Genomic DNA, 57,671 nt, shown 5'->3' on the forward strand with positions numbered 1-57,671 from the left:
GAGCACGCGATCCGCAGCCTGGATCGTCTACAGGTGATCCCCTTGACCTGTGGGGACTACTCCTTCGAGCTTGCGGCGCGCCCCGATCCAGAGCAGAAGGAGATCCTGGATGCCTTGAAGCTATCGCCTCCCATCTCCATAGATGCAATCGGGGTTGCTAAGAAGGCGGGCTGAGTAAACGATCATGTCTCCGGCTCTTGCTGGAGTTTTACTGAACTCAGTTTAAAATCAGCTCGGAAGTTCCGTTTCAAGCGCATGGCGGCGGTGGTGGACGCGGCCGTGGCGCAGCTGCGGACGAAGGCGCAGGGCAGGGAGGAGCTCATCGGGCAGGAGCTCGCGCAGCTGGAACAGGTGCGCATGCGCATGGCCGGCATGGCCGCCGAGAGGGGAGCGGCGATCTGGCTCCTCATCTGCATCTTCACCGGCATAGGCTCATTCATCCTCTATTACCTCCTCATGCAGGATTACGTGGAGCACGACGCGGTGGAGGCCCAGTTCTTCACCCTCATGAGCTCCGCCCTGGCCAAGCTGGGGCTGGCGGCGCAGGCGAGCCAGGCGGTTCCCAGCGTCCCCCAGCGCGAGTTCGTGACCTTTTTGCTGCTCTCCATCGTCACCTGCGGCATCTACGGCTTTTACTGGATGTACGTGATGATCAAGGATTTCAACGACCACTTCATGGCCCAGGTAGCCTGGGAGGATTTCCTCTACACCGCGCTGCGCTAGGCGCTCACAGCCTGAACCACAGTGCCAGCCAGCCCACCGCCGCCAGGACGGCCAGGGCGGCGAGGTCGTTGGGGCCCGGACGGGAGGCGCGGTAGCGGGTGCGCCCCGCACCTCCGCGGTAGCCGCGCGCGGCCAGGGCGGTTCCCAGCTCCTCGGCGTCCCGGAAGCAGCCCGAGAAGAGCGGGATCAGGAGGGGGAGGAGGGAACGCGCCCTGCGCAGCGGGTTGCCGCTGGAGAAATCGGCTCCGCGCGCCTCCTGAGCGCGCGCGATCTCCCCCGCTTTGCCCAGCAGGACGGGCAGAAAGCGCAGCGCCGTGGTGAGGACCATGGCCGTCTCGTGCACGGGAAAGTGCAGCGGGCGTAGGGGAGCCATGAGGCCCTCCAGGCCGGAGAGGAGCTGCAGGGGATCGGTGGTCATGGTGAGGGCGCCGATGGTCACCGCCGCTACGGCCAGCCGCAGAGAGTACAGGATGCCGTTCTGGATGCCGGTGTTGGTGATGCTCACCGGCCCCCATTCCCAGAGCACCCGTCCGGGTGAGAACAGCAGCTGGGCGAGGGCGGTCACCGCGAGGAGGATGAAGACGGAGCGCAGTGAGGCCAGCAGCTGCAGGGGAGGGAGTTTGGCCAGGTACACCACGAGGAGGGTGAAGGCCACCAGCACCAGGAGGCCGGACAGGCGGCCGCAGGCGAAGGAGAGGAAGACGAGGGCGCCCGCCCCGGCGATCTTCACCCGCGCGTCCAGGCGGTGGACGGGGGAGGGGATGGGGTAGTATCTCCCGAGCCCGATGCGGTTCAGGTCCCTCACGGCGGCTCGCCCTCCATGGCTCGCTTGATGAATTCCGCCGCTTCCCCGGGGGAGGCGGCGCGCTCCGGCACCCCCAGGCCTTTCCCGCGCAGGAGGGCGAGGAGCTGCGGCACCGGGGGAGGCGCCAGCCCCGCGCGGCGGAGCGCCGCGCTGTCGGCGGCCACGGACTCCACGTCCCCGGAGCAGACGATGCGCCCCTCCGCCATCACCTCCACACGGTCGGCGAGCTCTTCCGCCTCCTCCCAGTCATGGGTTGCCACCAGGACGCCTGCGCCCCGCTCCGACAGCTCTCTGATGAGCCGGCGCAGGCGGAGGCGCCCCAGGGGGTCCAGCCCCGCCGTGGGCTCGTCCAGGAGGAGGTAGCGGGGTCCCATGGCCAGCACCCCCGCCAGGGCGGCAAGGCGCATCTCGCCGTCGCTGAGGGCGAAGGGGGAGCGACTGGAATATTCTTCCGGGTCAAGGCCGGCGGCCTTCATGGCCTCGCGGGCCCGCGCCGCGAGCCGGGGACCGCGCAGCCCCCGGTTGCGGGGCCCGAAGGCCACGTCCTTCTCCACCGTTTCCGCGAAGAGCTGTCTGCGGGGAGACTGGAAGAGGATCCCCACCGCCTCCCGCAGCCGCCGCAGGCCTGACGGGCTGTGGTCGACGCGGGAGCCGTCCAATAGCACCCGTCCCCGCGCGGGGGAGTAGATGCCGGCAACGAGGCAGAGGAGGGTGGTCTTGCCTGACCCCGATGCCCCCATGAGGCATACCCTCTCCCCCTCGCGCAGCGTGAGGTCTATGCCCTCCAGCGCCTCCCGGGCCATGGGGGTCCCGGGAAGGTAGGTGAACCCCACTCCCTCAAGCCTTATGCCCACAGGGATTCCAGCACCTCCTCCGCGCACAGGGGCCGGGCGGGCACCCTGAGCCCCCGTGCCGCCAGTTCGCGCGACAGCTCCAGAAGGGACGGCTCCCTCATGCCCGCCTCCTCCGCGGGGCCGCCCCGGGCGAAGAACTCCTCCGGGGTGCCCTCGAAGACCTTGCGTCCGGAGGAGAGCAGGACCACCCTCTCGGCGGCCAGCAGGTCCTCCGCGTGGTGGGTGGCGTGTACCACCGCCATCTTCCTCTCCTCGCGCCACCTCCGCAGCAGGAGCAGCACCTCGAGTCGCGTGCGGGGGTCGAGCATGGAGGTGGCTTCGTCGGACACCAGCACGCGCGGCCTCAGGGCGAGTGCGCCCGCGAGGACGAGGCGTTTTTTCTCCCCTTCCGAGAGGAGGTGGGGCTCGCGGCTGCGCAGTCCCGCCAGGCCTAGGGCCCGCAGGGATTCCTCCACCCGCTCCGCGATCTCCGGACGGGAAAGGGCGAGGTTCTCCGGTCCGAAGGCCACGTCGTCCTCCACCGTGGGGCCGACGATCTGGTTATCGGGGTTCTGCATGACCAGGGCCACCCGGCTGCGGATGGCCGCCAGATCGTCTCCCGACGAGGTATCCAGGCCGCATGCCCTCACCCTACCCGCGGTGGGGAGGAGGAGCGCGTTCATCATGCGGCAGAGGGTGGACTTGCCCGAGCCGTTGGGGCCCACCACGGCGACGAACTCTCCCTCGCCCACGGTGAGGGAGACGTCGCGCAGGGCAGGGGAATCCTCCCGGCCGGGATAGGCGAAGCTCACGCCCTCGATCTCTATGACCGCCGCGTCCGCTGTGTGCCGGTCCAGCTCAACCCACCCCCATGGGCAGCGTCCTGCCCAGCGCAGTGGAGAGACGGCGGGCGGCGATGCCGATGAAGAACCCCGTGGGAAGGGCGATGAGGAGCAAATAGGGGAGGTAATAGCGCAGGCCGGGGAAGCCAACCAGCAGTATGGCCACCCCCAGCTGGGCGGCGTTGTGGGTGACAGCGCCGGCTATGCTCACTCCGGTGAGGCTCAACACCCCCGGTGGAAGGCGATAGAGCGCCATCATCGCCAGGGTGGCGGCGGTCCCCGCGGCGGTGCTGATGGCCAGGCCCACGAAGCTGCCGCGCAGCAGCCCGCCCAGCAGGCATCGCAGGAGGTTCACCCCCAGGGCCTCCAGAGGCCCGAGAAAGACCAGGGCGGACACCGTGGCCAGGTTGGCCAGTCCCAGTTTGGCGCCGGGCAGGGGCAGGATGGGGGGGATGGTGCCCTCGATTATCTGCAGCACCAGGCCCAGGGCCACCAGCATCCCCATCTCCCCCACCAGATAAGCCCGGCGGTCGGAGGGGGGGCGTAAGGGCCTCTCAGCGGTTGACCACATCCGGCCCTTCCTCTCCCGTCTTGATCTCTATGACCACCCGGTTGGGAAGGCAGACGATGCTCTCCCCGGGTCGGGAGATCCAGCCGGCATGCACGCACAGCTTGTCCGGGCAGGCGGAATCGAGCATGCGCACCCTGCCTCCCGCGACCTGGAGGTAAGAGCGGCCCCGGTACCCCTCCACCGCCAGCTCCACCCGGTCCTCCTGCAGGGACAGGACCATGACCTCGCGGCCGTTGACGCTCACCGCCGCGCGCGGCGACGATCCGGCCCCCGCCCTGGCGAGGCCCTGGGCGATGAGCAAGGCGCTCAGGGCGGCCACCGTGAGCACCAGCACCACGTCTCCGGGCGCCCACCAGCGCCCGCCCCCGGGTCGTCTTCCCCCTCGCGGGGGGCGGTTCCGGCGGGAATGTCCCATGTCCGGGGCTGACCCCATGAAGTCGTACCTCCCGTGCGGGTCCTGTTCCTCCCTATATTAAATGAAAGCGGCGGGTCTCGGGAAAGGGAGGGGACCCGGCGCCGACACACCCGTATAGGCAAGGGGTTCCAGGCGGTACGCATCTCCGGCCATCACCGGTCCCCAAAGCGAATCCTGCGGCAAGCGCACCGGGCCGAAAAGATGCGGGTTTCCAGCCGGGACGCACTGCGCATATAATCACTGCTATGGACGTGAAGGAAGCCAACCTGGTCTTTCACGACGAGACCAGCCGCGAATACGACAAGAAGTGGGCCATCCGCTTCGACTCCGACATGGCCGACTTCGTGCTCTCCAAGTTCGAGCTGGGGCTGGGCGGGCCCTTTCCCCGCGGCGTGCGCGTGCTGGAGATCGGCTGCGGGACCGGCTACGCCATGCTCAACCTGGGGCTGGCGGGGGTGCTCGACGAGGCCTGGGGGTGCGACATCTCCCGGGGGATGCTGGATGTGTGCCGCGATAACGCCGAGAAGTTGGGCATCCGGGTACACCTGGAGCAGGCGGACGCCGAGAGGCTGCCCTACGACGACGAGTCCTTCGACCTGGTCATCGGCCACGCTGTCCTGCACCACCTCCCCGACCTGGACGCCTCGCTGCGCGAGATCCGGCGCGTGCTGCGACCGGGGGGGAGATGCGTGGTGGCCGGGGAGCCCTCGGTGAAGGGGCATCAACTCGCCAGGGTGGCCAAGGCCATGGCCTCGGCCTCCGTCAAGGCCTACGCGCGCCTGGGCGGGAGGCTGGGGAAGCGCCCCATTACCCTGAGGGACTACTGCGCCTCCGACGACCCCCAGGACCACGAGCTGCAGGAGCTGGAGTTTATGGTGGACATCCACAACTTCAGGCCCCGCGAGCTGTGCGAGATGGCGCGGAGGGCCGGTTTCACCTCCGTGCGCTGCGAGTCCGAGGAGCTCTTCTCCAGCTTCATCGGCTGGATGATCCGTACCGTGGAGGGCAGCGTGAGCGAGGAGAACATCAGCGACCGCTGGCGCTGGGGCGCGTACAACACCTACCGGAGGGCGCGCGCCCTGGACCAGAGGCTCTACCGCTGGCTGCCCCGGGACTGGTTCTACAACCTCATCCTTTACATGGAAAAATAATCCATGATGGAAAGCAGGGTCGAAGCGCTGCGGGAGGTGGAAAAAGGGGCGCAGCTCCCCGCGGGCCCCGGGGAGAGGCCGCGGGGATGGAGATGGCTGGTGCGCACCCTGCGCTTCATACGCGAAAAGCGCATGTACGGTCCCCGCTACTGGCTCTTCCTCTACCGCTTTCTGCGTTTCAAGCTCCTGCATCCGCGGGTGAAGACGGAGGGCTTCATCTTCCTGCCGCGCCGTTACCAGGTGGTGGTGAAGAAGGGCGCCAGCATGCGCATCGGGCGCTGGGTGTGGATCGGCACCAACAACGCCCTGCGCTGCCACGAGGGGGAGCTGTATATCGGCGACAACACCATCTTCGGCACCGACAACACCGTGAACTGCTATGCCGGTGTGTACATCGGCCCCGAGTGCCTGTTCGCCGACTCCGTGTACATAGTGGACTTCGACCACAACTACTGGGATCCCGTGATCTCCATCCGTTCCCAGGGCATAACCAAGCGCCCCATCCGCCTCGAGGGGGACATCTGGGTGGGGGAGAAGGTCTCCATCCTGCGTGGGGTCACCGTGGGCCGTGGCTCGGTGATCGGGGCCATGAGCCTGGTGAACCGCGACGTACCGCCCTACGCGGTGGTGGGAGGGGTTCCCGCCCGCGTGCTGGGCTGGAGGCCGCGCCCGGTGCCGGACGACGCGGAGCGGGAAGGCGGGGGTGAGGGAGAGCCGCCGCACGGCGACCGCGCGACCTGAGGAGGTCGCGAGGCCGTGGCGGAGGGGAAGAAGGGACGGGGACGGCAGGTCCCCCATGGCGGGGGGCGCAGAAAAGACCCCCTCTCCTCGGGTCGCCGCCCGCGCTTTCACGCCCCGCCGGCGCCGGTGGCCGGAGCGCATAAGGGAGCATGACGAGAAAGGGCAGGCAGCATGGGTGAGAAGGAAGAGGCGACCGGGTTCCCCCTTCCGGAGATAAGGCGCGACGCCCTGAGTGGGGCGTGGTCCGTGCTGGCCACGGGCAGGTCTCGACGCCCCGGGGCCGCGCCGAGCGCCTCGCCGCAGCAGGCCTGTCCGTTCTGCCCCGGCAACGAGGCCTTGACCCCTCCCGAGGTGTGGTCCGCGGGCAGGGAGGAGGGCCCTCCCGATTCCCCGGGATGGCGGATCAGGGTGGTGCCGAACCTCTACCCCGCCCTGGTGCCCGAGGCCGGGAAAAGGGGGTGGCGGAGAGGCGGCAGGGTGGGGATGCCCGCGCGCGGGGACCACGAGGTGATCATCCATTCTCCGCACCACGGGCTCTCCCTGGGGGAGATGGACGCGCGCGAGGCGACGGGGCTGCTGGGAGCCTGGCAGGCGCGCTTCCGCCACTTCGCCGACATGCCTCACGTGAGGTACGTGCAGATCATCGTCAACCACAAGCGGGAGGCGGGAGCGTCCCTCGAACACCCCCACACCCAGGTCTTCGCCCTGCCCCTGGTGCCGCGCGGCGTCCGCGACGAGCTGCGCGAGTCCCGGCGCCGGGGGGAGGGGTGTCCCCTCTGCAAGGAAGCGGAGGAGGCGGCCGCCGACGGCAGGGTGGCGGCCGAGGGGGAGGGGTGGGTCGCCTTCATGCCCTACGCGTCGCGCTCTCCCTTCGAGATGCGCTTTGCGCCCCTCATCCACGGCCCGGATTTCGCCTCCGCCGGAGAGGGCGCCCTGCAGGGTCTGGCGGAGGTGCTCACGCGCTCCCTGGGAGCACTCTCCCGGCTGCTGGCGAACCCCGCATACAACCTGTGGCTGCACACCGCTCCCTGCGATGGAAGGGATTACCATTACTATCACTGGCACCTGGAGATGGTCCCCCGCGTGATCGTAAGCGCCGGCTTCGAGCTGGCCACGGGCATGTACCTCAACGTCATGGATCCCCTGGAGGCGGCCCGCCAACTGCGTTTAATGCAGGAAGAGGAAGGGCGCAACCCCTGATTCGGCGCTCCTGGAGATGGTCCCCGCGTGATCGTAAGCGCCGGCTTCGAGCCGGCCACGGGCATGTACCTCAACGTCATGGATCCCCTGGAGGCGGCCCGCCAACTGCGTTTAATGCAGGAAGAGGAAGGGCGCAACCCCTGATTCGGCGCTCCTGGAGATGGTCCCCGCGTGATCGTAAGCGCCGGCTTCGAGCCGGCCACGGGCATGTACCTCAACGTCATGGATCCCCTGGAGGCGGCCCGCCAACTGCGTTTAATGCAGGAAGAGGAAGGGCGCAACCCCTGATTCGGCGCTCCTGGAGATGGTCCCCGCGTGATCGTAAGCGCCGGCTTCGAGCCGGCCACGGGCATGTACCCCAAAGTCATGGATCCCCTGGAGGAGGCTCGCGGGCTGCGTCGTCTCCGGGACCGGGAAGGGCCGGACGCCCGAGCCCTCTTGCCGCTGCCCCGCGGCTCAGCAGGCCTGTGATAGCCGGTGGAATTGGTGAAAGGCGCGCAGGGCGAAGCAGGCGGCGGTGGGGGTGAGATAGGCGGGTATCCCCGCCGCGTGGAGCCTGGCGGCCTGGGGGGCCGTGAAGGCGCTGGGAAAGAGGACGGATACCAGGGGCCGGTTCAGGGCGGGCCTGGCCTCGAGCATCTCCCCGGTGATGGCCGCGATGAGGCCGATGTCTCCGTTGCGGGAGGCGGGGGCGGAGCCTACGGTGATGATGATGTCCACGCCGGGGTCGCGGTCCAGTATCTCCAGGGTTCTGCGGTAGTTGCCGGGCACCACCGCTCCGAACCCGAGGTCCACGGGGTTCGCGAAGGAGGTCCCCTCGGAGGGGAGGAAGGAGGCCAGCTCGGAGCGGGTCTCCTCGCCCAGGGAGGCCATCTCCAGCCCGTACCACTCCACGGCGTCCGCGCAGTTCACCGCCAGTCCGCCGGGAGCGCTGACGATGGCCACCCGGTTACCCGTGCATGCCGGCAGGTGGTAGAGGGCGGCCGCGCAGTCCAGCATCTGCGCCAGGTCGCGGACCAGGATCATGCCCGCCTGCCGCGCCGCGCCCGCGAAGATCTCCGCGTCCCCGCCCAGGGCGGCGGTGTGGCTGGAGGCCGCCCTCCCCCCGGAGGCGGTTAGCCCGGACTTGAGGACGATGAGGGGTTTCCGCCCCCGCATCTCGCGCGCGGCGCGCAGGAAGCGGCGTGCGTCGCGTATCTCCTCGAGGTAGGCGAGGACGAGAAAGATGTGCGGGTCCTCGCCCAGGTATTCCAGGTAGTCGGCGCAGTTGAGGTCGAGCTCGTTCCCGCTGGAGACGATCTTGTCGAACATCAGGCCGCGCTCCAGGCCGGTCACGAAGGCGATGCTGGACAAGGATCCGCTCTGGGATATCATGCCCGCCCTGCCCTCGGCGGGGAACATGCCGGCGAAAAGGGCTATCCTGCCGCGCGCGGAATATACCCCCATGCAGTTGGGCCCCACCAGGCGCAGCGCGCTGCCCTCCAAGGCGCGGCGGATCTCCGCCTCCAGGGCCCTGCCCTCCTCCCTGCCCGTCTCCGAGAAGCCCGCGGTGTTGACGATGCAGCCTCCCACCCCCAGGGCGGCGCACTCGCGCACCAGCGGGGGGACGGCGGCCGGGGGCACCGCCAGGATGACCAGGTCGGGGACCTCGGGCAGGCTCGAGAGGTCGGGATAGCAGCGCCGCCCCAGGATCTCCGCGTGGCGGGGATTGACGGGATATAGCCCGCCCCGGAAACCCATGTCCGTGTAGGCGCGCAGGAAGAGGGTGCCCGGGTTGTCCGTGCGTTCGGAGACCCCGACGATGGCGGCCGACGAGGGATAAAAGATGCGGTCGAGGCTTCTTTTCAGGGCGTCGTCCATGTTCTAGCTGCCCGGGGCGCTCTCCGGGATGGGAGGGCATACGTGCAGGGCGCGCGGGCGGTACTCGTACTCCTTCACGGAGCGCTGGTACACCTCCATGGTGTGGCGGGCGATGCGCCCCCAGTTGTACTTCTCGCCGATGAACCTCTGGGCGTCGGCCGTCAGGCGCCGCGCCAGCTCCTCGTCCGAGAGGACGCGGATCATGGCCTTCGCCAGGGATTCGGGGTTCCCGGGCGTGAAGTGCAGCCCGGTCTCCTCGTGCACCACGATCTCCTTGAGGCCGCCGGTGTCGGCCACGATCACCGGGCTTCCCGCCACCATGGCCTCCAGCACCACCATCCCGAAGGGCTCGTAGATGCTGGGGACCACGGTGATGTCGGCGCACTTGTAGAACTTCACCAGCTTCTCGGAGTCCACGAAGCCCAGGAGCCTTATCTTCTCCCCCAGGCCCAGCTCCTCGATCATCACCTGGAGGGCGCGCGCGTGCGGACCCGTCCCGGCCACCAGGAAACGCAGGTCGGGGAACTCCCTGAGCACCATGGGCATGGCCTCGATCACCGTCTGCACGCCCTTTTCGTAGACCAGCCTGCCCACGAAGAAGATCATGCGCGAATCCGGCTCCACGAACTGCCGGCGGATGCGCGCGGTGTCGGTGTCGCAGCGGAACAGCTCGTACTCGATGCCGTTGGGGATCACCGTCACCTTGTCCTCCGGCAGCTCGAAGATGCGCGTGACCTCATCCTTCATGTAGTTGCTGCAGGTGATGGTGCGCACGCTTTCGAAGGTCAACCACCATTCCACCTGGTGGATGATCTTGGACATGCCGGGGGGGATGTGTCCCTGGTGGCGTCCGTACTCGGTGGCGTGGATGGTGGCCACCAGGGGGATGCGGTAGGCGTGCTTAAGGGCGATGGCGGCGTGGGCGACCAGCCAGTCGTGGGCGTGGAGGACGTGGACCTTTCCCATCCTCTCGTTGATGATGGGCACCGCACGCTCGAGAAGGGCCACGTTGAACTGCAGGGTCCACGGCACCCACTCGTCCTGCGGGATCTCCGGGGGGTAGAGGGGCACGCGGTGGATGTGCACATCGTCGGTGTGCTCGTAATCGGGGGCCCCCGGAGCGTCCTTGGTGACCACGTGTACGTTCAACCCCAGGCGCGCGAGGTTCACCGCCAGTTGGTGGACGTGTGTTCCCAACCCCCCGATGATCCTGGGAGGGTATTCCCAGGAGAGAAGCAGTACGTTCAAGCCTTTCCCCGTTCTCGCGCTGGCGGGTTTACCGGCTCATCCCTCGGCTTTTCCGGCCAAACCCCTCTGGACTATCGGATACATCGCTCACAAGCAGAGATATTCTAATAAAAAGCCCCGCCACATGGCAACTCATGGGAGCCAGGCGTCGGTCGCGGGGCTTTTTTCCTAATATATGCCATATATAGGTTGATGATGGATTGGAATGAATATCCAGGGCTTGCTCCTGTACCAACAGCGGTCACAGGTCGGACATGGCGACACACGATGGTGGTGTTCCGAATCCCCGCTCTTCACCGGGACAGGGCCTGTATTGGAAGATGTCGGCCGGAGATCCGGGATCCTGGACCCGGTCCCTTTCACAGCCAGGGGTCGAGGGTGAGCCAGGGGAAGGGATTGTCGGTGTCCTCCATCAGGGACAGCTCTTCCTCGTCGACGCGGCCGGTGCAGGCCATCTCCACAAGGCGGTTGAAACGCTCGCGGTGTGAGGATACGCGGTCGCGGGCATAGGAGGCGGCCTGGTCACGCGTGACCATGAAGGGCCAGTCGCTGGCCTGCAGGATAAGGAGCTCGCGTGCCGCCTGCAGGAGCGCCCTCCTGCGCAGCGGCTCCTCCCGCGCTCTCTCGGGGATATAAGTCAGGGCGTCGGCGAACTCCATCCCCGAGAGATGGGCGGACTCCAGCACCTCGCTGGTCTCGCGGTTGACCCAGGTGGAGAAGGTGCCGTCCACGTTCCAGGCCGTCATCCCGATGCGCAGGGGGCGGGGGCGGAGGCCGCGCGCCTCACGGGCGACATGGCCGGGAAGCGCGGCGTCTTCTCCCAGCAGCGAGAGGACGTGGCGCAGCCACAGCGTCCCCTCCAGCCACCAGTGCCCCATGAGCTCGGTGTCGTAGGCGGCGAGGATGAGGGCCGGTCCCTGCCCGCCGCCGCGCCGGGAGGCGATATACTCGCCGCGCCAGCGCATGCTCGCCGCGAAGAGCCCCGCGTCCTCGGTCGCCTGGCGGACGGCCTGTTCGGGACGATAGACGTCCTTCTCGTCCAGGGGGGTGTCCCTGGAGGTGATGCGCCAGTACTGGAACCCGTGCCCTTCGTAATCCCGCTTGGCGTACTCGCGGTAGTGGGCGCCCGCGGGGTACCCCCGCTCCGTCCACACCAGCTCGTGGGCCACGGGATCTCGCACCAGGGCGACGAGGGGGGTGTCCCCCAGACCGCGCGGCTCCCAGGTGGGAAGGACTCCCTCCTCTTCCGGCACCGCGGTGTGGTCCAGCACCACGTAGGAAAGGGGGGGCGAGAAGCCGGAGAGCACGCCGTCCAGCCCGGGGGAGTAGGCGCACTCGGGGAGCCAGAAGCCCTCGGGATCCCTTCCCAGGACACGCCGGTAGGACTCCAGGCCCACCGCTATCTGCGCCCTGACCTGGGAGGGAGAGCCCAGAGCAGGCAGGAGGGCGTGGGTGGCGGCGCTGGCCAGCACCTCCAACCTGCCCGCGTCCACTCCCGCCCTCAGGACCTCCGCCATCCTCCCCCTGAACCTCTTCACGAAGGCGCCCAGGAGGCGTGAGTAGTGCTCCGCGAAGCGCCGCGCCAGCTCCTCGCGGTTGCCGTCGCCCATCCCGCGCATGCGCTCCATCTCGCTCTCGGCCTGGCGCACCTTGTTCTCCAGGTAGGCGACCAGGCGCTCCTGCAGGTAGGGGTCGTCGAGCTGTTCCCAGAGGATGGGAGTGAGGGTGAGCGCGAGCTTTCCGGGCAGCTTGCCCTCCGCCAGGTCTTCCACCGCCTTCCATATGGGAAGGTAGCTCTCCGCCCACGCCTCGAGTATCCACTCCTCGCCCACCGGCCAGTCGCCGTTGCGGCGCACGTAGGGCATGTGGGTGTGGAGGAGCAGGGACACCGGGACGTCCATCTCACCCCTCCCCGTCGGCCGCGCAGCGAAGCGGCCCGCTTCCCAGGGCGATGAAATCCAGGGCCTCCTCCAGGGGCGCCGAAAGGATGCGGAAGTCGCCGCTCTTTATGGAGGGGATGAAGAACGGGCGGTAGAAGAGGCGTTCCAGTCTGGGTGGTATCCGCAGGCAGAACTGGGAGAAATTGCGCCTCGTCAGGAGGTCGTGCATCCGCAGCTTGCGGGCGTGAAAGACCCCCAGCATCCTCACCTCGGGGAAGAATCTGCGCATGAAGGCCAGGAACTCCGGCCCGTCGTACTCCACGATGTGAAAGGGGTTCACGGGCTTATCGGAACCCGGCGAGATGATGAGACGGTTGGGGGTGCTGACGGCGCAGATGCCCCCGGGCGCGAGCACCCTCCTCGCCTCGCGCATGAAGCGCTCCGGCTCGTGGAGGTGCTCGATGACCTGCAGCGAACACACCAGGTCGAAGGCGCCGTCCTCGAAGGGGAGGGAGTAGATGTCCCCGTAGTGGAAACGGAGGTTGTGCCGGCGGTAGGTTCCGCGGGCGTGGTACACGGCCTCGGGCGCCAGGTCCACCCCCACCGCCTCCCGGGCGCGGGACGCCAGCAGGTCGGCGCCGTAGCCCTCGCCGCTCCCCAGGTCGAGGACGCGCTTTCCCTCCGCCAGGGGAAGGAGGAAACGGTAGGCCACGAGGTGGCGCTGGAACCAGTAGTTCTCCTCCTTCACGCCGGGGAGGGTCCTCTCCCCCGTGAGGATGAGAGGAGGGTAATGGTCGGCGGGCAGGTCGGAGGTGTCCACGCCAAAGTCCATCGTCACTCGCCTTTTCTGCCGCTTCCGGCGGCGCAGGCTACCGCCCCTCCGCGGCCGCCGGCCGGGAGCCGGGCCGCCTGCCGCCGCCGGGTCCTACCTATTTCACCAGGTCCAGGACGCGCTTGAACTCCTCGCCGTCCGCGCGGCAGGTCACCTCGTAGATGAACGCCTCCGAGGTGGTCACCTGGGCCCCGGCCTGGCGCAGGCGCTCCAGCGCCACCTCGTGGTCCTCGCGCCTGCGCGTCCCCGTTCCGTCCGCCACCACGTGCACCCGGTAACCGCGGTGCAGGGCGTCCAGGACCGTCTGGCTGACGCATATATGGGTCTCGATGCCCGTGACCACCAGGCGCTTCCTGCCCGTGGCCATGAGCGCCTCCTCGAACTCCGGCACCCCGAAACAGCTGAACACGCGCTTGATCACCGGGTTGTATTCCGCGAGCGCCTCCTTGATCTCCTCCACGGTGAATCCAAGTCCCTGCGGGTAGTGCTCGGTGAGCACCACCGGCAGCTCGAAGATGCCGGCGAACCTGAGCAGGCGGGCGATGGTCGCCACCACCTCCTCGCGGTTGTGGATCATTCTCACCAGCTTCTCCTGGGGGTCTATGACCACCAGCACGCTGTCGTCGGCCCCGGCCAGCGCTGGGTGTCTGTGCATCTCCCCTCCTTTCACGCCGCGGCTCAGCCCTCGTTGCCCGCGGGTCCTTCCAGGTATTCTTCCACCAGTCGCGACACGTGGAGGGCGGAGTTGAAAGCAGTGTCCCCGCCCGTCCCCTCCGCTCTGACGGTGTCCCCGCAGAGGAAGAAGTTGTCGATGGAGGGAAGGATGAAGTCCGGCCTGTCCTCCCTGGTCTGCCCGGGACGGGGCAGGAACCCGTCCACCATGGAGAGGCGCATGGGGCGCTCCCATTCCACCGCCTCCCACAGGCCCGGGAACATCCTTCCCAGCAGGTCCCTCAGGCGCTCCTCCTCCTGCCTGGCCTTATCCTGGTTCTTCACCCAGGGGAGGGGCAGGGGGTAATACCAGGAGAGGAGCTGCTTTCCCTCGGGGGCCATGGAGGGGTCGATGTTGGAGGTGAACTGCCCCATGGTCACGGGATCCGAGGTCACCAGGAGGCCGCTCTTGTCGCTCACCCTCTCCTTGAGCCCTATGTCCAGGGATATCCCCGCGGTGGGCACCAGCTCCCGCGCGCTTTTCACGAACTTTATCGGCAGGTCCTTGCCCCCGAAGAGGTCGGGCACCTCCTGCACGGGGATGGCCGAGACGACCGCACGCGATGAATAGGACGCGGAGTCCGTCTTAACCTGGCTGACCACCCCTTTCTTGAGCATGAGGCGGCCGACCTTGCAGGAGGTCATGACCTGGCCGTTCCTCTCCAACTCCTCGCGCAGGCCCTCTATGATGCTGCGCGTCCCGCCTCTCGGATAACCCACCTTCACCTTGGCGCGCAGGGCCTTTTTGAGGAAGGCCGCGAACTCGCCGGCGGAGGAATACCTGAGGTCGGGGGCGATGATGCCTATGCCCGAGAGGACGCGCATGAGCTCCAGGGTCTCGGGAGACCTGCAGCCCGCGGTCATCTCCTCCAGGGATACCTGGTATTTCCTTTCAGGCCTGCCGGCTACCAGCTTCACCAGGTAGCGCGCGGCGCTCAGCTTGGCGGAGAGGGGGAGTATGGGCGACTTGAGGATCTTTCCCACGTTGTTGGGTAGGGGCTGGAACCCTCCCTCCCGCCAGAGTTCCGGCTCACCCGGGGAGATGAACTCCAGCTCCCTGCCTAGGCGGCGGAAGACCGCCGCCGCCGCCCCCTCCGCGGCGAAGCGGTTGGCGTGGAGCCCGTACTCCACCGTGTATCCGTCCCTCTCCTGGTACCCCGCCCTGCCTCCCAGGCTCCTCGCCTTCTCCAGCAGGAGCACCCGGTAGCCCTTGTGGGAGAGCAGGGCGCCCGCCGAGAGGCCGGCGTATCCGCCGCCTATGACGATCACGTCGTAGTCCATCTCCGCCCCCTTGTCCTCTGTCTGCCTCACATCACCGCGGACGGCGGCCGGACATCCCGGCGCCGTGTACGAGGATTATTAAACCACAAGGCCCCGCGGCTATGAACTCAAGGCCGCGTGGCCGCGGGCTCCATGGGGCTCCACGGGAAAAGATCGCCGGTACGGAAGGCCGGGATGGACCGCGATGATCGCCCCGCAGCCTCCGGTCCCGGGAGGCCCTGAAGGCCGGCTTTGGGGGCGGGACAGGGCGCCGTCTCCTCATCCCGCCCCATGGCCGGGAAAACAAGCGAGAGAAGACCGGCCCGGAGAGCGCGGGGGAGGGAAAAGGGAGAGGAGACGCGGGAGGACCCCTTTGGACGCGGGCGGGAACGGGGTTTATATTTGGAGGTGCCGTGAACACTGGGGCGTGGCCCCGGCGGGGAGAGAAGGGAGCGCCATGCGTAGGGAAAGGATCTATTTCTACGCCGACAGCCTGGAGCCCATCAGGCTCGAGGGGATACTGGAGCTTCCGGAGGGGGGATCGAGGCCGCCGGCTTGCATACTCTGCCACCCCCACCCCATCGGTGGGGGTTCCATGGACGTCCCCTTGATGGAGGTTTTGTCCAAGGTCCTTTCGGAGCGGGGCTGGGCCTGCCTGCGCTTCAACTTCCGCGGCGTGGGGCGCAGCGGGGGGGTGTCCACGGGGGGCATCCGGGAGACGGAGGACCTGGAGGGGGCTTGGGCGTGGTTGCGGGAGCGGGAGGACGTGGATGCCTGGGACCTCTCCGTGGCCGGCTGGTCCTTCGGGGCCTGGGTGGGCCTGCGCTGGGCGGTGAAGGGAGACCGCTGCCGCAGGGTGGCGCTGATAAGCCCGCCGCTGGTGGGTTTCGACTTCTTCACCTTCCTGGAGGAGGAGGGCGTGTCGCTCCCGTCCCGTTGCCTGGTGGTGGCGGGGGAGCGGGATCAGTTCGCGGACCGGGAGAGATTGGAAAGGCTTTCCTCCAGGCTTGGAGCGGCGCTGCGTCTCCTGCCGGGGGCGGACCACTTCCTCTTCGGGCGCGAGCGCGAGGTGGCGGAGGCGGTGGGCGACCATTGGGCCGCCGGCTGATGCCGCCGTCGTGCGCGGAGCATCGGTTATAAGCTTATCTACCTGCGAAAACGCTCCGTACCGGTGCCGAGGACGTCGTTGCATTCCCGGGGGTGAACGGATATAATACTTTGGGCGCTCCGGAAGGAGCACGAGCGCCGGCCACGCGCGATGATGACTTCACCGGGGACTCAGGGGCCTGTGGGTGCAGGCCTTGGGCCTTCGGTTTAATATATGTCAAAAATCGGCCTTGCGGCCACAAGACGCGGTGAAAGGAGACGCCCGAAAACCGTCACCAAAGGAAGGAAAGGAGTTGCAGCATGGTTCCGAGCGACCTGGAAATCGCGCAAGCGGCGGAGCTCCTGCCTATCGTGGAGATCGCCAAGAAGATGGGACTGGAGGAGGACGAGATCGATCTCTACGGCAAGTACAAGGCCAAGATCGATTTCGAGCGCTTTCTGGAGAGGGTCAAGGACAAGCCCAACGGAAAGTACATCGACGTGACCGCCATCACCCCCACCCCCCTAGGCGAGGGCAAGACGGTCACCTCCATCGGCCTCACCGAATCCCTGGCCAAGATCGGAAAGAACGTGGTGCTCGCGCTGCGTGAGCCCTCCCTGGGCCCGGTGTTCGGCATCAAAGGCGGGGCGGCGGGAGGAGGCTACTCCCAGGTGGTGCCCATGGAGGACCTCAACCTCCATTTCACGGGGGACATCCATGCCGTGGGGGCGGCCAACAACCTGCTGGCGGCGATGATCGACACCAGCATCCTGCTGGGGAACCCCCTCAACATCGACCCCCTGACCATCTCCTGGCGCAGGGTGGTGGACATCAGCGACCGCGCCCTGCGCGACATCGTCATCGGGCTCGGGGGCCGCGAGAACGGCTATCCGCGCCAGACCGGCTACGACATCACCGTGGCCTCGGAGGTCATGGCCATCCTCGCCCTGGCCACCAGCCTCAAGGACCTGCGGGAGCGCCTGGGAAGGATCGTGGTCGCCTACACCTACGACGGCAAACCGGTGACCGCCGAGGACCTCAAGGCGGCAGGGGCTATGACCGTGCTCCTCAAGGAGGCCCTCAAGCCCAACCTCATCCAGACCCTGGAGCACAACCCCTGCATCATGCATGCAGGTCCCTTCGCCAACATCGCCCACGGCAACAACTCAATCGTGGCCGACTACGTGGCCCTGAAGTGCGGCGACTACGTGGTGACGGAGTCCGGGTTCGGCGCGGATATGGGGGCGGAGAAGATGATGAACATCAAGTGCCGTTACTCCGGCCTCACCCCGGACTGCGTGGTGATCACCTGCACCATCCGGGCCCTGAAGATGCACGGTGGAGCCTTCGAGGCGCGTCCCGGCAAGCCCCTCGACGAGGAGCTGGTGAAGAAGGAGAACATGCCGGCTCTCGAGGAGGGCACCGGGAACCTCATCAAGATGATCGAGAACATGAAGCTCTTCGGCCTTCCCGTGGTGGTGACCATCAACCGGCGCACAACCGACATGGACAAGGAGATCGAGCTGGTCAAAAAGCTCGCCGAGGAGGCCGGCGTGGTCGCCTGCGTACCCATCGAGGTTTGGGCCAAGGGTGGCGAGGGCGGAAAGGAGGCCGCGGAGGCGGTGGTGGCCGCCTGCGACCAGCCCAGTGAATTCAAATTCCTCTATCCAGACGACTGGTCCATAAAGGAGAAGATCGAGGCCATCGCCACCAAGATCTACGGGGCCGACGGGGTGGACTATACCCCCCTGGCGGAGCAGAAGATCAAGCAGTACACCGAGGCGGGATGGGATAAGCTCCCCATCTGCATGGCCAAGACGCACCTCTCGCTTTCCCACGACCCCAACCTCAAAGGCGTGCCCAAGGGTTACCGCCTGCCGGTGGTGGATATCAGGCCGTCTATCGGAGCCGGCTTCCTTTATCCGCTTTGCGGCGCCATGAGGACCATGCCCGGTCTTCCCAGCCGCCCCGCGGCGGTGGACGTGGACATCGATGAGAACGGGAGGACCATGGGGTTGTTCTGAGAGGCGACCCTGCGGCAGTGAAGGCGTGGAACGATACCCCGGTCCATCCGGACCGGGGTATCATCGAGCATCGGGTGATATTTGTGGGGAGGCCGGGAAGTGACGGATGACCTCTGCAGGGTGCTCTTCCTGCCCGACAACCGGTTCGTGACCGTGGCGCGGGGCGAGAACCTCTTGCGCGCGGCCATGGACGCTGACGTGCACATCAACGCCTCCTGCGGGGGCTCGGGGTCCTGCGGAAAGTGCCGCGTGGTCATCGAGGAAGGGGAGGTGGAGCGGGAACCCAACCCCAAGTTGGGCGAGGCCGAGGCGGCCAGGGGATACGCTCTGGCCTGCCAGACCCGGGTGCTCTCCGACCTCAAGGTGAGCATCCCCCTGGAATCCCGTATCGGCGACCGGCGCATCTTCGAGCGCGCCGAGCCCACCCCCGCCCACGGCCACCTGCTCTCGGCGGCGGACTGGGAGGAGCGCCTGCCCGCCTGGGAGCTTGACCCCCCCACCCGCAAGTACCACCTCGTGCTCCCCGAGCCCTCCCTGGACGACAACGCCAGCGACGCGGAGCGCATCAAACGGGGCCTGGCGGTGGAGGCCGGGCTGCGCGACGTGGTCATCGACTACCCGGTGCTACAGCGCCTGCCCAACATGATCCGCCAGAGCGGGTGGGACATCACGGTGACGGTGCTGGACTCCGGCGAGGAGCTGAGGGCGGTGCGCATCGAGCAGGGAGACACCACCGAGAGGCAGTCGGCCATCGCCATCGACGTGGGCACCACCACCATCTCCGCCGAGCTCATCGACCTGCGCACCGGCGAGGTCACGGCGCGGGCTTCGGACTACAACGCACAGGTGGCCTTCGGCGAGGACGTCATCACCCGCATCATCTACGCCATCCGCGGTACCGGCCTGGCCAAGCTGCAGTCGGTGGTGGTGGGGACCATCTGGAACCTCATCAAGAACCTGGTGGAGCAGGCGGGCATCGAGTACTGCAACATCACCCACGTGGTGGTGGCCGGAAACACCACCATGACCCACCTGCTCCTCGGCCTGAACCCGAAATATATCCGGGAGGAGCCCTACATTCCCTCCGCCACCTTCTTCCCCTGGATCAAGTGCTCCGACATCGGCCTGCGCATCGCCGCGGGAGTATACCTCTACGCCATCCCCTGCGTGGCCTCCTACGTGGGCGGGGACATCGTGGCCGGCATGCTGGCCTCCGGCATCTTCAACACCGACCGGCTGACCCTGTACATCGACATCGGGACCAACGGGGAGATGGTGCTGGGCAACCGCGACTGGATGCTCTCCTGTTCCTGCTCGGCCGGTCCCGCCTTCGAGGGGGGAGGGGTCAAGCACGGCATGCGCGCCACCAGCGGCGCCATCGAGCAGGTGCGTATCGACAAGATAGGTTACGAGCCCATGATCATCACCGTGGGCAACCGCAAGCCCATCGGGATATGCGGTTCCGGGCTCATAGACGCCCTCTCGGAGATGTTCCTCACCGGGGTGATCAACGAGAAGGGGAAGATCAACACCGACCTGCCCACCCCCCGGGTGCGGCGCACGGAGGGGGGCGCGGAATACGTGCTGGTGTGGGCGGAGGACTCGGCCACGCGCCGCGACATCGTCATCACCGAGGTGGACATCGACAACCTCATGCGCGCCAAGGCGGCGGTGTACGCCGGGATAGAGATCCTGCTCTCCTCCATGGACCTGGATGTCTCCATGATCGACGAACTGCTCATCGCGGGGGCCTTCGGACGTTACCTGGAGGTGGACAAGGCGGTGACCATCGGGCTGCTTCCGGATATCGGGTACGAGAAGATAAAGTTCGTGGGCAACGGGTCCCTGCTGGGGGCGCACCTCTCGGCGCTGTCCCGGGAGATGCTCGCGCGCGCGAACGAGATCGCCCGCCAGATGACCTATCTGGAGCTCTCCATGAACCCCGCCTTCATGGAGCACTACGTGTCCGCGCTCTTCTTCCCCCACACCGACCTGGACTCTTTCCCCAGCGTCAAGGAGAGGCTTGAGACTTACCGCGCGGTGCAGAGGATGGCGGCGCGGGAGGGCGGGGTGAACGGCGAGGAAAAAGGAGCGGACTGATGTCTTTCGTCATCGCGGTGTCGGGCAAGGGAGGCACGGGCAAGACCACCTTCGCCGCCCTCTCCGTGGCCTACCTGGTGCGCAGCACGGGAAGGGCGGTGCTGGCGGTGGACGCCGACTCCAACGCCAACCTGGACCTCGCCCTGGGCACCAAGGCCGAGAAGACCATCGGCGCGGTGAGGGAATACCTCACCGAGAACATCAAGAACATGCCCGCGGGCATGTCCAAGGAGGTATGGGTGGAGACGCTCCTGCAGCAGGCCCTGGTGGAGGAGAAGGGCTTCGACCTCATATCCATGGGCAGGCCGGAGGGGCCGGGATGCTACTGCTACCTCAACAACATCTTCAGGCGCTACCTCGACCTCATGACCGGACGTTACGACTACGTGGTCATGGACAACGAGGCGGGCATGGAGCATCTCTCCCGGCGCACCACCACCGGGGTGGACGTGATGTTCATCGCCTCCGACCCCACGGTGAGAGGAGTGCGGACCGCCCTGCGCATCCGGGACCTGGCGCGGGAGCTGAAGCTGGATATCGGGCGCATGGCCTTGGTGGTGTCCAGGGTGCGGGACGGCCTGCCGGACAACCTCCGGGAAATCGCCGAGGAGGGCAACCTGGAGATCGCCGGCTGGGTGCCCGACGACGAGCTACTGCGCGACTACGACGAGTCGGGAAAGGCGCTGACGGAGCTCCCGGAGGAGAGCCCGGCCCGCGAGGCCATCGAGAAGATCCTGGCCGCCTACGTGGCGGTATGAGAGACATGCCGGTGCCGGGGGTCGAGGCCGGGGCGGCGGTTGCGGAGCGGGCCCCGGGAGGGCGGGGAAGGGCGGAAGCATGACGGGGCGCCCGGAGAGGGCGCGGGGAACCCGCGGAGACGACGGGTGTAGTATATATACCTGGAAATATAGGTGGATTAGTGCGATAATCATGAGTTGGACCGGGGAGGTCTCACGATGTACGTAGAGAAGCCCATGATCGTGTTTCTGGACAAGCTCGCCTCCAGGTCGCCGGAGCCGGGTGGTGGTTCCGTATCCGCGCTGGTGGGCGCGCTGGGAGCCGCGCTGGTCTCCATGGTCGGGAACCTGACCCTGGGTAAGGAAAAGTACGCCGACGTCCAGGACCAGGTGGAAGAGCTGCTCAAATCATCCGAAAGGGCCCGCGACAGGCTCCAGGGCTTGATCCAGAAGGACACCGAGGTCTACGCGGACGTGTCCGCCGCCTTCAAGATGCCGCGGGAGACCGAGGACCAGAAGGCGGAGCGCGCGGCGCGCATCCAGGAGGCCCTCAAACTGGCCACGGAGGTGCCCTTCGAGATAGCGGAGGCGTGCCTGGAGGTGGCGCGCCTCTCCGAGACCGCCGCCGAGATAGGGAACGTGGGCGCGGTGAGCGACGCGGGGGTCGCGGCGCTGCTCGCGGAGGCCGCCGCCCAGAGCGCCGCCCTCAACGTGAAGATCAACGTCAACAGCATCGAGGACACCGCTTTCTGCGAGAGCAAGTGGTCGCGTATCCAGGAGATCCTCACGGAGACGGCGGAGCTGCGCGACCGCGTGGTCAGGGTCACCTACGAAAAGCTGGGGTGATCATCCGGCGTGCCGCGAGGTGATTCTCGCCATCCGCACGGAACGGTTCCCGCAGAGGAGGACCCCGCGAGGGCGGAGTGCAGATGGAATAAGATGGAAAGTTAAGCCCGCGGGCGCGGCCGGTCCGAGGCCTGGGCGGACCGTGGACGCATGGACAACGTGGATGCATGGATATAGACGGGAAGGCGCTGGCGCAGCGGAGGCGGAAAAACCGGGAGACCGGCGCGACAAGGCGAGAAGAGGAAAGGAGCAACGGACATGACGGTGGTCATCGATTGCGTAGCCATCGGCGATGAGCTCATGAAGGAGATCGTCGCGGAGACCGAGGCCCTCAAGGCCAAGGGGATAACCCCGGGCATCGCCACCCTGCTGGTGGGCGACGACTTCGGGGCCAAGATGTACCGCGGACAGGTGGAGAAGTTCTGCGAGGAGGCCGGTTTCGCCTATATCAACGAGAACCCGCCCGCGGACGTGAGCGAGGAGGAGGTGGTGGAGATCGTCAAGCGCCTCAACGCCGACAAGGCGGTGAGCGGCATCCTCCCCTTGCGCCCCTTCCCCGAGCACATCTCCGACAGCGCGGTCATCAACTCCATCGACGTGAACAAGGACATCGACTGCTTCCACCCCTTCAACATGGGCAAGCTGGCCCTGGGGGAGCCCACCTTCCCGCCCGCCACGCCCTCCGCGGTCATCGAGATCCTCGACCGCTACGCCCGGGACGTCAAGAAGATGGACCCCAAGGACTTCTACGAGGGGGCGGAGGTGTGCGTGGTGGGCCACTCCAACATCGTGGGCAAGCCGGTGGCCTTCCTCATGCTCAACCGCAACGCCTCCACCACCGTGGTGCACGTCTTCACCTCCATGAAGGGCAACCTGGAAAAGCACACCAGGGCGGCGGACATCCTCATCGTCGCGGCGGGCAAGCCAGACCTCATCGGGCCTGAGCAGGTCAAGGAGGGCGCCATCGTGGTGGACGTGGGCATCAACCGTGTCAAGGTGCTGGACGCAAACGGCGAGCCGGTGCTCAACGAGAAGGGCAAGCCCAAGACCAAGACGGTGGGGGACGTGTCCTTCGACGTCGTCAAGGACATGACCGAGGCCATCACCCCCGTTCCCGGCGGCGTGGGCTCGGTGACCAACCGTATGCTCATGAAGAACGCCCTGCGCGCCTGCAAGCTCCAGCACGGCCTGGAATGACGGACGACATGGCGCGAGGGAGACGGGGAGACATAATAATAATTTCGGCGGAGATCAGCAGCGGAAAGGAGAGAAAGAGATGGCATTCAACCTACCGACGGAGACGGCCAAGGGCAAGGTCCGCGAGGTAGAGCTGGGCGCCGGTGAAAAGGCGAAGAAGGTAGGCGGCGAGAACGTCCTCCCCTTCCACCTCTGGGAGGGCGAGATGCCCAACAAGCCCCTCGTGGCCGCCGAGGTGTCCGACGAGGTGGGCGAGCTCGTCCCGGCCCTGGAGAAAGCCCTGGGAGAGGTCAAGAACGACCCCGTGGCCTGGGCCAGGAAGGCGGTGGAGGAGTGGGGCGCCGACGCCATTTTCCTCCTCCTGGCCTCCACCGACCCCAAGGCTACCGATGCCCCCGCCGAGCAGGCGGCGGAGACGGTGCTCAAGGTGGAGGAGGCGGTAAACGTCCCGGTGATCGTGTACGGCACCGAGGACCTGGACAAGGACGCCGAGATCGCCAGGGTGGTGGCCACCAAGGCGGAGGGCAAGAACCTGCTCATCGGGCCGGCCAAGGAGGAGAACTTCAAGAAGGTGGGCGCGCCCGCCATCGGCTACAAGCAGACGGTGGCCGGCATGACCCCCATCGACGTCAACCTGGCCAAGCAGCTCAACATCCTCCTGACCAACCTGGGCATGGAGGCCGAGAAGCTGGTCATCGACCCCACCACCGGGGCCCTGGGCTACGGCCTGGAGTACACCTACTCGGTGATGGAGCGCCTGAAGATCGCGGCCCTCATGCAGGACGACTCCATGACCCAGATGCCCATGCTCGCCAACATCGGCACCCAGGCCTGGAAGACCAAGGAGGCCAAGAGCTCCCAGGAGGAATACCCGGAGTGGGGAGACCCCGAGAAGCGCGGCATCATGTGGGAGACGGTCACCGCCGTGGCCCTGCTCCTGGCAGGGGCGGACATCCTGGTGCTCCGGCACCCCGAGTCCATCCGCCTGGTGAAGCAGCTCATAGCCGACCTTTCGGGCTAGGCTTTCATATATAGAGGAGGTTCGGGAAGAACCTGGATCGCGATTCCACAGGAGGAACAGCACTCATGGCAGAACTGGAGGAGATGACGGCGTGCGAAGCCACGCTGGAGATGCTTAGAAAAGCCAAGGAGGAGGAACAGGAGACGGCCTTCGACCGCGTGCAGCAGCAGAAGGGATGCGCCTTCGGAGAGGCGGGAAGCTGCTGCCGGATCTGCAACATGGGCCCCTGCCGCATCAACCCCAAGAAGCCCGACGAGAGCCGCGGGGTATGCGGCGCCGACATGGATACCATCGTGGCCCGCAACTTCGCCCGCATGGTCGCGGGGGGCGCTTCCGCCCACTCCGACCACGGGCGCGCCGTGGCCGAGACCCTGATCATGGCCGCCAAGGGGGAGACGACGGATTACCAGATCAAGGACCGCGTCAAGCTCCTGGAGGTGGCGGCGGACCTGGACATCGAGATCGGGGACCGCGACATCAACGACATCGCCCTGGAGGTGGGCGAGCGCTGCCTGGCCATGTTCGGGCAGCAGGAGGGCGAGCTGGCCTTCGCCCAGAGGGCCCCGGAGAAGCGCAAGGAGATCTGGCGCCAGCTCGGGGTCTTCCCCCGCGGCATCGACCGCGAGGTGGTGGAGCTCATGCACCGTACCTCCATCGGCGTCGACCAAGACTACGAGAACATCCTCCTGGGAGCGGCCCGCTGTTCCCTGGCGGACGGTTGGGGAGGCTCCATGATCGGGACCGAGCTTCAGGACATCCTCTTCGGCACCCCGGAGCCCCTGGAGAGCAAGGTCAACCTGGGGGTGCTCAAGGAGGACGAGGTCAACATCATCGTCCACGGCCACGAGCCTCTGCTCTCGGAGATGATCGTGCTGGCCGCAAGCCTTCCCGAGATGCAGGAGAAGGCGGAGAAGGCGGGCGCCAAGGGGATCAACCTCTCGGGTATCTGCTGCACCGCCAACGAGGTGCTCACCAGGCACGGAGTTCCCATCGCCGGCAACGTGCTGCAGCAGGAGCTGGCCCTGCTCACCGGCGCGGTGGAAGCCATGGTGGTGGACGTGCAGTGCGTATACCAGGGTATAGGGCAGATAGCGAGCTGCCTGCACACCGACATCATCACCACCTCCCCCCGGGCCAAGATGCCCTACGCGCGGCACATCGAGTTCCACGAGGACCACGCCCTGGACATCGCCAAGGAGATCGTCTCCGCGGCCATCGACAACTTCCCCAAGCGGGGCAAGGTCACCATCCCGGACAACACGGAGTCGCTCATCGCCGGCTTCAACCACGAGTACATCAACTACATGCTGGGAGGCAAGTACCGCGCCTCCTACCGTCCCTTGAACGACGCCATCATCGATGGGCGCATCCGCGGCGTGGTGGGCGTGGTGGGGTGCAACAACCCGCGCGTCAAGCACGACGACATCCACGTGCGCGTGGTGCGCGAGCTCATCGCCAACGGCTGCCTGGTGGTGATGACCGGCTGCGCGGCGCAGTCGGTGGCCAAGGCCGGGCTCATGCTCCCCGAGGTGGCGCGCGAGATCTGCCCCCAGGGACTCTGGGAGGTCTGCGAGGCCGTGGGGATACCGCCGGTGCTCCACTGCGGCTCCTGCGTGGACAACAGCCGCATCCTCATCGCCCTCACCGCCATGGTGCGCGAGGGCGGCCTGGGAGACGACATCAGCGACCTCCCGGCGGCCGGCTGCGCTCCGGAGTGGATGAGCGAGAAGGCCATCTCCATCGGCGAGTACTTCGTGGCCTCGGGCGTGTACACCGTGTTCGGAGTGAAGTGGCCCACCATGGGCTCCAAGAACGTCACCGAGCTTCTCTTTGAGAAGTACAACGAGATCTACAAGAACAGCTGGCACTTCGAGCCCGATCCCGAGAAGATGGTGGGCAAACTTCTCACCCTCATCGACAGCAAGCGCGAGGCCCTGGGCATTTCCGCCAAGCGTGAGAGGGTGCTCTACGACATGGCTATGAGGAGGGAGTTGGAGATCTAATGAGCAGGATAATAGCAACCGCAGCCATCAAGGGAGCCCACAAGGAGGTGGCCGAGGCCGAGCGTATGCTCGCCGAGACCAAGGAGGCCGTCGGCGCCACCGCGAAGGTGGAGTTTCCCAACACAGGGTTCTATTTGCCCATCATCTATGCCCTGACGGGCATAGCTGTGCAGAAGCTCGAGGATATGGATCAGGTGATCGAGCTGGCCAAGGGCCTGCTGCCGCCGGTGCCCAGGGAGCGCCACTGGGTTCCCTACCTGGGGCATACCCTGGACGCGGGCATCGCCACCCTCTTCGCGGGGGAGATCATCGAGGGATGCAAGTACGCCACCAACCCGCCGGTGGACGACCTCTGGCTGGGGGCGGCGGACGACGTGATCATGCGTGAGCGCGGGGTGGAGTTCGTGGACGGCACCGCCCCCGGGTTCTGCGCCCTGGTGGGGAAGGCCTCCAACCCGGAGATGGCCGACCAGATCGTGGTGGAACTCCTGCAGAAGAACCTCTACGTGTGGATCTCCGGCCACGTTGACGGGGTGAGCATCGCCGAGCAGCTCCAGCAGGTGGACCGCCAGCTGGGATGGGACACCCGCATCGTCCCCTACGGCAAGGAGATGTCCTCGGCGGTGTACTCCCTGGGGTTCGCGGCCCGCGCCGCCATGTCCTTCGGGGGCGCCCAGCCGGGAGACTTCTCCAAGATCCTGCGCTACAACAAGAACCGCATCTTCGCCTTCGTGCTGGCGCTGGACTACGTGGACGAGCAGAAATACGCCTACGCGGCGGGGGCCATCAACTACGGCTTCCCCACCATCGCCAACACCAGGATCCCGGACATCCTGCCCACCGGAGTGTGCACCTACGAGCACGTGGTGGGAAGCGTGCCCGAGGAGGAGATCGTCCAGAAGTGCGTGGAGGTGCGGGGCCTCAAGATCCAGATCGCCGAGATCCCCATCCCCATGGCCTACGGCCCCGCCTTCGAGGGCGAGGTCATCCGCAAGGACGATATGTACGTGCAGTTCGGCGGGAACATCACCCCCGCCTTCGAGTACGTGACCATGCGGGAGATGGACGAGGTCACCGACGGCAAGATCGAGGTGGTGGGTCCGGAGATCGACGACGTCGAGGAGGGCGGCGCCCTTCCTCTGGGCATCGTGGTGGAGGTGGCGGGGCGCAAGATGCAGGAGGACTTCGAGTCCATCCTCGAGCGCCAGATACACCACCTCATCAACGGCGCCGAGGGCATCTGGCACATGGGCCAGCGCGACATCGTGTGGACGCGCATCTCCAAGAAGGCACAGGCCAAGGGGTTCAAGATCCGCCACTACGGCGAGATCATCCACGCCAAGCTCATCAACGACTTCCCCTCCATCGTGGACAAGGTGCAGGTGACCATCTACACCAATCCCGAGGACGTGGAGAAGTGGCTGGCCACGGCGCGCGCCGCCTACCGCTACCGCGACGAGAAGACGGCGGGGATGACCGACGAGTCGGTGGACACCTTCTACTCCTGCACCCTTTGCCAGTCCTTCGCCCCCACCCACGTGTGCATCATCTCCCCCCAGCGGCTGGGGCTGTGCGGCGCCTACAACTGGCTGGACGGCAAGGCCGCCTACGAGATCGACCCCACCGGCCCCAACCAGCCGGTGAAGAAAGGGGACTGCACCGACCCCGTGAAGGGCGAGTGGCCGGCCATCAGCGAGTTCGTGAAGGAGAAGTCCGGCGGCAACGTGGAGAACGTCAAGATGTACACCATGATGGAGGACCCCATGACCTCCTGCGGGTGTTTCGAGTGCATCGTGGCCTTCCTGCCCATGTGCAACGGGGTGATGATCGTCAACCGCGAGTACTCGGGGATGACCCCCAGCGGCATGCCCTTCTCCACCCTGGCCAACTCGGTGGGCGGCGGCAACGTCACCCCCGGGTTCATCGGCATCGGCAAGGTGTACATCACCTCCAAGAAGTTCATCTCCGCCGACGGGGGCTTCAAGCGCATCGTGTGGATGCCCAAGGAGCTCAAGGAGACCCTTCGGGAGCAGCTGGAGAAGCGCTGCCAGGACGAGGACGTCAACGACCCGGACTTCATCAACAAGATCGCCGACGAGGATGTGGGGACCAGCGAGGAGGAGATCCTTCCCTGGCTGGAGGAGAAGGGCCATCCCGCCCTCACCATGGACCCCATGCTCATGTAGGAAAGAGGGGGGCAGGGGACCAGCCCCCCTCTTCTTGCGACATAATGAGGTGGGATTACCGCTGATCAAGTAGGAAGGAGAAGGAAATGGGACTTTCGGGCTTGGATATCTTCAAGAAGCTACCCAAGACCAACTGCAAGGAATGCGGCTTCCCGACCTGCCTCGCCTTCGCCATGAAGCTGGCGGCGGGACAGACGGCCCTCGACGAGTGTCCCTACGTTACCGACGAGGTGCGGGCGGAGCTGGCCGAGGCCAGCGCGCCTCCCATCCGCGGGGTCGCCGTGGGGGTGGGTGACGAGGCCTTCAAGGTGGGCGAGGAGCTGGTGCTCTTCCGCCACGAGAAGACCTTCTTCAACCCCGCGGTCCTGGGGGTGCTGGTGAGCGACGACATGGACGACGCGAAGGTGGACGAGCTCGTCAAGCAGGCCAACGAGTGCGAGCACGAGCGCGTCGGCGTCATCCTCAAGGTGGGAGCCGTCGCGGTCAAGGCCGCTTCCGGCGACGCCGGCAAGTTCAAGGCCCTGGTGGAGAAGGTGAAGGGCGCCACCGCCAAGCCCCTCATCCTCATGGCCGAGGACGTGGAGGTCATGAAGGCGGGCGTGGAGGCGGCGGGAGATTCCCGGCCTCTGCTCTACGCCGCCACCGAGGCCAACGCCGACGCCATGGGCGCCCTGGCCAAAGAGAAGGAGCTGCCCCTGGCGGTGAAGGCCGCCGACCTGGACAAGCTGGCGGAGCTCTCGGAGAAGCTCACCGGCATGGGCCTCAAGGACCTGGTGCTCGACCCCGCGCCGCGCAAGCCGGGAGAGACCTTCAAGGACCTGGTGGCCATCCGCAGGGCGGCCCTGAACCAGAAGTTCGCCGCCTTCGGGTTCCCCACCATCACCTTCCCCTGTGAGGAGACCGACGACGAGCTCTACGAGACCGCCCTGGCGGCCATGTACATCTGCAAGTACGGCGGCATCGTAGTGCTCTCCCATGCCGAGCAGTGGAGGATGTACCCCCTCCTGGTCCTGGGCCTGAACATCTACACCGATCCCCAGCGCCCCATGGCCGTGGACTCCAAGTTCTACGAGATCGGCGCCCCGGACGAGAACAGCCCGGTGCTGGTGACCACCAACTTCTCCCTCACCTACTTCATCGTCTCCGGCGAGATCGAGGGGAGCAAGATCCCGGCCTGGCTGGGCGTGGTGGACGTGGACGGGCAGTCGGTGCTCACCGCCTGGGCGGCGGGCAAGTTCGTGCCCGAGACCATCGCCAAGTTCATCAACACCTCCGGCATCGCGGACAAGGTCAAGCACCGCAAGCTGATCATCCCCGGCTACGTGGCCCAGATCTCGGGCGAGCTGGAGGAGGAGCTGCCGGATTGGGAGATCGTCATCGGCACCCGGGAAGCGGCGGATATCCCGGCCTTCCTGCGCCAGTTCTCCACCACCTGAGTCCGGGCTCGAGGTAGGAGCGCTCCGGCCGGCGGCGGGCCGCCTCGGAGGCGGGAACGCGACCAGGCCGCCGGCCGGGCTTGGGATATAGACGCAATAACGATCACAGTACGGAGGAGGAAGGCAAGAGATGATCATCACCACATCGAAGCCCTTCGAGGAGGTGCTCAAGGAGCTCGAGGGGCAGGACAAGGTGTTCATCGTCGGCTGCGGCTCCTGCGCCACCACCTGCGAGACGGGGGGCGAAAAGGAAGTGGCCGAGATGAAGGCCAGGCTCGAGGCGGAGGGCAAGACGGTCACCGGGACGGTGGTCTACGAGGAGGTCTGCCACGAGCTCAACACCAAGCGCAAGTTCCGCGAGAACAAGGAGGCGGTGGAGGCGGCCGAGGGCTTCCTGGTCATGTGCTGCGGCGCCGGCACCCAGTCGGTGCGCGAGGCCACCGACAAGGACGTTCACCCCGCCTGCAACACGGTTTTCCTGGGCAACATCCTGCGCCAAGGCCAGTTCGTGGAGAAGTGCTCCCTGTGCGGCGACTGCGTGCTGGAGGACTTCGGGGCCATCTGCCCCGTCACCCGCTGCCACAAGGGCATCCTCAACGGCCCCTGCGGCGGCACCGACGAGGGCAAGTGCGAGACGGACAAGGAGAAGGACTGCGGCTGGACCCTCATCTTCAACCAGCTGGAGAAGCTGGGCAAGCTCGACCGCTTCAAGCGCATCTACGGCCTCAAGAACTGGCAGGCCAGCATGAAGCCCGGCCGGGTGATTTTCGAGAAGAAGGGCGAGGGGGGTGAATAGGATGACCATGCTTCTGGAAAAGCACGCCAAGCCCAGTATCCAGGAGGTCATGGAATCCGGGAAGTTCCTCGTCACCGGGGAGATCGGGCCTCCCAAGGGCACGGACATCGACGAGATGATCCACCACATCGACCTTCTCAAGGACAAGGTCCACGCCATGAACATCACCGACAACCAGTCCTCGGTGATGCGCTATCCCTCCCTGGGCACCGCCCTCATCGTCCTGGAGCGCGGCGGCGAGCCCAACCTGCAGGTCACCTGCCGGGACCGCAACCGCCTGGCCATCGAGGCGGACCTGCTCTTCGCCTATACCCGCGGCGTGCGCAGCGTGCTCTGCCTCACCGGCGACTCCATCCCCGTGGGCGACCACAAGGAGGCCAAGGGCGTCTTCGACTGCGAGAGCGTGCAGCTCCTCCAGCTCATCCGCAACATGGAGGAGGGGAGGGACTCCGGCGGCAACGAGCTGCAGGGCGGCGTGAAGTTCTACAAGGGCGCCATCGTCACCCCCGAGGCGCAGCCCATCGAGCCCCAGATGTACAAGTTCGAGAAGAAGATCGAGGCGGGGGCGCAGTGGTTCCAGACCCAGGCCGTCTATGACATGGACAACTTCAAGCGCTTCATGGAGCGGGCGCGCAAGATCAACGACAAGGTGAAGATCTGCGCCGGCCTGGTGCTCCTCACCTCCATGGGCGCCATCCGTTACATGAACGCCAACGTCCCCGGCGTCTTCGTGCCCGACAACCTGGTGAAGGAGATGGCCGACGCGCCCAAGGGCGAGGCCCTCAACACCGGCATCAGGATCATGGCGCGCCAGATCCGCCAGTGCATCGACGAGAAGCTCTGCGACGGCGTGCACATCATGGCCATCGGCAAGGAAGACGTGGTGCCCCGCATCCTGGAAGAGGCCGGGGTGGACATCACCAAGATGTAGCGCCTCCTGTCTCGACCCCGGCGGGGTGGAGATGGAAGGGAGCGGTGGGGTCAGGGTCCATCCTGGCCCCGCCCTATGGAAGGTGAAGGCGGAGGTCGCCGCCGGGTTGCCGTTTGTTAGCCGCCTACGGCCGGGACGGGAGCGAGGACGTACGATGACCGGTTCGGCGCCCGCCTCCCGCCGCAGGACGGGGGTCATGACGGAAGGCCCGCGGCAACCCGTGGGCTCGGTCTCCGCCCCGTCACCGGGCGATGGGCGGCGAGACCGCCCTGCGTCCGGCGGCACGGATGCCGGCATGAAGGCGAAGCGGTTTCACCAGAGCGTGGACGGTGACAATAGGTGAAATGGGAGCCGCGCTTGATGGCCACGGCCATAGGAAGCCTGCCGCACCGCGACGCGGCGGAGGCCTGCCGGGTCACCCTCGAGCACCTGCGGGAGGCCCCGGTATGGCCGCAGCTTCCCCACCGCGATTTCCGGGAGAACATGTATGCCCAGTACAGCGAGGGCCTGCCGGGAGTGGTGGTGGATGCGGAGAGGCGGAAGGTCTTCTGCGACACCTCCCGTGACCTCCTGCCCGAGATCGAGGAGGTCTTCCGGGCCTACCTGGAAGGAGACCTCGACGCGGCGGCCATGGGCGAGGAATATGCCGCCGGCCTCCACGCCTTCGCGCGCAGGGTGAGGGAGGAGGGCAGGAGGTATCCCCTCCTCAAGGGGCAGGTCACGGGGCCGGTGAGCTTCGGGCTGACGGTCCTGGACCGGGACAGCCGGCCCATCCTCTACCGCGACGAGCTGGCCGAGGCCATGATCAGGCTCCTCAACCTCAAGGCGCGCTGGATGGAGACCTTACTGCGGGACACGGGGGCGGCCGAGGAGGTGCTCATCTTCTTCGACGAGCCCTATCTGGTGTCCGTGGGCTCGGCGCTGGTGAGCGTGAGCCCGGAGAGGGTGGTGGAGGCGCTGCGCATGTGCGCGGAGGGCCTTACCTGCCTCACCGGCGCGCACTGCTGCGGCAACACCGACTGGAGCCTGCTCTTCCGCTCCGGGCTGAAGGTGGTGAACTTCGACGCCTACGGGTACCTTGAGAGCATGGCGCTGTACCCGGCCGAGCTCGCCGCTTTCCTGGAGCAGGGGGGCGTGCTGGCCTGGGGCGTGGCGGTAAACGACCCCCGCATAGAGGATGAGACGGTGGACGGGCTGGCCCGCCGCTTCGAGGAGGGGGTGGAGCTGCTGGCCTCCCGGGGGGTGCCGCGGGACCTGCTGTGGTCGCGGGCGATGGTGACGCCGTCGTGCGGGCTGGAGGGGGTCTCCGAGGCGCAGGCGGAGAAGGCCTACGCTCTGGTATCGCGGTTGGCGGAGCGCCTGCGTGGCGCGTGAGGATGCGGCGACGGGAGAGGAGATTGGAAAAAAGAGGAAGGCAGGGCACGGAGGCGCGGGAGAGCCATTACGACGCGCGCATGCCGCGCTGGCTTCACCGCTCCGTCCTCGCGGGCCGGGAGCTCCGCGAGGTGGACGCCCTCCTGAGGGACCTGGAGCTCCATACCGTGTGCGAGAGCGCCAGGTGTCCCAACCGCATGGAATGCTTCTCCCGCCGTACCGCCACCTTCATGCTCCTGGGCGATGTCTGCACCCGCGACTGCTCCTTCTGCGGCGTGACCAAGGGCATTCCGGAGCCGCCGGACGCCGGTGAGCCGGAGAGGGTGGCGGAGGCGGCGGCGTCCCTGGGGCTGGAGCACGTGGTGATGACCAGCGTGACCAGGGACGACCTGGAGGACGGCGGGGCGTCGCAGTTCGCCGCCGCGGTGAGGGCGGTCAGGGCGCGGCTGCCGCGGGCCACGGTGGAGGTGTTGACCCCGGACTTCCGGGGGGAGCGCGAGGCCCTGCGACGGGTGCTGGAGGCGGGGCCGCAGGTCTTCAACCACAACCTGGAGACGGTGGAGGAGCTCTACCCGGAGGTGAGGCCGGGGGCGGATTACCGCCGCTCCTTGGAGATGCTGCGGGCGGCGAAGGTAGAGGCGCCGCGGGTGCTCACCAAGAGCGGGATCATGGTGGGCCTGGGGGAGAGCCGCGCCCAGCTGCGCAGGCTCTTCCGCGACCTGGCGGACGCCGGCTGTGATATGCTGACCATCGGGCAGTACCTCAGGCCCTCGCGTGCCCAGCGCAAGGTGGCGAGATTCCTCCCGCCGCGGGAGTTCGCGGAGCTGGGGAAGGAGGCGGAGGAAGCGGGCGTACCCATGGTGGCCTCGGCCCCCCTGGTGCGCAGCTCCTACCGGGCGGGAGAGCTTTTGCATAACGCTTGTACGTAACAGGTGAAGGGATCGACGGGTCGATCGCGAGGTCAGAAGGAGGAGGAAAGATATGCTGATCATCGGCGAGAAGGTAAACGTGATGATGAAGAAGATCGGCGCCGCCATGAAGGAGTTCGACAAGAAGCCCATCCAGGAGATGGCGCTCCTCCAGGCCGAGGGCGGGGCCAACTGGCTGGACATCAACCTGGGGCCCGCCACCAAGCAGGGGCCCGAGCGCATGCGCTTCGTGGTGGAGGCGGTGCAGGAGGTCACGGACCTTCCCCTGGCCCTGGACACCATGAACATCGAGGCCATGAAGGCGGGCTTGGAGACGGTGAAGGACCGCGAGGTGATGATCAATTCCATTTCCTCCCAGCCGGAGCGCATCTCCGCCCTCATGCCCATGGCCGTGGAGCACAACGCCTGGGTGGTGGGCCTGGTCCTCAACGACCAGGGCAACGTGCCCCGCGACGCCTCGGAGAGGGTGGAGGTGGCCTATAACCTCATCATGGCGGCCCAGGAGTACGGCATCCCCCTGGAGAAGCTGCTCATCGACCCCATCGTCCTCCCCATCGCCGTGACCCAGGACCAGGTGCACGCGCTCATAGACGCCATGGACATGCTGCAGGGCGTCTTCGCGGAGTTCGACCCCGCGCCGGGGACGGTGGTAGGACTTTCCAACGTCTCCAACGGCGTGCCCGACGAGTCCCTGTGCAGCCTTCTCAACCGCACCCTGCTGGCGGTGCTCATGGCCAAGGGGCTGACGGCGGCCATCGTGGACCCCAACGACGAGGCGCTCATGGGCGTGGTGAACAGGAACGAGGAGTACCAGATCGTGGAGAAGATCGTCAACGGCGAGGCCGTGGATGAGAGCGATCCCCTCACCATCAAGCTCCTCAAGACCTGGCGGGTGCTCACCGAGGAGACGCTCTACACCCATTCCTATCTGGAGCTCTAAGAGGTCGGGGCCGGGACATTTCCCGGCTCCGCCGTGCATACGTATAAGCCTTACGGGCACCTGCGGAAAGGCCGCGGAGATCGACGCGGCTGTCCCCGTGGAGGGCCGCGGCGGGAGGCGACGCCGGAGGAGTTTTTCCTAGGAGGGGTGAGGAGAAGGCGATTTACCGGCGGACGGAGCGGATGCGCGGAGGCAGGCGTCCGGCCGGGGAGGCCGGCCCGTTTTCCGGACCGTCCGGCGGAGGGAGCCGGAAACGCCCGCGTGATGCGGGATGCGGTGAACATGCCGCCTTGCCCCGGTCAAAAGAACGGAGTTGAAGCACGGACCGGGAGGCGCGCTTTTCGAGCGCGGAGGGCCTTCGATCCCTGGAGACGGCGAGGTGGGTTGACATGAACGACGACGCCTGTAAGTGCAAGCAGCGGTACGCGGACGTGGACGACCTCCGTCCGCTGGAGGAGATTCTGGAGCGTTACCGCGAGGAGAAGGGGGCGCTGATCCCCCTGCTGCAGGACGCCCAAGAGGCCTACGGCTACCTCGACGAGAAGATCATGCGCGCCCTGGCGCGCGGGGCGGGCTACCAGCTCAGCCAGGTCTACGGCGTGGCCACCTTCTACACCCAGTTCCGGCTGGAGCCCATCGGCGAGCACCTCATCCGGGTATGCCACGGCACCGCCTGCCATGTGGCGGGGGCGGAGCTCATCACCGAGGAGATCTCCAACATCCTGGGCATCAAGGACGGGCAGACAACTCCGGATATGAAGTTCACCCTGGAGTCGGTGATGTGCGTGGGGGCCTGTTCCCTCTCTCCCATCATGATCGTGGACGAGGACACCCACGGCAAGCTCAAGCCCGCCAACGTGCGCAAGGTGCTCAAACGCTACATGGGCGACGGGGGCAGCGAGGAGGCTGAGGAATGAGCGGCAACGGCAAGGCGAAACTGGTGCTGGGCTACGGCACCTGCGGCATCGCCGCCGGGGCCAACGCGGTGAAGGAGGCCCTGGAGGGCGAGCTGGCGACGGGGAAGTATCCCGCCTACCTGGACATAGCCGGCTGCATGGGCTTCTGCTACCGCGAGCCCATCGTGGAGGCGACCTACCCGGACGGACGCGCCGTGGTCTACGGGGACCTCACCCCCAAGCGCGTGCCCCGGCTCCTGGAGGCGGTGGCGGCGGGCGAGGTCATCGAGGACTGGGTGGTGCGCCGTTCCGACGACCCCGCCGCCGGCGAGGGGGATTTCCTCGCCAACCAGCACCGCATCGTGCTGCGCAACTGCGGCAACATCAATCCCGAGAGCATCGAGGAGTACGTCGAGGCCGGCGGCTACGAGGCGGCGAAGAAGGCCCTCACCGCCATGACCCCCGAGGAGGTCATCGACGAGGTGAGCAAGTCGGGCATCCGCGGCCGCGGCGGCGCGGGCTTCCCCACCGGCACCAAGTGGGGCTTCGCGCGCAAGGCGAAGGGGGACCAGAAATACCTGGTGTGCAACGCCGACGAGGGCGACCCCGGCGCCTTCATGGACCGCAGCGTGCTGGAGGGCGATCCCCACGCGGTCATCGAGGGCATGATCATCGCCGGCTACGCCATCGGGGCCACCCAGGCCTATATCTACTGCCGGGCCGAGTACCCCCTGGCCCTCAAGCGCCTGGAGAAAGCCATCGCCGAGTGCCGGGAGCGCGGCTTCCTCGGAAAGGGCATCTTCGGCACCGGGTGGGACTTCGACATCAGGATCAAGAAGGGAGCGGGCGCCTTCGTATGCGGCGAGGAGACGGCCCTCATCGCCTCCATCGAGGGCAAGCGGGGCATGCCGCGGCCGCGTCCTCCCTTCCCCGCCAACGAGGGCCTGTGGGGAAAGCCCACCAACATCAACAACGTGGAGACCCTGGCGGCCATCCCCTGGATCATAGCCAACGGCGGCGAGAAGTACGCCGAGATAGGCACCGAGAAGAGCAAAGGGACCAAGGTATTCTGCCTGGCGGGGAAGATACGCCGCAGCGGGCTGGCCGAGGTCCCCATGGGCTACACCCTGCGCCAGGTCATCTTCGACGTGGGCGGCGGGGTGCGCGAGGGCAAGGAGTTCAAGGCGGTGCAGATGGGAGGCCCCTCCGGGGGCTGCCTGCCCGCAAGCCTCCTGGACACCCTGGTGGACTACGAGGCCATCACCGCCACCGGGGCCATCATGGGCTCCGGGGGCATGATCGTGGCCGATTCCTCCACCTGCATGGTGGACCTGGCGCGCTACTTCCTCTCCTTCACCCAGGAGGAGAGCTGCGGCAAGTGCGTGCCCTGCCGCATCGGCACCAAGCGCATGCTGGAGATCCTCACGCGCATCTGCGAGGGCAAGGGCGAGCCGGAGGACATCGAGCGGCTGGAGACCCTGGCGGCGGACATCAAGGCGGCCAGCCTGTGCGCCCTGGGGGGCACCGCCCCCAATCCCGTGCTCACCACCCTCAAGTACTTCCGCAACGAGTACGAGGACCACATCCTGCGCGGCAGGTGCACGGCGGGGGTATGCCCGGCGCTGATCACCGTGTTCATCGACCGGGAGATCTGCACCGGCTGCGGCGCCTGCGCCAAGGTCTGCCCCGTGGAGGCCATCTCGGGGGAGAAGAAGCAGCCCCACGCCATCGACGCCGAGAAATGCATCCGCTGCAAGCTCTGCGTGAGCCGCTGCCCGGAAGAGGCCATCTACACGGAATGAGGAGGCGGGCATGGAAGAAGTACGTTTGACCATAGACGGCAGGGAAGTAACCACCACCTCCGACCGCACCATCCTGGAGGCGGCGCGGGAGGCCGGGGTGCGCATACCCAGCCTCTGCTACGAGGAGCGCATGGACCCCTACGGGGCCTGCCGCATCTGCCTGGTGGAGGTGGAGGGGGCGAGGGGGCTCCTGCCGGCCTGTTACACCCGGGTCACCGACGGCATGGTGGTGCGCACCGCCACCGAGGACCTGGTGCGCATCCGGCGCACCATCCTCGAACTCATCCTCTCCGACCACCCCAAGGACTGCATGACCTGCGAGAGCGCCGGGGACTGCGAGCTGCAGGACCTGGCCTACGAGTACGGGGTCAAGGACACCCCCTTCAAGGGGGAGGAGCACCACTACGAGGTCCTGGCGGACAACCCCTTGATCGAGCGCGATTACGACAAGTGCATCCTCTGCGGGCGCTGCATCCGCATCTGCCGGGAGGTGCAGGGGGTAGGGGTGTACGACTTCGTCAACCGGGGCTTCGAGGCCGTGCCCGGCATCCCCTACGGCAAACCCATGACCGAGTCGCCCTGCGAGTTCTGCGGACAGTGCGTGTCCACCTGTCCCACCGGGGCCATCATCTCCATCCCCTCCAAGGGCAAGGGGCGCTCCTGGCAGGTGGAGAAGGTGAGGACCACCTGCCCCTACTGCGGATGCGGCTGCCAGCTCGACCTGCACGTGCGCGACGGAGAGATCGTGGAGGTCTCCTCTCCGGCCATGACCGGGCCGGGGGAGGGCAACCTCTGCGTCAAGGGGCGCTATGGGTATGCGTTCGTCCACCATCCCGACCGCCTCACCCGGCCCCTGGTGAGGAAAGGGGGCAAGGGGGGCGAGCTGGTCCCCGCCACCTGGGAGGAGGCCCTGGGGGCGGTGGCCACCCACATCCGCAAGGCCTTGGACGAGGGCGGCCCGGACTCCGTGGCCTTCCTGGCCTCGGCCAGGTGCACCAACGAGGAGAACTACCTGCTGCAGAAGCTGGCGCGCGCGGTGGTCGGCACCAACAACGTGGACCACTGCGCACGTTTATGACACAGCTCCACCGTCGCCGGTCTGGCGACAGCTTTCGGGAGCGGGGCCATGACCAACTCCATCGAGGACCTGGAGAAGGCGGGCTGCATCCTGGTCATCGGGTCCAACACCACCGAGGGGCATCCCATCGTCGGGCTGCGCATCAAGCGCGCGGTGATGAAGAACAACTGCCGGCTCATCGTGGCCGAGCCTCGCCACATCCGCCTCTGCTACTATGCCGAGCAGTGGCTGCGCCAGAGGCCGGGGACCGACGTGGCCCTGCTCAACGGGATGATGAACGTCATCCTCTCCGAGGGACTGGCGGACGAGGACTTCATCCGCGAGCGCTGCGAGGGATTCGAGGAGTTCAGGAAGGTGGTGGAGCAGTACCCGCCCGAGAGGGCGGCGGAGATATGCGGCGTGGACGCCGAGGACATCCGCCGCGCCGCCCGCACCTTTGCCGCCGCAGAGAGAGCGGCGATCGTCTATTGTATGGGCATAACCCAGCACACCACCGGGGTGGACAACGTCCTTTCCCTGGCCAACCTGGCCATGCTCACCGGAAACCTAGGCAGGGAGGGGGCGGGGGTCAACCCCCTCCGGGGGCAGAACAACGTGCAGGGAGCCTGCGACATGGGCGGGCTTCCCAACGTCTTTACGGGATACCAGCAGGTCTCCGACCCCGCGGTCAGGAACAAGTTCGAGGCGGCCTGGGGGGTTGACTACCTCTCCGGCAACCCGGGGCTCACCCTCACGGAGATGATGGACGCCGCCGCGAAGGGAGAGGTGAAGGCGCTCTACATCATGGGCGAGAACCCGGTCATCTCCGACCCCGACGTCAGGCACCTCAAGGAGGCCCTGGAGAAAGTGGACTTCCTGGTGGTGCAGGACATCTTCCTCACCGAGACCGCGGCCTATGCCGACGTGGTGCTGCCGGCGGCCTCCTTCGCGGAGAAGGAGGGCACCTTCACCAACACCGATCGCCGCGTGCAGAGGGTGCGCAAGGCGGTGGAGCCGCCGGGCGAGGCCCGCGAGGACTCCTGGATCATCGCCCAGGTGGCGGCGCGCCTGGGATACGAGATGGGCGACGTATCCGCGGCCAGGGTGATGGAGGAGATCGCCTCCCTCACCCCCTCCTACGGCGGGATATCCTATGCCCGGCTGGAGAGAGAGGGCGAGTTGAGGTGGCCCTGCCCGGACGCGGAGCACCCCGGCACCCCCATCCTCCATGTGGGTAGATTTACCAGGGGCAAGGGTCTCTTCAGCGCGGTGGAGTACAGGCCGCCGGCGGAGGAGCCGGACGAGGAGTACCCCTTCATCCTCACCACGGGGAGGTTGCTCACCCACTACCACACCGGCACCATGACCCGGCGCGTGGAGCCCCTCAACGAGCTGGTGCCGCGCAACCGGGTATGGATCAACCCTGCGGACGCCGAGAGGCTGGGAGTGGCGGACGGGCAGGAGGTGGGCCTGCAGTCGCGGCGCGGCGCCATCAGGCTGGAGGCGAAGGTGACGCGGAAGGTGGCGCAGGGCGTGGTCTTCGTGCCCTTCCACTTCGGGGAGTCTCCCGCCAACGCCCTCACCAATCCCGCCCTGGACCCGGTGGCCAAGATACCCGAGCTCAAGGTGGCGGCGGTGCGCCTGGTGACGGGAGAGGAGATGAAGGGACTGCGCTACGAGGAGGCGGGAAGAGCCGCGGCGGCGAGATGACCGTCATTCGCCCATCATTTCATGCTGACCCCCGGGTCGCGGGATGGTAGAATAGTGAGGGACTGGGGCACGAGGAGAACGGGACAAGGTCGAACCGTCAGGGTCCGGTTCCGAGAAGGGGCCGCGAGAAGCGTAGAAACGGGAGAGATGCCACATGAATCTATACCATAATCTCGTGAGGACCACGGAGAGAAACCCCGATGCCACGGCCCTGTACTTCGGGCACGAGACCATCACCTACGGGGAGCTTCTGGCCCGCACCAACCGCCTGGCCAACGCCCTGCGCGAGCTGGGGGTGGACGGCGAATCCAAGGTGGCCGTACTCTTGCGCAACGTGCCCGAGTTCGTCATCTCCTATTACGCTACCCTGGCCCTGGGGGCTACGGTGGTGCCCCTGTGCTACATGTGTCTGGCGGAAGAGGTGGAGAAGATAGTGTGCGACTCCATGGTGGAGACGCTGATCACCAACTTCGAGTTCGACGACCTGGTCAAGGACCTGCAGGCCTCCATGTGCTCCCAGATCCGGCGCATCATCATCAAGGACGCCCCGGAGCTGGAGGGGGTCATCCAGTTCGAGAAGCTGCTGGAGGGCAAGGACACCGAGTTCACCGCCGTGGAGCGCTCCGATGACGACCTGGCGGCGCTCCTCTACGCGCCCACCTCCTCCAAGGTGGTGCGGGGCTGCATGCTCACCCACGGCAACCTCTCCTGGAACGCCAGGGTCATCGCCGAGAAATGCGGCATGGACCAGAGCGACGTGGTCATGGGGGTGCTGCCCTTCTTCGCCGCCTACGGGCAGAGCTGCGTGATGAACGCCTCCATCTACGCTGGCGCTAGCATCGTGCTGCACGAGTCCTTCATCCCCGGGGAGGTGCTAAAGTCCCTGCAGCACGAGCAGGTGACGGTGTTCTTCGGCGTCCCCACCATGTACGTCTACATCCTCAACCATCCCCTCATCTACCAGTATGACCTCAGCACGGTGAGGTTGTGGTTCTGCGGCGGCGCGCCCTTCCCGCGCGAGGTCATGGACCGCTGGAACAACGAGCTGGGGGCGAGGATCTACGAGGGCTACGGCCTCACCGAGGCGGCGCCCCTGGTGACCATGCAGCCCCTGGAAGGTCCTTACAAGGTGGGATCCATAGGCAAGGCGCCGGAGGACCTGGAGCTCAAGGTCATCGACGAAGAGGGCAACGAGCTGCAGCGCGGCGAGGTGGGCGAGCTCATCGTGCGCGGGCCCAATATCATGAAGGGCTACTACAACAAGCCGGAGGATACGGAGGAGGTCCTCAAGGATGGCTGGCTGTACACCGGCGACATGGTGTACATGGACGAGGACGACTACGTGTTCATCGTGGGGAGAAAGAAGGACCTCATCATCCGCGGCGGCTTCAACATATACCCGCGCGAGATCGAGGAGGTGCTGGTGAGCCATCCCCTCATCTCTGAGGCGGCGGTGGTGGGCGTGCCCAACAAGTACCTCGGGGAGGAGGTCAAGGCGTACGTGAAGCAGAAGCCCGGCTCCAACCTCACCGAGGAACAGGTGCTGGAGTACTGCGAGGAGCGCTTGCCCTACTACAAGACGCCCAAGTTCGTGGTCTTCGTGCGCTCCTTCAAGAAGGACCCCTCGGGGCAGATCCTCAAGGAGCTCATCGAGGAGGAATAGCGAGCGGACGGGCACCGCATATCCGGGCGCGGGCGAGGACGGGGCCCGCGCCCTTTTGCTTGCCGTCCTCTCCCTCGCGAGCCCCGGGGGAAACCGGCGACCGTACGCCCTCTCCCGTCTCCGGAGGGCGCATGTCTCCCGACGCCTCCGCGGTCGGGAAACGGGCGGAGCGTGGGGGTCCCCCGCAATGCCCGGCTCAGGGGGAGACGCCTCATGGCCGCGGCGGCGGCTCCACTGGCCGAAGGCATGGAGGGGCCGCTCTGCCTTCCCGGCAGACCGGGCATGGCTCCGCGGGAGGGGTGGGGAGACGCCTCATGGCCGCTGCGGCGGCGAACCAGCGCAAGCGATTTACAGCGTTTTTCGTCGTGTGATAAAATGACGCAAATTTTACGGCTGTCCTAGAGGTCTGCGGGGTGCATACGCAGTCACAAACGGGGGATCTGACGTTGACTGGAGACGGCGCCGTTCGCAAGAAGATCCTTTTAGCCTGCATCCTCTTCGTCTTCTGGATAATCTTCACGGCCACCGTGGCCCTCTACGACCTGGTGCTCGGGGCCGTGTGCTCCGCTTTGGTGGCCGCGTTGACCGTCGCCCTGCTGGGGCGGGCCCTCGACCCGCGCATCACCCCCATGGTGTTGCTGCGGCTGCCGGTGTTCATGGTCCGCCTGGGCTGGGAGATCATCAAGGCGAACTACGACGTGGCCAAGATCATCCTCAACCCCCGGCTGCCCGTAGACCCCCGCATCGTGGAGTACCGCACCTACCTGCCGGACGACCTTCCCCGCACCGTCTTCTCGGATTCCATCACCCTCACCCCGGGGACGGTGACCGTGGAGCTGGAAGGGGACGCGCTCAACGTGCACTGCCTGTGCCCCTACCACGAGGAGGGGCTGGCGGGGCTGGAGAGCATGGTGGCCTGGCTCTTCGGGGTGAAAAAAGATGACCGTGAGGAGATGTCGCGGCCGCCCGCGCAGGCCGGGGGCGGGTCCGGCGTGGGCGGAGGAGCGGGCGACGCGGCTCCGGGAGGCGAGGGATGATGGACGGCTTCCTCACCGTCATCGCCATCATCATCAGCCTCAACGCCGTGATCTGCCTCTACCGCGCGGCGGTGGGGCCCACCGTTCAGGACCGCCTGCTGGGGGTGAACATCGTGGGCACCAAGACCCTGGTGGTGGTGATCCTGGTGACCTTCATCCAGGCGGAGAGCTTCTTCCTCGACGTGGCCATGGTCTACGCCCTGCTGCTCTTCGTGGTCACCGTGGCCCTCTCCCGTTACCTGGAGGCCGAGGGATGGAAGGAGGCGGGATAGCGGTGGCCAGGGAGGTGACGGCGGGCGCGCTCTGCTGCGTGGGCACCTTTTTCTTCCTCCTCGGGACCACAGGGTTGCTGCGCATGCCGGACATCTTCACCCGTCTGCACCCCTCGACCAAATGCGACACCCTGGGGGCGTGTTCCGTGGTCATCGGCATGGCGGTGTACAGCGGATGGTCCTGGGAGCTGCCCAAGCTCGTGGTCATCGCCTGCTTCCTGCTCCTCTCCAGCGCCACCTGCGGCCATGCCATCGGCCGCTCCGCCCTGAGGAGGGACATCGCGTACTGGAGGAAAAAGAGCGGGGAGGGGGAGGATGAGGACGGCCCCTGACCCGGCCGTCGCCCGGGATGCCGGACGCGCGGAGCACCGGCTGGAAAAGGGAAGGTGAACGTTGGGAACGGCTTTAAACCTGGTCTTCATAGCCCTGCTGGTGGCGACGGCCCTCCTCTCCGTCTTCGCCCGAGACCTGCTGGCGGCGGTGATCATCTTCTCGGTGTACAGCCTGATCATGGCCTTGATGTGGCAGCGCCTGCAGGCGCCCGACCTGGCCCTCACCGAGGCCGCGGTGGGCGCGGGGGTGACCACGGTGCTCTTCGTGGTGACCATCTTCAAGACCCGCCGAAGGGAGGAGGAGAAGGAATGAGGACCATCGCCCATCCGCCGCGCGCGGATGCTCCGCTTGCCGGCACAGAGGAGGGGGAAGGGGCATGAAGAACCTTCTCGCCCTGCTGTTCATTGCCGCGCTGGCGGCCCTGCTCCTCTACGTGGTGGCCAACATGCCGCCCATGGGGGACCCCGAGAGCCCCACCGCCACCCACGTCATCCCCCGCTACCTGGAGAAGGCGGATGAGGAGACCCATACCGTCAACGTCGTCACCGGCGTGATCCTCAACTACCGCGGGTACGACACCATGGGGGAGGTCACGGTGATCTTCAGCGCCCTGGCCGCGGCCCTGGCGGTGCTGGGGAGGGAGAGGCGCGGGCGCATCCACGCCTACGTGGACCGCTCCAGCGTCCCCTCCTCGGTGATCGTGCGCACCATGGTGCGTTTCCTGGTGCCCCTCATCGTCCTCTTCTCCGTATACACCATCCTGCACGGGGAGATCTCGCCCGGCGGAGGCTTCCAGGGCGGGGCGATCATCGGGGGGAGCATGATCGTCTTCACCACCATCTTCGGGCTCTACGAGTCCTCGCGGCGCATCCCCCAGAAGGTGCGCTTCCCCCTCGAGGGGTCGGCGGTTCTCACCTTTTTCCTGGTGGGGGTGCTGGGCATGGTGGGGGGAGGGAACTTCCTCACCTACGCCTGGCCCAGGGTGGCCTCGGGGCTGCAGCCCGCGCTGGTGACCTGGCTTACGGTGCTGGTGGAGATAGGCATAGGGCTGGGAGGGGCCATGGTGCTCACCTCCATCCTCTTCTGCATGATCCGGGAGGAGGAAGAGATTGCGCCTGCTGCATAACTATCACTACGTCGCGGCCATGCTGCTCTTCTGCATCGGGCTCTACACCGTCATCGCCCGGCGCAACATCATCAAGAAGCTCATCGGGCTGAACATCATGGAGACCTCGGTGTTCTTCTTCTACATCTCCCTGGGGTACCTCGACGGCGGCATCGCCCCCATAAGGGTGGGAGGAGCGGAACCCGCGCGCATGGTCAACCCCATACCCCAGGCGCTCATCCTCACCGGCATCGTGGTGGCGGTGAGCGTCACCGCGGTGGCCCTCAGCCTGGTCATCCTGCTCTACCGCCAGTACGGTACCCTGGACGTGGACCGGCTCTACCGCGAGGAGGACGGGGGAGCACACGCGGACCCCACCGGGGAGGAATCGCCGTAGATGGGCGCCTACCGTCACTTCCCCATCCTCATGATCACCATACCCCTGGTGTGCGCGGTGCTGCTGCCCTTCCTGGGTTACCTGCGGGAGAGGTGGGTGCCTTGGGCGGCCCTGCTGCCCCTCTCGACATCCACCATCCTGGGCCTATTGCTCATAGGCAGGATACCCGCCGGCTCCCATCTCAGCTATCACCTCGGGGGATGGGAACCGCCCTTCGGGATCGAGATACGCGTGGATTACGCGGGGCTCTTCCTCCTCCTGGTGGTCTGCGGCATATCCCTACTCGCCCTCGCCTTCTCGCGGCGCTACATCGACAGGGAGGTCACGGGAGGGCGCCTCACCGCCTATTACGTGCTCTTCCTGCTCATGAGCGGGGCCATGCTGGGCTTCGTGGCCACGGGGGACGTGTTCAACCTATTCGTGTTCATGGAGATACTGGCCCTGACCTCCTATGCCCTGGTGGCCATCACCGGCAACCGCAACGCGGTGCGCGCCGCCTTCAAGTACCTGCTCATGGGGGCACCTTCGTCCATCATGGTCCTGCTGGCGATAGGCTTTCTCTACTCCGCCACCGGCTCCCTGAACATGGCCGACCTCTCCGCGCGCATCGCCGAGTCCGGCTACACCGAGGTGCTGGTGGTGTCCTTCATCCTCTTCGTCATCGGTTTCGGGGTGAAGGCCGCCCTTTTCCCCCTGCACATGTGGCTGCCGGACGCCCATTCCATCGCCCCCTCTCCCATCAGCGCCATGCTCTCGGGCCTGCTGGTGGAGGTATGCGCCTTCGCGCTGCTCCGCCTGACCTTCTCCGTGTACACCGCGGGCACGGTGTCCGTCACCGGGGGGACCCTGGAGGCGGTGAGCGTGTTCGCGGCGGCGGCGGTTCTCTACGGCGGCATCATGGCCATAATGCAGAAGGACCTCAAGGTGATGATCGCCTACTCCACCATCAGCCACATCGGCTACATCTTTCTGGGCATAACCTCCTACACCAGGGAGGGCTTGGCGGGGGCCATGTACCACATGCTGGACCATGGACTGGCCAAGGCCTGCCTCTTCCTCTGCGCGGGGTGCGTGATCTACCTGAAGGGTTACCGGCGCATCGAGGACCTCAAGGGGGCCTGGAGGCAGATGCCCTGGACCTGTTTCGCCTTCTCCTTGGCGGCCATCTCCGTGATCGGGCTGCCGCCCACGGCGGGCTTCATCAGCAAGTTCTACCTCATCTACGGCAACTTCACCGCGGAGAGATGGCCCTATGCCCTGGTGCTCTTGGTGGGGGCCATCCTGGCCGCGGTCTACTGCCTGCGGGTGATATATTACATGTTTTTCCAGTCGGGGAAGGAGGGCGCGTGGGACGAGGGCGGCGGCGACGCCCCGCTCTCCATGCTCGTGCCGGTGTGGGCCCTCGCCGCCGGCACCCTCTTCTTCGGCGTGTTCTCGGGACTGATCATGGATTCGCTGCTGAAGGCGGCCGCCTTCCTGCTATGAGACAAAGGGGGTAGTCGATGCCGGAAAAAAGCACGTTCTCGGTGATCCCGCTGGTGGCGATCCTGCTGCCCTGGTTCTCCCTGGTGGTGATCACGGCCAGCCCCAAGAGGGCGCGTACCCTGCGTCTGTGGCTCTGCGCCCTGGGCGCCCTGGCCACCCTAGGGGTGGTGCTGTCCCTGCTCCCGGGCATCCTGGACGGGAACACCTACACCATCAAGCTGGCCAGCGTGGTGGAGGGCTTGGAGATGCGTCTCACCGTGGACACCCTGGGATATTATTTCTCCCTCATCCTGGCCTTCCTCTGGTTGCTGGCCACGGTGTATTCCATCTCCTATATCGACCACAAGGAAAACCGCTTCTTCGTCTTCATGGCCCTGTGCGAGTCCTTCCTCATCGGGTGCGCCTACTCGGCCAACATGTTCACCTACTTCATCTTCTACGAGATGATGACCTTCGGGTCCTACCCCCTGATCATCCACGAGGAGACGGCCATGGCCCGTAGGGCGGGATACAAGTACCTGGTGTACGCCGTCTCCGCCGGCAACGTGCTCTTCTTCGCCATCGTGGCGCATTACTTCTGGGGTGACGGCCAGCTCGGCTTCGGTTCCTACGGGGTGCTGAGCCTGGAGTTCGCGAGCCGGGCGGCGCTGATGACCGTCTTCTTCACCTACCTGGCGGGGTTCGGGGTGAAGGCGGCCATCATGCCCCTGCACGGGTGGGTGCCGGACGCCCACCCCGCCGCGCCCTCCCCCGCCAGCGCCCTGCTCTCGGGGGTCATCCTCAAGGCGGGGGCCTTCGGCATCATCCGCGTGTGCTTCAACGTCTTCGGCGTGGACCTCATGCGGGAACTGAAGGTCTTCGTGGTCATGGCCGTGCTGGCGTGCATCACCATCGTGGTGGCTTCGGTATTCGCCCTCACCCAGGACAACCTCAAGCGGCGGCTGGCCTATTCCAGCATCGGACAGGTATCTTACATCATCCTCGGGCTCGCCATGCTCACCCACGACGGCGCGCTGGGCGGGGTCATGCACCTCACCCACCACGCCCTCATGAAGGGCTGCCTGTTCCTCTGCGCCGGAGTGATCCTGGTGAAGACGGGGAAGAAGAACATCAGCGACATGAAGGGGATAGGATACCAGCTCCCCATCACCATGATCTGTTTCTCGGTATGCGCCCTGGCCATGATGGGCACCCCGCCCTCGGTGGGCTTCATCACCAAGTGGTTGCTGGGGAGCGGTTCCCTGGAGGCCGGCCTGCCGGTATACGTGGTCATCCTCCTCACCAGCGCCCTCCTCAACGCGGCGTATTTCCTGCCCATCATCTACACCGCCTTCTTCCGCTGGGAGGGCGACGAGGCGGAGGAGGGCGAGGAGCACCATCGCCCCAGGCTGGTCTTCGGCAAGGAAGCGGACCACGAGATGGTGGTGCCCATCGTCATCCTGGCGGCCCTGGTGGTCATCGTGGGGATCTGGGTGACGGTGCCCGGATTCCCCTATTCCCTGGTGAGCAAGGTGGTGGGGGTCATCTTCCCCTGAGGCTGCGAGATGGAGTGGCCCCTTGGACCCGGCGATGGATGTGGACGGCCCGAGGCGGGGATCCGCTTCCCCTGAGGATGTGAGGTAGGGTGGCGCACGAGGAAAAAGTTGCCGTTCTCGCTTACTCGGCCCTGCCGGCCCTGGCCCTGGCCCTGCCGGCGCTGGGAGCGGCCTGCGCTGTCGCGGCGGGGGAGGCGCGCGCCCGCCTTCGCAACTGGGCCGCCGTGCTCTTCACCGGCGCCACCCTGGCGACGGTCACGGCGCTGCTGGCGCGCGTGCTCTCGCGCGGGCCGGCCTATTTCAACCTGGACATCATGCGCATCGGCGATCGCTTCGTGGGCAACCTAGAGGTGGACGCCATGGGCGCCTTTTTCGCCTTCTTCGCCTCGCTGCTGTGGTTCGCGGCCTCGCTGCATGCCTTCCGCTACCTGGACCACGAGCACAAGCGCACCCGCTTCTATCTCTTCATGCTCCTCACCGAGACCGCCACCCTGGGCGTGTTCATGGTGCAGGACTTCTTCACCCTCTACCTCTTCTTCGAGGCCATGGGGCTGCTGGCTTACCTCCTGGTCATCCACTCCGAGACGGAAAAAGCGCGCGCCGCCGCCACAAAGTACATCTGCATGACCGTCATAGGAGGCCTGAGCCTGGTGGGAGGGGTGTTCCTCTACCTAGGTTACGCGGGCACGGTGGCCTTCCGGCCCCTGGCCGAGAGCGCCTGGCTGGCGGGTTCCTTCAAGGTGGTGGCCCTGGTCTGCCTCATCGCGGGGTTCGGGGTCAAAGCGGGCATGGTGCCGGTGCACATCTGGCTGCCCGATGCCCACCCGGCGGCGCCCTCCCCCGCCAGCGCCCTGCTCTCGGGGGTGATGATCAAGGCGGGCGCCTACGGCATCATCAGGACCCTGCTCTCCTTCTTACAGCAGCCGGCGGCGCACGCGGCGCACGCGGAGACGGCCGCGGCGGGCGCCCACGGCGCGGAAGGGGCGGCCCACGCCGCCGGCGGCCTGGTCTCCAACGTGCAGGCTCTAGGCCTGGCGGTCATCCTCATCGCCGTGGCCACCATGTTCACCGGCATGCTCCTGGCCTTGGTGCAGAGGGATATCAAGCGCACCCTGGCCTATTCCAGCGTGAGCCAGATGGGCTATATCCTCTTCGGGGCGGGCTGCCTGGCCTATCTGGGAGCGGAGGGCCCCATGGGCATGGGAGGAAGTGTTTACCATGTCTTGAACCATGCCTTCTTCAAGGGGTGTTTCTTCCTCGCCGCCGGCTCCATCCTCTTCCGCGCCCACGAGCTGGACATGTACAGGCTGGGCGGCCTGTGGCGGCGCATGCCCCTCACCACCATATGCTGGTGCGTGGCGGCCCTGGGGATCATGGGCATCCCTCCCTTCGGGGGCTTCGTGTCCAAGACCCTCCTGCATCACGCCATCCTGGAGTCCCACCACCTCGCCGAGGCCGGACACCTGGGCACCGCCGGCCTGGTGAAGTTCGCGGAGGTGATGTTCATCGTCACCAGCGGGGGGACCATCTGCTACATCACCAAGATGACCTACTACACCTTCTTCCGCCGTCCCCGGGAGGAGCACGCGCATCACCTGGAGGAGGTGCGCGAGGCTCCCGCATGGATGCTCGCCGGCACCGCGCTGCTCGCCGCCGGGGTGCTGGTGAACGGGTTCTTCCCCGGCCTGCTCCTGCGGCGGCTGGTGGGGCCGGTGGTGAGCACGGTGCCCGGTTTCGACGCCCACATGGCGGCCCACCTCTCCGAGGTGCCGGTCTATATCTGGGCCAACCTCAAAGAGATATTCATCCCCCTGGCCATCGGTCTGGGGCTGTTCTCGCTCGGAGCGTGGCCGGACCTGCTGGGGGTGGAGAGGCGCGGTCCCGACCTCTTCGGCCTCCGGCTCCCGCGCTGGTTGGGGGTCGATTACTGGTACGTGCGGGGGGCTAGGGGTTCCCTGGCCCTGCTGTTCGCCGGCAGGCGCCTCTACGCCCCCGTGAAGGAGGGGGTGGTGCGAGAGGCGAAGAGGGGAGCCGCGGGAACGGTGCGCGTGGTGCGCGAGGTCATCTATCCCGGCCTGACCTCGAGACCCGCGGGATGGATAAAGGCGTACACGCTGCGGCTCTACCGGGAGGCGCGCAGCGAGTTCCTTCCCAGGATCAGGGAATACCAGGGAGACCTCGCCGTGGGGGCGCTGGTCATCGCGGTCTCCCTCACCCTGTTCCTGATCATGAGGTTGTTGTGAGGGCGCGCGGCCATCAGGGTATAAGTGGGGTGAGGGGATGACCGCGAAGGCGTCGGACGGCGTCGGGGATGAGCGCGAGGTGAGATGAAAAGGCCATGATGGTGGAGGTTTGCCTGGGGACGGCCGTGGCGGCCGCGGAGGGTCTCGGTCGGGATCTCTTCGCGGTGCTGGTGGCGGCGGGGGCCGGGATCGCCGTGCTCCTCTACGCCGCGGCCTCGGACCTCTTCGAGCTGAAGCTGTTCAAGTTCGATCCCTACTCCGTGAGGCTCCCCAAGGAGGCGAGGGTGGAGTACTGGTACACGCGGGCGGCGCGCCGGTTCGAGGCTTTCCTGGCGGGCGGGGGCTGGAAGTATGCCAAGGCGAAGAAGCAGGCCAAGGTGCGCATAAAGGGGGACTGGCGGCGCCTGCGGCGGGAGACGAGGCGCATGCTCCCGGAGGCGGCCAGACGCCTTAACCGCGACATAGCCATGGGCGCTCTGGCCATCGCCGTGGTGCTGGTGGCGCTGCTCATCTTCAGTTTGCTGTGAGGCCTGGCGCGCACCATGCGCGCGGTGGCAAGGAGACGGAAAAAGGGGGTTGCACATGAAAGGGGTCCTGGTTTCCCTTATGGCCCTGCTCCTATGTGTGTTATTGTGGTCGGGAAGCGTGGTTCCCGCCCTGGGGCAGGGAGAGAGCGGGGGTGGCGACGGGGGAGGCGGAACGGTCCGCCTCATCGTGACCATAGCTGTCATCTGGCTGGCCATCATGGCCGCGGTGGTGACGGTGGTCATCGTGACGCGGAAGAAGTCGGGCGAAGAGGAGAGGGAGAGCCGCGAGGGATGAAGGCGCGGCGGAAAAGGAGTGGTAAGACATGGAAGACAGGATCGGCCTGGTATCGCGGTGGTTCGTGGCATTGACGGCGGTCTTCATACCCCTGTCCATCCTGGTGCTCATCTCCGGCTCCTGGGGGGCCAACTTCCTCTCCAGCCAGTGGACGCGCTACCTGCTCTTCGCCTCCTGGGTGGCCCTCACGGTGTCGCTGGTGGTGGGGGCGGGCAACACCGTCGCCTTCATGGCCGTGGACGGCGAGAAGGAGGAGGGGACGGGATCCCTCTCGCCGGGCGAGGGCGGCGGGGGCGAGGGGGAGAGCGAAGGGCTGGCCCGAACCTCAGGGGTTCGGAAGGAAAATTCCTCCAACATGAGCTACAACCTGCTGCTGGTGCAGGTGGGCGCTTTCCTGGTGGGGGTGGTGCTCTACGTGGCCTTCATCTCCTGGATGCTCCTGCCGAAGATCGTCATGAACGCCTATTGATCCTCTCCGGGAATGGGGACCTACACCCACCGTTTTTACCGCGAGGGCATGCACGCGGAGGGCCTGATGCCCTTCCGCGTGGTCGAGGGGGAGAGCGACCTCTTTCTATTCGCGCGCCGCGACCTGTCGCGGGAGGCGCGCCTCTCCCTCTCCCGGCACCGCCGGGAACTGGAGGAGTTCATCGCCCGCCAGCCCCTCTTCGCGTCCACCTTCCGCCCCTACGAGGTCCCGGAGGACGCGCCGCCGGTGGTGAGGGTCATGGCGGAGGCGGCGTGCCGCGCGGGCGTCGGCCCCATGGCCTGCGTGGCGGGGGCGCTGGCGGACCTGGTGGGGGGCGACCTGGCGGCCTGGAGCGAGGAGGTCATCGTGGAGAACGGCGGCGATATCCACCTGCGCTCGACGCGGATGCGCCGGGTGGGGATCTTCGCCGGCCCCTCCCGGTGGAGCGGGCGCCTCGCGCTCCGGGTCGGACCCACGCCCCCCGGGGGGACCGGCATATGCACCTCCTCCGCCTCCGTGGGCCCCTCGTACAGCGCGGGTACGGCGGACTGCGCCCTGGTGGTGGCGGAGAGCGCCGCCCTGGCCGACGCAGTGGCCAGCGCCCTCGGCAATCGGGCCAAAGGCCCGCAACACATCGAGGAGGCGCTGGAGGCGGCGATGGGCATCGCGGGAGTCGCAGGATGCCTGTTGGTCGTGGGCGAACACCTCGGGGCACGCGGCGAACTCGAGCTCGAAGAGCTGTGAAGGAGCGATTGGTCCTGCGCCGGACCCCCTAAGCAGTCGCCCCGGAAGAGACCGCGCGCGCACGCCGTCTTCGCTCCGGGCTGAGGCGGTAGTATATCCCGCCCGCGAGCTCGATGACGCGCCAGAGGTTGGTGGCCCGCGGCACCTGCATCGCCCAGCGGCCGTGGCCGGCGGCGCAGGTCCCGGTCTTGCGGGCGGGATCGAGGGTCACCTCCGCCACGATCACCCCCTCCTCGTCGCCGAGCCGGGCTTTCACCGTGCCGTCGCCGTCGGCGATGGCGGAAAGGCCGGGGAAGCTGGAGGTCTGGGTGAGGAAGGGAAGGCCGGGCATGGGAGACACCCAGGGCCCGCACTTGTTCGCGAACACCGCCGGGACGCCCAGCATGGCGGCATAGAAGGGCGCCATTTCCTCCAGGAGCCGGTTGAAGCCGGCGACGGCCCCGGCGGGGAAGAAGGGATTGGGCATGGGAGAGGGGGCGGAGTGGGGCATGAGCAGGATGTCCGGGTCCTGCGCGCACATCATGCGGGGGAGGTAGGCGAGCTGGTTCTCGTAGCAGATGCCCACCCCTATCCTGCCCAGTGCGGTATCCATGCAGTGGGGACCGTCCTGGCCCCGCGTGAAGTAGGCCTCGGCGCAGGCGGGGGTGCGCTTGCGCACCCTCCCGGCCTCCTCCCCCCGGGGGTCGGTGAGCACGAAGCTGTTGTAGAAATGCTCTCCCTCCGCCTCCAGGTAGCTGGTGCCCAGCCAGATGCCGAGGCGGCGGGAGGTGTCGCGCAGCCACCGGACGGTGGCCCCTTCCCCGGGCTCGGCTGCGTCCCAGATCTCGCGGGAGAAGATGTAACCCGTGGGCATGAACTCCGGGAGGAGCACCAGCGAGGCTCCCCGGGCGGCGGCCGTCTCCACCAGGGGCGTGGCGCGAGCCAGGTTGCCCGCGATGTCGCCGTTCCGCGATGCCATCTGCACCGCTGCCACCGTGAGCGAGCGCTTGCCGCGGTCCATCCCTCACTCCCCTTCCGTGGTCGCGGCGACCGGGCAGCCGCGCGGCGGGCGGCGGCGACATCGACCCGGCCGCTTTGCCCTGGCCTTTATCCGTGTGGAAAGTATAACCCCATCCCGCCGCCACGGTCACGCCTTCCATCCGGCTCCATGCCCTGACCCCCGTCGCCGCGGGCCCGCCGCTCTCCCGCCGGGAGCCCCGGCCCCGTCCCGCGACCGACCCGCACAGGAGGTCGCCCCTGCGCGCGACGCGCCGCCTGACGGGTTGTCGTGGGGAGCGTAGTGGATGATATATTACAGGAGAAGCGCAGAACGGTATCGACGGGGAGAGAAAGTGGTCTCGGAGCTGGAGCGCGCTGAGGAGAGGGCGAAGAGGCTCAGGGATGAGCTGAACTACCACAACTACCGCTATTACGTCCTGGACGACCCTGTGATCTCCGACGAGGAATACGACCGCATGATGAGGGAACTCCAGGAGCTGGAAGAGCGCTACCCGCAGCTGGTCACCCCCGATTCGCCCACCCGCAGGGTGGGGGCGCCCCCCGACCAGGCCTTCCGGCCGGTGAGGCACCGGGCCCGCATGATGAGCCTGGACAACGTCTTCGACCAGGCGGAGCTGGAGGCCTTCATCCACCGCGTGGAGGGCCAGGTGGGGGAGACCGGCTACGTATGCGAGCTGAAGATCGACGGGGCCGGCATAGCCCTCACCTACGAGGACGGCGTCTTTGTGCGCGGCGCCACCAGGGGGGACGGGGTGACCGGGGAGGACGTCACCGCCAACCTCAGGACGGTGAAGTCTCTGCCCCTGCGGCTCCTCCATGAAGACCGGGTCTCCTACCTGGAGATAAGGGGCGAGGTCTTCATGCCCAAGGAGTCCTTCGCGGAGCTTAACCGTCAGCGCGAGGAGGAGGGCCAGCCGCCCTTCGCGAACCCCCGCAACGCGGCCGCGGGATCGCTCAGGCAGCTGGACCCGCGGGTCACCGCCTCGCGCAACCTGGACCTCATCTGTTACGAGATCGGATACATAGAGGGCAGGAGTTTCCGTACCCACCGGGAGGTGCTGGAGCGGATCGCGTCGTGGGGATTCCATGTCAGCGAGCACTGGCGCCCCGCCGCCGGAGCGGGCGAGATCCTGGATTTCTGCCGGGAATGGATAGCCAGGAGAGACGAGCTCCCCTACGAGGTGGACGGCGCGGTGATCAAGGTGGACCGCCTTGACCTGCGGGAGCGGCTGGGGGCCACCAGCAAGGCGCCGCGCTGGGCGGTGGCCTACAAGTTCCCGGCCGAGGAGAAGACCACCCGCCTCCTGGACATCGAGATAAACGTGGGGCGCACCGGCGCCCTCACCCCCACCGCCGTGCTCGAGCCCGTCTTCGTGGGAGGATCGACGGTGTCCCGCGCCACCCTGCATAACGAGGACGAGATCAGGCGCAAGGGGCTGAAGATCGGGGACGTGGTCCTGGTGCACAAGGCCGGGGACGTCATCCCCGAGGTCATCAAGCCCCTGGTGGAGCTGCGGGACGGCACGGAGCGGGAGTTCGCCATGCCCGAACGCTGTCCGGCATGCGGGAGCAAGGTCTACCGTCCAGAGGGGGAGGTGGTGGCCAGGTGCCTGAACGTGGACTGCCCCGCCCGCCTCTTCGAGAGCGTGCTGCATTTCGGCTCCCGGGGAGCGATGGACATAGAAGGGTTGGGGCCCGCCACCATCAGCGAGCTCATGGAGAAGGGTTACGTGCGCACGGTGGAGGACATCTATTACCTCACCGAGGAGCAGCTCTACTCCCTCACCGGCTTCAAGGACAAATCGGTGGCCAACATGATGGAGTCCATCGCCCGCAGCAAGGAGCGGCCCCTCTCCCGCCTGCTCTTCGCCCTGGGCATCCGGCATGTCGGCGCCCACCTGGCGGAGGTCCTGGCCCGCCGTTTCCGCACCATGGACCGGCTGATGGAGGCGGACGAGGAGGAGCTGCTCTCCATCGAGGAGGTGGGGCCGGCCATCGCAGAGAGCGTGAGGGCCTTCTTCTCGGAACCCAGGAACATCCAGCTCATCCGGCGCCTCAAAGAGGCGGGAGTGAACATGGAGGAGGGAGGCCCGGAGGAGGGGCCCCGCGACCTGGAGGGGCTGACCTTCGTGCTCACCGGGGGCCTCGATTCCATGACCAGGGAGGAGGCGCGCCAGGCCATCGAGGCGCGGGGAGGCCGGGTGAGCTCCAGCGTGAGCGGGAAGACGGACTACGTGGTGGCGGGCAGGGATCCGGGGAGCAAGTACGACAGGGCGGTGCAGCTGGGGGTGAAGATCATCGGGGAGGGCGAGTTCCTGGAGATGCTCGGCCGTTGACGGGTGGCGGGCGAGGTGAGGTGCCCGTCCCCCCTGCCGGCGGCGGTGCGAGGAGGAAGAAGAAGGGAAGAAGGTCCGGGGACCGGGGAGAGGAAGGGTCCCCGCGGGATCCTGCCGGGGGTTCGCGCGATCCCGCGGCGTGTCGCAGGGGCGGGGCGACGAGGCGAGAGGAGGAGCATGATCGAGAGGAAGGACGTGGAATACGTGGCGTGGCTGGCACGCCTGGAGCTGAGCGAGGAGGAGATAGAGAGGTTCACGCGCCAGCTCGGGCAGGTGCTGGAACACGCGGAGAGGATCAAGTCCCTGGATACCGGGGAGGTCAGGCCCACCTCCCATCCCATTCCGCTCAGGAACGTGATGCGGGAGGACGAGGTGAGGCCGGGGCTCACCCAGCAGGAAGCCCTTTCCAACGCCCCGCGGGCGGAGGGGGGTTATTTCGCCGTGCCGAGGATCATCTAGCCACGGGAGGAGAGCGGTGTCGCCGTACATCCACGTCCTCTCCGCGTCGGTCATGCTGGCACTCGCCGCCTGGATCCGGCGCTCCGGCGCGGAGCGCGGCGAGCCGGCGCGATATCTGGTGGTGTGGCTGGCGTTGAGCGCGGCGGCCTCGCTGATCATGGCCGCGAGCCAGTGGGTGGAAGACGAGACCGTGAGCCTCTCCTTCGCCGCCGCGGCGCGCTCCCTGGGGCTCATGGGGGCCTTCATCGCCTTCGTCTTCACCCGCTCCTTCAGCCGCAGCCCGGACAGCTCGCTCTACTTCTGGTCGCTTCCCCTGCAGCTGGGACTGGCTTCCAACATCCTCAACTGGGAGCGCATCTACCGGCTCGAGGGCCGGACCTGGGTGCTGAGGGCGGGGGATTCCCTCGCCCTTGCGGTCGCCGTGGCGATCTGGTTCTACTATCTTCTGGCGCTGCTCTACGCCCTGCTGCTCTATTCCACCCTCAAGAAGGAGGGGAAGGAGATGGAGAGCCGGCGCACCCTGGTCATGACCCTGGGGCTGTTGTTGCTGATGGCGGCGGGTTCCCTGGGGGGCATGGTGAACGGGGTCACCGGCCATGCCGCCGTTTACGGGAGCCTGGGCTACCTCGCGGGGGTTCTGTCGCTGGTGTGGGCCTTCGGCTTTCCCCTCGCCTCCGGGGAGCCGGGACGCTGGCGTTAGCAAGGAAGGAAAGGAAAGGAAGGAAAGGAAGACGTTGGAATCACTCTACGCCATGAGGGCATGGGAATTGAGGGAGCTGCTGGAACGGCGGGAGGTCTCCGCCGCGGAGGTCCTGGACTCCGTGCTGGACCGCATCGAGGAGGTCGAGGACCGGGTGCGCTCCTATATAACCCTCACCGAGGAAGAGGCGCGCGCCGCCGCGGCGGCGGCCGACGACGCGCGTGCGAGGGGAGAGGACGCCGGAGCGGTGGGCGGGATACCCATGGCGGTGAAGGACGTGCTCTGCACGCGGGGGGTGCGCACCACCTGCGGGTCGCGCATGCTGGAGCACTACGTCCCCGTCTACGACGCCACGGTGGTGGGAAGGCTGCGCGCCCAGGGTCTCACCATGGTGGGCAAGGCCAACATGGACGAGTTCGCCATGGGCTCCTCCACCGAGAACTCCGCCTTCCACCCCACCCGCAACCCTTGGGACCTCCAGAGGGTGCCGGGCGGTTCCAGCGGGGGCTCCGCCGCGGCGGTGGCGGCGGGGGAGGCGATATGGGCACTGGGCTCCGACACCGGGGGCTCCATCCGCCAGCCGGCCTCCTTCTGCGGCCTGGTGGGGATGAAGCCCACCTACGGACTGGTGTCGCGCTACGGCCTGGTGGCCTTCGCCTCTTCCCTCGACCAGGTGGGGCCCATAACCCGCGACGTCAGGGACTGCGCTCTCCTGCTCTCGCTGCTGGCGGGACACGACCCCCTGGATTCCACCTCCCTTCCCGGCGAGATCCCGGACTACGCCGCGGCCTTGGAGGGGGGCGTGCGCGGACTCAGGGTGGGGGTGCCGCGCGAGCTCATACAGGAAGGACTGACCCCCGGCGTGAGGGAGGCGGTGGAGGGGGCGCTGCGCCTGCTGGAGGAGCTGGGGGCGGAGGTGTCGGAGGCC

Annotated in this window: 52 protein-coding genes (1 of these 52 running past the window's edge); 40 read left to right on the plus strand and 12 right to left on the minus strand. The window is 66.9% G+C overall.

Annotated elements, in window-relative coordinates; translation table 11 throughout:
* The first annotated feature begins 255 nt into the window (after positions 1-255).
* Positions 256-723 carry a DUF4234 domain-containing protein gene (locus H5T74_03010; GenBank protein ID MBC7229347.1) on the plus strand — a complete coding sequence of 156 codons (468 nt, stop codon included), beginning with the start codon at positions 256-258 and terminating at the stop codon, positions 721-723.
* A 4-nt stretch (positions 724-727) separates the two neighbouring features.
* On the opposite strand, the gene H5T74_03015 is transcribed toward H5T74_03010, so the two are convergent.
* Genes H5T74_03015 through H5T74_03035 form a run of 5 tightly spaced genes read right to left on the minus strand, consistent with a single transcriptional unit; the run spans position 728 to position 4,207 of the window.
* Positions 728-1,528 (minus strand): energy-coupling factor transporter transmembrane protein EcfT, encoded by an 801-nt coding sequence (locus H5T74_03015; GenBank protein ID MBC7229348.1) that lies wholly within the window; start codon positions 1,526-1,528, stop codon positions 728-730.
* A complete protein-coding gene (locus tag H5T74_03020) occupies positions 1,525-2,382 on the minus strand; it encodes an ATP-binding cassette domain-containing protein (protein ID MBC7229349.1) in 858 nt (285 codons plus the stop codon). The genes H5T74_03015 and H5T74_03020 overlap by 4 nt, the downstream gene beginning before the upstream one ends.
* Positions 2,373-3,218, minus strand: coding sequence for an ATP-binding cassette domain-containing protein (locus tag H5T74_03025; GenBank protein MBC7229350.1), 846 nt, complete (start codon positions 3,216-3,218; stop codon positions 2,373-2,375). Before H5T74_03025 ends, H5T74_03020 begins: the two co-directional genes overlap by 10 nt.
* A gap of 1 nt (position 3,219) precedes the next feature.
* Positions 3,220-3,708: a Gx transporter family protein gene (locus H5T74_03030; protein MBC7229351.1), complete on the minus strand. Its 489-nt coding sequence runs from the start codon at positions 3,706-3,708 to the stop codon at positions 3,220-3,222.
* Positions 3,709-3,757: 49 nt separating this feature from the next.
* Positions 3,758-4,207 (minus strand): NusG domain II-containing protein, encoded by a 450-nt coding sequence (locus H5T74_03035; GenBank protein MBC7229352.1) that lies wholly within the window; start codon positions 4,205-4,207, stop codon positions 3,758-3,760.
* 233 nt (positions 4,208-4,440) lie between these two features.
* Here H5T74_03035 and H5T74_03040 point away from each other — a divergent pair, with 233 nt between their 5' ends.
* The 3 genes from H5T74_03040 to H5T74_03050 all read left to right on the plus strand — a co-directional run bounded on the left by H5T74_03040 (position 4,441) and on the right by H5T74_03050 (position 7,281).
* The gene (locus tag H5T74_03040; GenBank protein MBC7229353.1) at positions 4,441-5,340 is read left to right on the plus strand and encodes a methyltransferase domain-containing protein; all 900 of its coding nucleotides are present in this window, start codon (positions 4,441-4,443) and stop codon (positions 5,338-5,340) included.
* A 3-nt stretch (positions 5,341-5,343) separates the two neighbouring features.
* Complete coding sequence (locus tag H5T74_03045) at positions 5,344-6,081, plus strand: acyltransferase (protein ID MBC7229354.1); 738 nt, start codon at positions 5,344-5,346, stop codon at positions 6,079-6,081.
* A 171-nt stretch (positions 6,082-6,252) separates the two neighbouring features.
* Positions 6,253-7,281, plus strand: coding sequence for a DUF4921 family protein (locus H5T74_03050; protein MBC7229355.1), 1,029 nt, complete (start codon positions 6,253-6,255; stop codon positions 7,279-7,281).
* A 456-nt stretch (positions 7,282-7,737) separates the two neighbouring features.
* On the opposite strand, the gene H5T74_03055 is transcribed toward H5T74_03050, so the two are convergent.
* The 6 genes from H5T74_03055 to H5T74_03080 all read right to left on the minus strand — a co-directional run bounded on the left by H5T74_03055 (position 7,738) and on the right by H5T74_03080 (position 15,093).
* Positions 7,738-9,141, minus strand: a complete 1,404-nt coding sequence (locus H5T74_03055; GenBank protein MBC7229356.1) for a CoA-binding protein — start codon at positions 9,139-9,141, stop codon at positions 7,738-7,740.
* Between the two features lie 3 nt (positions 9,142-9,144).
* The gene (locus tag H5T74_03060; protein ID MBC7229357.1) at positions 9,145-10,389 is read right to left on the minus strand and encodes a glycosyltransferase family 4 protein; all 1,245 of its coding nucleotides are present in this window, start codon (positions 10,387-10,389) and stop codon (positions 9,145-9,147) included.
* A gap of 359 nt (positions 10,390-10,748) precedes the next feature.
* The gene (locus H5T74_03065) at positions 10,749-12,290 is read right to left on the minus strand and encodes a DUF1957 domain-containing protein (protein MBC7229358.1); all 1,542 of its coding nucleotides are present in this window, start codon (positions 12,288-12,290) and stop codon (positions 10,749-10,751) included.
* A 1-nt stretch (position 12,291) separates the two neighbouring features.
* Entirely contained in the window at positions 12,292-13,101 is an 810-nt protein-coding gene (locus H5T74_03070) for a methyltransferase domain-containing protein (protein ID MBC7229359.1), read from the minus strand.
* 97 nt (positions 13,102-13,198) lie between these two features.
* The gene (locus H5T74_03075) at positions 13,199-13,756 is read right to left on the minus strand and encodes a hydrolase (protein ID MBC7229360.1); all 558 of its coding nucleotides are present in this window, start codon (positions 13,754-13,756) and stop codon (positions 13,199-13,201) included.
* Positions 13,757-13,779: 23 nt separating this feature from the next.
* Complete coding sequence (locus H5T74_03080) at positions 13,780-15,093, minus strand: NAD(P)/FAD-dependent oxidoreductase (GenBank protein MBC7229361.1); 1,314 nt, start codon at positions 15,091-15,093, stop codon at positions 13,780-13,782.
* Positions 15,094-15,529: 436 nt separating this feature from the next.
* Here H5T74_03080 and H5T74_03085 point away from each other — a divergent pair, with 436 nt between their 5' ends.
* The 32 genes from H5T74_03085 to H5T74_03240 all read left to right on the plus strand — a co-directional run bounded on the left by H5T74_03085 (position 15,530) and on the right by H5T74_03240 (position 52,249).
* Positions 15,530-16,180 (plus strand): hypothetical protein, encoded by a 651-nt coding sequence (locus tag H5T74_03085; protein MBC7229362.1) that lies wholly within the window; start codon positions 15,530-15,532, stop codon positions 16,178-16,180.
* A gap of 299 nt (positions 16,181-16,479) precedes the next feature.
* A complete protein-coding gene (locus H5T74_03090; protein ID MBC7229363.1) occupies positions 16,480-18,183 on the plus strand; it encodes a formate--tetrahydrofolate ligase in 1,704 nt (567 codons plus the stop codon).
* Positions 18,184-18,282: 99 nt separating this feature from the next.
* The gene (locus H5T74_03095) at positions 18,283-20,283 is read left to right on the plus strand and encodes a DUF4445 domain-containing protein (GenBank protein ID MBC7229364.1); all 2,001 of its coding nucleotides are present in this window, start codon (positions 18,283-18,285) and stop codon (positions 20,281-20,283) included.
* Positions 20,283-21,041 carry an AAA family ATPase gene (locus tag H5T74_03100; protein ID MBC7229365.1) on the plus strand — a complete coding sequence of 253 codons (759 nt, stop codon included), beginning with the start codon at positions 20,283-20,285 and terminating at the stop codon, positions 21,039-21,041. Before H5T74_03095 ends, H5T74_03100 begins: the two co-directional genes overlap by 1 nt.
* 198 nt (positions 21,042-21,239) lie before the next feature.
* On the plus strand, positions 21,240-21,866 hold the full coding sequence (locus tag H5T74_03105; GenBank protein MBC7229366.1) for a cyclodeaminase/cyclohydrolase family protein: 627 nt from the start codon (positions 21,240-21,242) through the stop codon (positions 21,864-21,866).
* Positions 21,867-22,124: 258 nt separating this feature from the next.
* Positions 22,125-23,063 carry a bifunctional 5,10-methylene-tetrahydrofolate dehydrogenase/5,10-methylene-tetrahydrofolate cyclohydrolase gene (locus H5T74_03110; GenBank protein ID MBC7229367.1) on the plus strand — a complete coding sequence of 313 codons (939 nt, stop codon included), beginning with the start codon at positions 22,125-22,127 and terminating at the stop codon, positions 23,061-23,063.
* Positions 23,064-23,142: 79 nt separating this feature from the next.
* Positions 23,143-24,084 (plus strand): acetyl-CoA decarbonylase/synthase complex subunit delta, encoded by a 942-nt coding sequence (locus H5T74_03115; protein ID MBC7229368.1) that lies wholly within the window; start codon positions 23,143-23,145, stop codon positions 24,082-24,084.
* A 65-nt stretch (positions 24,085-24,149) separates the two neighbouring features.
* A complete protein-coding gene (cooS, locus tag H5T74_03120; GenBank protein ID MBC7229369.1) occupies positions 24,150-26,087 on the plus strand; it encodes an anaerobic carbon-monoxide dehydrogenase catalytic subunit in 1,938 nt (645 codons plus the stop codon).
* Positions 26,087-28,273 carry a CO dehydrogenase/CO-methylating acetyl-CoA synthase complex subunit beta gene (cdhC, locus tag H5T74_03125; GenBank protein MBC7229370.1) on the plus strand — a complete coding sequence of 729 codons (2,187 nt, stop codon included), beginning with the start codon at positions 26,087-26,089 and terminating at the stop codon, positions 28,271-28,273. The genes cooS and cdhC overlap by 1 nt, the downstream gene beginning before the upstream one ends.
* A gap of 86 nt (positions 28,274-28,359) precedes the next feature.
* The gene (locus H5T74_03130; protein MBC7229371.1) at positions 28,360-29,709 is read left to right on the plus strand and encodes an acetyl-CoA decarbonylase/synthase complex subunit gamma; all 1,350 of its coding nucleotides are present in this window, start codon (positions 28,360-28,362) and stop codon (positions 29,707-29,709) included.
* Positions 29,710-29,839: 130 nt separating this feature from the next.
* Positions 29,840-30,505 carry a methylenetetrahydrofolate reductase C-terminal domain-containing protein gene (locus tag H5T74_03135; protein ID MBC7229372.1) on the plus strand — a complete coding sequence of 222 codons (666 nt, stop codon included), beginning with the start codon at positions 29,840-29,842 and terminating at the stop codon, positions 30,503-30,505.
* A gap of 7 nt (positions 30,506-30,512) precedes the next feature.
* Entirely contained in the window at positions 30,513-31,436 is a 924-nt protein-coding gene (locus H5T74_03140; GenBank protein ID MBC7229373.1) for a methylenetetrahydrofolate reductase, read from the plus strand.
* Between the two features lie 360 nt (positions 31,437-31,796).
* Complete coding sequence (locus H5T74_03145) at positions 31,797-32,810, plus strand: hypothetical protein (GenBank protein ID MBC7229374.1); 1,014 nt, start codon at positions 31,797-31,799, stop codon at positions 32,808-32,810.
* 2 nt (positions 32,811-32,812) lie between these two features.
* Positions 32,813-33,739 (plus strand): lipoyl synthase, encoded by a 927-nt coding sequence (gene lipA / locus H5T74_03150; GenBank protein ID MBC7229375.1) that lies wholly within the window; start codon positions 32,813-32,815, stop codon positions 33,737-33,739.
* A 52-nt stretch (positions 33,740-33,791) separates the two neighbouring features.
* Positions 33,792-34,679 (plus strand): dihydropteroate synthase, encoded by an 888-nt coding sequence (locus tag H5T74_03155; protein MBC7229376.1) that lies wholly within the window; start codon positions 33,792-33,794, stop codon positions 34,677-34,679.
* Between the two features lie 389 nt (positions 34,680-35,068).
* A complete protein-coding gene (gene nuoE / locus H5T74_03160; GenBank protein ID MBC7229377.1) occupies positions 35,069-35,596 on the plus strand; it encodes an NADH-quinone oxidoreductase subunit NuoE in 528 nt (175 codons plus the stop codon).
* Positions 35,593-37,377, plus strand: coding sequence for an NADH-quinone oxidoreductase subunit NuoF (gene nuoF, locus H5T74_03165; protein ID MBC7229378.1), 1,785 nt, complete (start codon positions 35,593-35,595; stop codon positions 37,375-37,377). Before nuoE ends, nuoF begins: the two co-directional genes overlap by 4 nt.
* A gap of 10 nt (positions 37,378-37,387) precedes the next feature.
* Positions 37,388-40,144 carry a formate dehydrogenase subunit alpha gene (fdhF, locus tag H5T74_03170; GenBank protein MBC7229379.1) on the plus strand — a complete coding sequence of 919 codons (2,757 nt, stop codon included), beginning with the start codon at positions 37,388-37,390 and terminating at the stop codon, positions 40,142-40,144.
* A gap of 154 nt (positions 40,145-40,298) precedes the next feature.
* Positions 40,299-41,807, plus strand: coding sequence for a long-chain fatty acid--CoA ligase (locus H5T74_03175; protein ID MBC7229380.1), 1,509 nt, complete (start codon positions 40,299-40,301; stop codon positions 41,805-41,807).
* A gap of 446 nt (positions 41,808-42,253) precedes the next feature.
* Complete coding sequence (locus H5T74_03180) at positions 42,254-42,844, plus strand: Na+/H+ antiporter subunit E (GenBank protein ID MBC7229381.1); 591 nt, start codon at positions 42,254-42,256, stop codon at positions 42,842-42,844.
* Entirely contained in the window at positions 42,844-43,116 is a 273-nt protein-coding gene (locus H5T74_03185; protein MBC7229382.1) for a hypothetical protein, read from the plus strand. Before H5T74_03180 ends, H5T74_03185 begins: the two co-directional genes overlap by 1 nt.
* Positions 43,098-43,448, plus strand: coding sequence for a monovalent cation/H(+) antiporter subunit G (locus H5T74_03190; GenBank protein ID MBC7229383.1), 351 nt, complete (start codon positions 43,098-43,100; stop codon positions 43,446-43,448). The genes H5T74_03185 and H5T74_03190 overlap by 19 nt, the downstream gene beginning before the upstream one ends.
* A gap of 61 nt (positions 43,449-43,509) precedes the next feature.
* Entirely contained in the window at positions 43,510-43,761 is a 252-nt protein-coding gene (locus H5T74_03195; protein ID MBC7229384.1) for a DUF4040 domain-containing protein, read from the plus strand.
* 64 nt (positions 43,762-43,825) lie between these two features.
* Positions 43,826-44,575: a hypothetical protein gene (locus H5T74_03200; GenBank protein ID MBC7229385.1), complete on the plus strand. Its 750-nt coding sequence runs from the start codon at positions 43,826-43,828 to the stop codon at positions 44,573-44,575.
* A 19-nt stretch (positions 44,576-44,594) separates the two neighbouring features.
* Positions 44,595-44,951 (plus strand): NADH-quinone oxidoreductase subunit K, encoded by a 357-nt coding sequence (locus H5T74_03205; protein MBC7229386.1) that lies wholly within the window; start codon positions 44,595-44,597, stop codon positions 44,949-44,951.
* On the plus strand, positions 44,952-46,436 hold the full coding sequence (locus H5T74_03210) for a monovalent cation/H+ antiporter subunit D family protein (GenBank protein ID MBC7229387.1): 1,485 nt from the start codon (positions 44,952-44,954) through the stop codon (positions 46,434-46,436). It abuts the gene before it with no gap.
* A 17-nt stretch (positions 46,437-46,453) separates the two neighbouring features.
* On the plus strand, positions 46,454-47,971 hold the full coding sequence (locus H5T74_03215) for a monovalent cation/H+ antiporter subunit D family protein (GenBank protein ID MBC7229388.1): 1,518 nt from the start codon (positions 46,454-46,456) through the stop codon (positions 47,969-47,971).
* Between the two features lie 89 nt (positions 47,972-48,060).
* Positions 48,061-50,214 (plus strand): NADH dehydrogenase, encoded by a 2,154-nt coding sequence (locus tag H5T74_03220; GenBank protein MBC7229389.1) that lies wholly within the window; start codon positions 48,061-48,063, stop codon positions 50,212-50,214.
* A 95-nt stretch (positions 50,215-50,309) separates the two neighbouring features.
* Complete coding sequence (locus tag H5T74_03225; GenBank protein MBC7229390.1) at positions 50,310-50,741, plus strand: hypothetical protein; 432 nt, start codon at positions 50,310-50,312, stop codon at positions 50,739-50,741.
* A gap of 55 nt (positions 50,742-50,796) precedes the next feature.
* A complete protein-coding gene (locus H5T74_03230; GenBank protein MBC7229391.1) occupies positions 50,797-51,036 on the plus strand; it encodes a hypothetical protein in 240 nt (79 codons plus the stop codon).
* Between the two features lie 28 nt (positions 51,037-51,064).
* The gene (locus H5T74_03235) at positions 51,065-51,505 is read left to right on the plus strand and encodes a hypothetical protein (GenBank protein MBC7229392.1); all 441 of its coding nucleotides are present in this window, start codon (positions 51,065-51,067) and stop codon (positions 51,503-51,505) included.
* Between the two features lie 12 nt (positions 51,506-51,517).
* Positions 51,518-52,249 carry a UPF0280 family protein gene (locus H5T74_03240; GenBank protein MBC7229393.1) on the plus strand — a complete coding sequence of 244 codons (732 nt, stop codon included), beginning with the start codon at positions 51,518-51,520 and terminating at the stop codon, positions 52,247-52,249.
* Positions 52,250-52,277: 28 nt separating this feature from the next.
* Here the strand turns inward: H5T74_03240 and H5T74_03245 are convergent, their stop codons facing one another.
* Positions 52,278-53,249, minus strand: coding sequence for a carbon-nitrogen hydrolase family protein (locus tag H5T74_03245; protein MBC7229394.1), 972 nt, complete (start codon positions 53,247-53,249; stop codon positions 52,278-52,280).
* 283 nt (positions 53,250-53,532) lie between these two features.
* On the opposite strand from H5T74_03245, the gene ligA reads away from it, so the two are divergent.
* From ligA to gatA, 4 genes are all read left to right on the plus strand, one after another.
* Entirely contained in the window at positions 53,533-55,584 is a 2,052-nt protein-coding gene (gene ligA / locus H5T74_03250; GenBank protein MBC7229395.1) for an NAD-dependent DNA ligase LigA, read from the plus strand.
* 177 nt (positions 55,585-55,761) lie between these two features.
* On the plus strand, positions 55,762-56,043 hold the full coding sequence (gene gatC, locus H5T74_03255; GenBank protein ID MBC7229396.1) for an Asp-tRNA(Asn)/Glu-tRNA(Gln) amidotransferase subunit GatC: 282 nt from the start codon (positions 55,762-55,764) through the stop codon (positions 56,041-56,043).
* A 16-nt stretch (positions 56,044-56,059) separates the two neighbouring features.
* The gene (locus H5T74_03260) at positions 56,060-56,743 is read left to right on the plus strand and encodes a hypothetical protein (protein MBC7229397.1); all 684 of its coding nucleotides are present in this window, start codon (positions 56,060-56,062) and stop codon (positions 56,741-56,743) included.
* Positions 56,744-56,795: 52 nt separating this feature from the next.
* Positions 56,796-57,671: the 5' portion of an Asp-tRNA(Asn)/Glu-tRNA(Gln) amidotransferase subunit GatA gene (gene gatA / locus H5T74_03265; protein ID MBC7229398.1), read on the plus strand. It continues 582 nt past the right edge of the window; only the first 876 of its 1,458 coding nucleotides appear in the window; it begins with the start codon at positions 56,796-56,798; its stop codon lies beyond the right edge, outside the window.

Source organism: Actinomycetota bacterium (assembly GCA_014360645.1).
Taxonomy (GTDB): domain Bacteria; phylum Actinomycetota; class Geothermincolia; order Geothermincolales; family RBG-13-55-18; genus Solincola_B.

Coding starts and splice junctions, on each gene's coding strand:
- H5T74_03010 (MBC7229347.1), top strand. CDS start 256: ATGGCGGCGGTGGTGGACGCGGCCGTGGCGCAGCTGCGGACGAAGGCG.
- H5T74_03155 (MBC7229376.1), top strand. CDS start 33,792: ATGCTGATCATCGGCGAGAAGGTAAACGTGATGATGAAGAAGATCGGC.
- H5T74_03130 (MBC7229371.1), top strand. CDS start 28,360: ATGGGACTTTCGGGCTTGGATATCTTCAAGAAGCTACCCAAGACCAAC.
- H5T74_03035 (MBC7229352.1), bottom strand. CDS start 4,207: ATGGGGTCAGCCCCGGACATGGGACATTCCCGCCGGAACCGCCCCCCG.
- H5T74_03140 (MBC7229373.1), top strand. CDS start 30,513: ATGCTTCTGGAAAAGCACGCCAAGCCCAGTATCCAGGAGGTCATGGAA.
- gatC (MBC7229396.1), top strand. CDS start 55,762: ATGATCGAGAGGAAGGACGTGGAATACGTGGCGTGGCTGGCACGCCTG.
- H5T74_03205 (MBC7229386.1), top strand. CDS start 44,595: ATGCTGCTCTTCTGCATCGGGCTCTACACCGTCATCGCCCGGCGCAAC.
- H5T74_03070 (MBC7229359.1), bottom strand. CDS start 13,101: ATGGACTTTGGCGTGGACACCTCCGACCTGCCCGCCGACCATTACCCT.
- H5T74_03145 (MBC7229374.1), top strand. CDS start 31,797: ATGGCCACGGCCATAGGAAGCCTGCCGCACCGCGACGCGGCGGAGGCC.
- nuoF (MBC7229378.1), top strand. CDS start 35,593: ATGAGCGGCAACGGCAAGGCGAAACTGGTGCTGGGCTACGGCACCTGC.
- H5T74_03185 (MBC7229382.1), top strand. CDS start 42,844: ATGGACGGCTTCCTCACCGTCATCGCCATCATCATCAGCCTCAACGCC.
- H5T74_03215 (MBC7229388.1), top strand. CDS start 46,454: ATGCCGGAAAAAAGCACGTTCTCGGTGATCCCGCTGGTGGCGATCCTG.
- cooS (MBC7229369.1), top strand. CDS start 24,150: ATGGCAGAACTGGAGGAGATGACGGCGTGCGAAGCCACGCTGGAGATG.
- H5T74_03045 (MBC7229354.1), top strand. CDS start 5,344: ATGATGGAAAGCAGGGTCGAAGCGCTGCGGGAGGTGGAAAAAGGGGCG.
- H5T74_03050 (MBC7229355.1), top strand. CDS start 6,253: ATGGGTGAGAAGGAAGAGGCGACCGGGTTCCCCCTTCCGGAGATAAGG.
- H5T74_03235 (MBC7229392.1), top strand. CDS start 51,065: ATGGAAGACAGGATCGGCCTGGTATCGCGGTGGTTCGTGGCATTGACG.
- H5T74_03115 (MBC7229368.1), top strand. CDS start 23,143: ATGGCATTCAACCTACCGACGGAGACGGCCAAGGGCAAGGTCCGCGAG.
- H5T74_03240 (MBC7229393.1), top strand. CDS start 51,518: ATGGGGACCTACACCCACCGTTTTTACCGCGAGGGCATGCACGCGGAG.
- cdhC (MBC7229370.1), top strand. CDS start 26,087: ATGAGCAGGATAATAGCAACCGCAGCCATCAAGGGAGCCCACAAGGAG.
- H5T74_03230 (MBC7229391.1), top strand. CDS start 50,797: ATGAAAGGGGTCCTGGTTTCCCTTATGGCCCTGCTCCTATGTGTGTTA.
- H5T74_03030 (MBC7229351.1), bottom strand. CDS start 3,708: ATGGGGATGCTGGTGGCCCTGGGCCTGGTGCTGCAGATAATCGAGGGC.
- H5T74_03055 (MBC7229356.1), bottom strand. CDS start 9,141: ATGGACGACGCCCTGAAAAGAAGCCTCGACCGCATCTTTTATCCCTCG.
- H5T74_03075 (MBC7229360.1), bottom strand. CDS start 13,756: ATGCACAGACACCCAGCGCTGGCCGGGGCCGACGACAGCGTGCTGGTG.
- H5T74_03080 (MBC7229361.1), bottom strand. CDS start 15,093: ATGGACTACGACGTGATCGTCATAGGCGGCGGATACGCCGGCCTCTCG.
- H5T74_03225 (MBC7229390.1), top strand. CDS start 50,310: ATGATGGTGGAGGTTTGCCTGGGGACGGCCGTGGCGGCCGCGGAGGGT.
- H5T74_03245 (MBC7229394.1), bottom strand. CDS start 53,249: ATGGACCGCGGCAAGCGCTCGCTCACGGTGGCAGCGGTGCAGATGGCA.
- H5T74_03105 (MBC7229366.1), top strand. CDS start 21,240: ATGTACGTAGAGAAGCCCATGATCGTGTTTCTGGACAAGCTCGCCTCC.
- H5T74_03210 (MBC7229387.1), top strand. CDS start 44,952: ATGGGCGCCTACCGTCACTTCCCCATCCTCATGATCACCATACCCCTG.
- H5T74_03090 (MBC7229363.1), top strand. CDS start 16,480: ATGGTTCCGAGCGACCTGGAAATCGCGCAAGCGGCGGAGCTCCTGCCT.
- H5T74_03085 (MBC7229362.1), top strand. CDS start 15,530: ATGCGTAGGGAAAGGATCTATTTCTACGCCGACAGCCTGGAGCCCATC.
- H5T74_03110 (MBC7229367.1), top strand. CDS start 22,125: ATGACGGTGGTCATCGATTGCGTAGCCATCGGCGATGAGCTCATGAAG.
- H5T74_03135 (MBC7229372.1), top strand. CDS start 29,840: ATGATCATCACCACATCGAAGCCCTTCGAGGAGGTGCTCAAGGAGCTC.
- H5T74_03100 (MBC7229365.1), top strand. CDS start 20,283: ATGTCTTTCGTCATCGCGGTGTCGGGCAAGGGAGGCACGGGCAAGACC.
- H5T74_03065 (MBC7229358.1), bottom strand. CDS start 12,290: ATGGACGTCCCGGTGTCCCTGCTCCTCCACACCCACATGCCCTACGTG.
- H5T74_03190 (MBC7229383.1), top strand. CDS start 43,098: ATGGAAGGAGGCGGGATAGCGGTGGCCAGGGAGGTGACGGCGGGCGCG.
- H5T74_03175 (MBC7229380.1), top strand. CDS start 40,299: ATGAATCTATACCATAATCTCGTGAGGACCACGGAGAGAAACCCCGAT.
- ligA (MBC7229395.1), top strand. CDS start 53,533: ATGATATATTACAGGAGAAGCGCAGAACGGTATCGACGGGGAGAGAAA.
- lipA (MBC7229375.1), top strand. CDS start 32,813: ATGCGGCGACGGGAGAGGAGATTGGAAAAAAGAGGAAGGCAGGGCACG.
- H5T74_03200 (MBC7229385.1), top strand. CDS start 43,826: ATGAAGAACCTTCTCGCCCTGCTGTTCATTGCCGCGCTGGCGGCCCTG.
- nuoE (MBC7229377.1), top strand. CDS start 35,069: ATGAACGACGACGCCTGTAAGTGCAAGCAGCGGTACGCGGACGTGGAC.